Genomic DNA, 57671 nt, shown 5'->3' with positions numbered 1-57671 from the left:
CAACCTCTTCTTCGAGGACTCCACGCGTACGCGTATCTCCTTCGAGGCCGCCGAGAAGCGTCTCTCGGCGGACGTCATCAACTTCACCGCCAAGGGCTCCAGCGTGTCCAAGGGCGAGTCCCTCAAGGACACCGCCCAGACGCTGGAGGCCATGGGCGTCGACGCCGTCGTCATCCGCCACGGTGCCTCCGGAGCGCCGTACCGCCTCGCCAACTCCGGCTGGATCGACGCGGCCGTCATCAACGCCGGCGACGGCACCCACCAGCACCCCACCCAGGCCCTGCTGGACGCGTTCACCATGCGCCGCAGGCTCGTCGGACGGGACGCCGGGATCGGCCAGGACCTCGCCGGCAAGCGCATCACGATCGTCGGGGACGTCCTGCACAGCCGTGTCGCCCGCTCCAACGTCGACCTGCTGCACACCCTCGGCGCCGAGGTCACCCTCGTCGCCCCGCCCACCCTGGTGCCGGTCGGCGTGGAGACCTGGCCGTGCGAGGTGTCGTACGACCTGGACAGCACGCTCGCCAAGTCCGACGCGGTGATGATGCTGCGTGTCCAGCGCGAGCGCATGAACGCCGCGTTCTTCCCGACCGAGCGCGAGTACTCGCGGCGCTACGGCCTCGACGGTGACCGCATGGCGCGGATGCCGGAGCACGCCATCGTGATGCACCCCGGCCCGATGGTCCGCGGCATGGAGATCACCGCCGAGGTCGCCGACTCCGACCGCTGCACCGTCGTCGAGCAGGTCGCAAACGGAGTCTCCATCCGGATGGCCGTTCTGTACCTGCTGCTCGGTGGAAACGAGCCTGCCGTCAGCCACACCCGTGTCGAGGAGAAGTAAGTCACATGAGCAAGATCCTGATCCGTGGTGCGAAGGTCCTCGGCGGCGAGCCGCAGGACGTGCTGATCGACGGTTCTGTCATCGAGGCGGTCGGTACGGGGCTGCCCGCCGAGGGCGCCGAGGTCGTCGAGGCGGCCGGCAAGGTGCTCCTGCCTGGCCTCGTCGACCTGCACACCCATCTGCGTGAGCCCGGCCGTGAGGACTCCGAGACCGTGCTGACCGGCACGCGCGCGGCGGCCTCCGGCGGCTACACGGCCGTGTTCGCCATGGCCAACACCTTCCCGGTCGCCGACACCGCCGGTGTGGTCGAGCAGGTCTACCGGCTGGGCCAGGAGCACGGCTACTGCGACGTGCAGCCCATCGGCGCCGTCACCGTCGGCCTGGAGGGGCGCAAGCTCGCCGAACTGGGCGCCATGCACGAGTCGGCGGCCGGTGTGACCGTCTTCTCCGACGACGGCAAGTGCGTCGACGACGCCGTGATCATGCGGCGCGCGCTGGAGTACGTGAAGGCCTTCGGCGGGGTCGTCGCCCAGCACGCGCAGGAGCCGCGGCTGACCGAGGGCGCCCAGATGAACGAGGGCATCGTCTCCGCCGAGCTGGGGCTCGGTGGCTGGCCCGCGGTGGCCGAGGAGTCGATCATCGCCCGGGACGTCCTGCTCGCCGAGCACGTCGGCTCCCGCGTGCACATCTGCCACCTGTCGACCGCCGGGTCCGTCGAGATCGTGCGCTGGGCCAAGTCCCGCGGTATCGACGTCACCGCCGAGGTCACCCCGCACCACCTGCTCCTCACCGACGAGCTGGTACGGACGTACAACCCGGTCTACAAGGTGAACCCGCCGCTGCGCACCGAGCGCGACGTGCTCGCCCTGCGCGAGGCCCTGGCCGACGGCACCATCGACATCGTCGCCACCGACCACGCCCCGCACCCGCACGAGGACAAGGACTGCGAGTGGGCCGCCGCCGCCATGGGCATGGTCGGCCTGGAGACCGCGTTGTCAGTGGTGCAGGAGACCATGGTGGACACCGGGCTCCTCGACTGGGCAGGGGTCGCCGAGCGCATGTCCGTCACGCCCGCCCGCATCGGGCAGGCCACGGGGCACGGCCGTCCCGTCTCGGCTGGTGAGCCCGCCAACCTCACGCTGGTCGACACGGCATACCGTGGGTCGGTGGACCCCGCGGGCTTCGCCTCGCGCAGCCGCAACACTCCGTACGAGGGGCGTGAGCTGCCGGGCCGCGTCACGCACACGTGGCTCCGGGGCAAGGCCACGCTCGTCGACGGGAAGCTCACGTGACATCTGAAATCCTGCTGGCCGCCGGTCTCGCAGCCGAGAGGAAGTCGGCCGAGGTCACCGACTGGGCCGCCCGCATCGGCTGGCTCGTCGGTCTCGCCCTCTTCGTCGCGCTCGTCTACTGGCTGATGCGCGAGGGCTGGAAGTGGCGCGGCACGCTCCAGGGAGACCTGCCCGAGCTGCCCACCGCGCCGGAAGACCCCGGCCCGGTGAGACTGAGCATGAGCGGCCGGTACCACGGCTCCACCACCGCCGGGCAGTGGCTCGACCGGATCGTGGCGCATGGCCTCGGCACCCGCAGCCGGGTCGAGCTCACGCTGACGGATGCGGGACTGGACGTCGTCCGCCCCGGCGCGACCGACTTCTTCATCCCGCGCGAGGCCCTGCGGGAGGCCGTGCTCGGCAAGGGCATCGCCGGCAAGGTCCTGACCGAGGGCGGGCTGCTCCTGGTGACCTGGGCGCACGGCGAGCGGCTGATCGACTCGGGGTTCCGCTCGGACCACGCGGCCGAGCACACCGACTGGGTCGACACCATTAACTCCATGATCAACAAGACGGAAACGGAAGGCGCACGATGACGACCTCCACAAGGGGGGCCTCGAAGGTCCCCGCGGTACTCGTCCTGGAGGACGGCCGGGTCTTCCGCGGCCGTTCCTACGGGGCCGTGGGGGAGACCTTCGGCGAGGCCGTGTTCTCCACCGGCATGACCGGCTACCAGGAGACCCTGACCGACCCCTCGTACGCCCGGCAGATCGTCGTCGCGACCGCCCCGCAGATCGGCAACACCGGCTGGAACGACGAGGACGACGAGTCCCGCCGCATCTGGGTCTCCGGGTACGTCGTGCGCGACCCCGCGCGCGTGCCGTCCAACTGGCGGGCCAAGCGCTCCCTGGACGACGAGCTGGTCGCGCAGGGCGTCGTCGGGATCTCCGGCATCGACACCCGCGCCCTCACCCGCCACCTGCGCGAGCGCGGCTCCATGCGCTCCGGGATCTTCTCCGGCGAGGCGATCGCCGCCGAGTCCGAGCTCGTCGCGCGGGTGCAGGCCCAGCCGCACATGAAGGGCGCCTCGCTGTACGAGGAGGTCGCCACCGAGGAGACGTACGTCGTCCCCGCGGTCGGCGAGAAGAGGTTCACCGTCGCCGCGATCGACCTCGGCATCAAGGGCATGACCCCGCACCGCATGGCCGAGCGGGGCATCGAGGTGCACGTGCTGCCGGCCACGGCCACCGCGGAGGAGGTCTACGCCGTCGGCCCCGACGGGGTCTTCTTCTCCAACGGGCCCGGTGACCCGGCCACCGCCGACGGCCCGGTCGCGCTCATGACCGCCGTCCTGGAGCGCAGGACGCCGCTGTTCGGCATCTGCTTCGGCAACCAGATCCTCGGCCGGGCCCTCGGCTTCGGCACCTACAAGCTGAAGTACGGCCACCGGGGCATCAACCAGCCCGTGCAGGACCGTACGACCGGCAAGGTCGAGGTCACCGCGCACAACCACGGATTCGCCGTGGACGCGCCGCTCGACAAGGTCAGCGAGACCAAGTTCGGCCGTGCCGAGGTCTCCCACGTCTGCCTGAACGACGACGTCGTGGAGGGGCTCCAGCTGCTCGACCAGCCGGCCTTCTCCGTGCAGTACCACCCCGAAGCGGCAGCGGGCCCGCACGACGCCGCCTACCTGTTCGACCGCTTCGTATCACTGATGGAGGGCCAGCGTGCCTAAGCGCACCGATATCCAGTCCGTCCTGGTCATCGGCTCCGGCCCGATCGTCATCGGCCAGGCCGCCGAGTTCGACTACTCCGGCACCCAGGCGTGCCGCGTGCTCAAGGCCGAGGGCCTGCGCGTCATCCTCGTCAACTCCAACCCGGCGACGATCATGACCGACCCGGAGATCGCCGACGCCACCTACGTCGAGCCGATCACCCCGGAGTTCGTCGAGAAGATCATCGCCAAGGAGCGCCCCGACGCCCTGCTGCCCACCCTGGGCGGCCAGACGGCCCTCAACACCGCGATCTCGCTGCACGGGGCCGGCACCCTCGACAAGTACGGCGTCGAGCTGATCGGCGCCAACGTCGAGGCGATCAACAAGGGCGAGGACCGCGACCTGTTCAAGGACGTCGTGGAGGAGGTCCGCAAGAAGATCGGGCACGGCGAGTCCGCCCGCTCGGTCATCTGCCACTCCATGGACGACGTCCTCAAGGGCGTCGACACGCTCGGCGGCTACCCGGTCGTCGTCCGCCCGTCCTTCACGATGGGCGGCGCCGGCTCCGGCTTCGCGCACGACGAGGAGGAGCTGCGCCGCATCGCCGGCCAGGGCCTGACCCTCTCGCCGACCACCGAGGTGCTCCTGGAGGAGTCCATCCTCGGCTGGAAGGAGTACGAACTGGAGCTGATGCGCGACAAGAACGACAACGTCGTGGTCGTCTGCTCCATCGAGAACTTCGACCCCATGGGCGTGCACACCGGCGACTCGATCACCGTCGCGCCCGCCATGACGCTCACCGACCGCGAGTACCAGGTACTGCGCGACGTCGGCATCGCGATCATCCGCGAGGTCGGCGTCGACACGGGCGGCTGCAACATCCAGTTCGCGGTGGACCCCGAGGACGGCCGCGTGATCGTCATCGAGATGAACCCGCGCGTGTCGCGGTCGTCGGCGCTCGCCTCCAAGGCGACCGGCTTCCCGATCGCCAAGATCGCCGCGAAGCTCGCCGTCGGCTACACGCTCGACGAGATCCCCAACGACATCACCGAGCAGACCCCGGCCTCCTTCGAGCCGACCCTCGACTACGTGGTCGTCAAGGCCCCCCGGTTCGCCTTCGAGAAGTTCCCGTCCGCCGACTCCACGCTGACGACCACCATGAAGTCCGTCGGCGAGGCCATGGCGATCGGCCGCAACTTCACCGAGGCCTTCCAGAAGGCGCTGCGCTCGCTGGAGAAGAAGGGCAGCCAGTTCACCTTCGTGGGCGACCCCGGCGACAAGGCGGCCCTCCTGGAGGAGTCCGTACGGCCCACCGACGGCCGTATCAACACCGTCATGCAGGCCATCCGCGCGGGCGCCACGCCCGAGGAGGTCTTCGCGTACACGAAGATCGACCCCTGGTTCGTCGACCAGCTCTTCCTGATCAAGGAGGTCGCGGACGAGCTGGCCTCCGCTGAGCGTCTGGACGCCGATCTCCTCGCCGAGGCCAAGCGGCACGGCTTCTCCGACCAGCAGATCGGCGAGATCCGCGGCCTGCGCGAGGACGTGGTGCGCGAGGTGCGGCACGCGCTCGGCGTACGCCCGGTCTACAAGACCGTCGACACCTGCGCGGCCGAGTTCGCCGCGAAGACGCCGTACTTCTACTCCTCCTACGACGAGGAGAGCGAGGTCGCCCCGCGCGAGAAGCCCGCGGTGATCATCCTGGGCTCGGGTCCGAACCGCATCGGCCAGGGCATCGAGTTCGACTACTCCTGCGTGCACGCGTCCTTCGCGCTGTCGGACGCCGGGTACGAGACGGTGATGGTCAACTGCAACCCGGAGACCGTCTCCACCGACTACGACACCTCCGACCGGCTGTACTTCGAGCCGCTCACCCTGGAGGACGTCCTGGAGATCGTCCACGCGGAGCAGCAGGCAGGGCCGGTCGCGGGCGTCATCGTGCAGCTCGGCGGCCAGACCCCGCTGGGCCTGGCGCAGGCGCTCAAGGACAACGGCGTGCCGGTCGTGGGCACCTCACCCGAGGCGATCCACGCCGCCGAGGACCGCGGCGCCTTCGGCCGGGTCCTCGCCGAGGCGGGCCTCCCGGCCCCCAAGCACGGCACCGCCACCACCTTCGCGGGCGCCAAGGCCATCGCGGACGAGATCGGCTACCCGGTCCTCGTACGGCCCTCCTACGTCCTCGGCGGCCGCGGCATGGAGATCGTCTACGACGAGACCCGCCTGGAGTCCTACATCGCCGAGTCGACCGAGATCAGCCCCTCGCGGCCGGTCCTGGTCGACCGGTTCCTGGACGACGCGATCGAGATCGACGTCGACGCCCTCTACGACGGCCAGGAGCTCTACCTGGGCGGCGTCATGGAGCACATCGAGGAGGCCGGTATCCACTCCGGCGACTCGGCGTGCGCGCTGCCGCCGATCACCCTGGGCGGCTTCGACATCAAGCGCCTGCGGGCCTCCACGGAGGCCATCGCGCGCGGGGTGGGCGTCCGGGGCCTGATCAACATCCAGTTCGCGATGGCCGGCGACATCCTCTACGTCCTGGAGGCCAACCCGCGCGCGTCCCGCACCGTCCCCTTCACCTCGAAGGCGACCGCGGTGCCGCTCGCCAAGGCCGCCGCCCGGATCTCGCTGGGCGCGACCGTCTCCGAACTGCGCGCCGAGGGCCTGCTCCCGGCCAACGGCGACGGCGGCGAGCTCCCGCTGGACGCGCCGATCTCCGTCAAGGAGGCCGTCATGCCGTGGTCGCGCTTCCGCGACATCCACGGCCGTGGCGTCGACACGGTCCTCGGCCCGGAGATGCGCTCCACCGGCGAGGTCATGGGCATCGACTCCGTCTTCGGCACGGCGTACGCCAAGTCGCAGGCGGGTGCCTACGGCCCGCTGCCGACCAAGGGGCGCGCCTTCATCTCGGTCGCCAACCGCGACAAGCGCTCGATGATCTTCCCGGCGCGCGAGCTGGTCGCCCACGGCTTCGAGCTGCTCGCCACCTCCGGCACCGCCGAGGTCCTCAAGCGCAACGGCATCAACGCCACCGTCGTGCGCAAGCAGTCCGAGGGCACCGGCCCGAACGGCGAGAAGACCATCGTCCAGCTCATCCACGACGGCGAGGTCGACCTGATCGTCAACACCCCGTACGGCACCGGCGGCCGCCTCGACGGCTACGAGATCCGTACGGCGGCCGTGGCGCGGTCGGTCCCGTGTCTGACGACGGTCCAGGCGCTCGCCGCAGCCGTCCAGGGCATCGACGCCCTCAACCACGGCGACGTGGGCGTCCGTTCGCTCCAGGAACACGCGCAGCATCTGACCGCGGCCCGCGACTAGCAGCCCTGAGGGGGACACCGGAAACGGTGTCCCCCTCTTCGTGAGGACACCATGTACAAGATCTTCTTCAATCTCGTCTTCAAGCACATGGACCCCGAGAAGGCCCATCACCTCGCCTTCCGCTGGATCCGGCTCGCGGTCCGCGTCCCCGTGCTGCGCACCTTCGTCGCGGCCGCCCTCGCGCCCCGCCACAAGGAACTGCGCACCGAGGCCTTCGGGCTGCGCATGCACGGCCCCTTCGGGCTCGCCGCGGGCTTCGACAAGAACGCGGTCGCGATCGACGGCATGGCGATGCTGGGCTTCGACCACATCGAGATCGGCACGGTGACGGGGGAGGCCCAGCCGGGCAACCCCAGGAAGCGGCTGTTCCGCCTCGTGCAGGACCGCGCGCTCATCAACCGCATGGGCTTCAACAACGAGGGGTCACTGGCCGTCGCGGCCCGTCTGGCGTCCCGCGAGCCGGTCTTCAAGACCGTCGTGGGCGTCAACATCGGCAAGACCAAGGTCGTCCCCGAGGCCGAGGCGATCGGCGACTACGTGAAGTCGGCGGAGCGCCTCGCGCCCTTCGCCGACTACCTGGTCGTGAACGTGTCGTCGCCCAATACACCCGGCCTGCGCAACCTTCAGGCCACCGAGGCGCTGCGACCGCTTTTGACCGCCGTCCGGGAGGCCGCCGACCGGATCGTCGCGCACCGCCGTGTCCCGCTCCTGGTGAAGATCGCGCCCGACCTCGCCGACGAGGACGTCGACGCGGTCGCCGACCTGGCCGTCGAGCTCGACCTGGACGGCATCATCGCCACCAACACCACCATCGCGCGCGAGGGACTCGGTCTGGCCTCCGGACCCGCCCTGGTGAAGGAGACGGGGGGCCTCTCCGGAGCCCCCCTCAAGGAGCGCTCCCTGGAGGTCCTCAGGCGTCTGTACGCGCGTGTGGGCGACCGGATCACCCTGGTGGGCGTCGGGGGCGTCGAGGACGCCGAGGACGCCTGGCAGCGCATCCTGGCCGGTGCCACGCTGGTCCAGGGCTACAGCGCCTTCGTCTACGAGGGGCCCTTCTGGGCCCGCACCATCCACAAGGGCCTCGCCGCGCGCCTGCGCACGAGCCCCCACGCCACCCTCGCCGACGCGGTCGGCGCCGACGTGAGGAACATCACCGTATGACCGAGCCCTTCGGAGCCCGTCTGCGTCGCGCCATGGACGAGCGCGGCCCGCTGTGCGTGGGGATCGACCCGCACGCCTCGCTGCTCACCGAGTGGGGCCTGAACGACGACGTGGCCGGTCTGGAGCGGTTCAGCCGCACGGTCGTCGAGGCGCTGTCCGACCGGGTCGCCGTGTTCAAGCCCCAGAGCGCGTTCTTCGAGCGCTTCGGCTCCCGAGGTGTCGCCGTCCTGGAGAAGACCGTCCAGGAGGCCCGCGCGGCCGGTGCGCTGGTCCTCATGGACGCCAAGCGCGGTGACATCGGCTCGACCATGGCCGCGTACGCCGAGGCCTTCCTGCGCAAGGACTCCCCGCTGTTCTCGGACGCGCTGACCGTGTCCCCGTACCTCGGCTACGGCTCGCTCTCGCCGGCGATCGCGCTGGCGCGCGAGAGCGGCACGGGTCTGTTCGTGCTCGCCCTGACCTCCAACCCGGAGGGCCGCGAGGTCCAGCACGCGGTCCGCGCGGACGGCCGGAACGTCGGCGCGACCATGCTGGCCCACCTGGCCGCCGAGAACACGGGGGAGGAGCCCCTGGGGTCCTTCGGCGCCGTCGTCGGTGCCACGCTGGGCGATCTGTCGTCGTACGACCTGGACATCAACGGCCCGCTCCTCGCGCCCGGTGTCGGCGCTCAGGGGGCCACCCCGGCCGATCTTCCCCGGGTCTTCGGGGCGGCGATCCGCAACGTCGTCCCGAACGTCAGCCGGGGGGTGCTGCGGCACGGTCCCGACGCCGGTGCGCTGCGCGCCTCCGCCGAACGGTTCGCGGACGAGATCCGGTCCGCGCAGCCGACGGGCTGAGGCGGTCGTCGGAGGACCGGATGGAGCCTTCGCGACGGCCGTCGCGGATGTTCGACTCCCCGGTTCGAGTCCTCCGACGTGTGGTCCGAGGCCCGCTTGAGTCTGAATACATCCTCAAATCATGGGCATTATGTCAGAAATGTCCGACCTGGCGCAGGCTGACCAGGACTTTTCCGCTGTTCTCGCTGACTCTGGCGGACTTGCCCGCTAGTCTCCGACGCAGAGTCAACGGGCAAGCGTGTTGCTCGTGGCTCCCCAGGTGTGGGGCGACTAGGTTCCTCACCGGTCCGTATCCGACAGTTCGACATCCGAGGTGACGTAGGCGTGGCTCTTCCGCCCCTTACCCCTGAACAGCGCGCAGCCGCGCTCGAAAAGGCCGCCGCGGCTCGCCGGGAGCGGGCCGAGGTCAAGAATCGACTCAAGCACTCCGGCGCCTCCCTGCACGAGGTCATCAAGCAGGGCCAGGAGAACGACGTCATCGGCAAGATGAAGGTCTCCGCCCTGCTCGAGTCCCTTCCGGGCGTGGGCAAGGTCCGCGCCAAGCAGATCATGGAGCGACTCGGTATCTCCGAGAGCCGTCGTGTACGCGGCCTCGGCTCCAACCAGATCGCTTCGCTGGAGCGTGAGTTCGGCAGCACCGGTTCCTGAACCGGGTCACTCCGGACAGGGAGTCCCGGGCACTCCGGGATTACTGGAATAATCGCTGCATGGCTGCAACATTCCGGGGGACGACCCCCGAGCCCCCGGACGTACGTCCGCGGCTGACCGTGCTCTCCGGCCCCTCAGGGGTCGGCAAGAGCACGGTCGTCGCCCATATGCGCAAGGAACACCCCGAGGTCTGGCTCTCGGTGTCGGCGACGACCCGCAAGCCACGCCCCGGCGAGAAGCACGGCGTCCACTACTTCTTCGTCACCGACGAGGAGATGGACAAGCTGATCGCCAACGGCGAGCTGCTGGAATGGGCGGAGTTCGCCGGCAACCGCTACGGCACGCCGCGTGCGGCCGTGCTGGAGCGGCTGGAGGCGGGCGAGCCCGTCCTCCTGGAGATCGACCTCCAGGGTGCCCGGCAGGTCCGTGAGTCCATGACGGACGCCCAGCTGGTGTTCCTGGCTCCTCCCTCCTGGGAGGAGCTGGTGCGCAGACTCACCGGACGTGGCACCGAGCCGCCCGAGGTGATCGAGCGCCGCCTGGAGGCGGCGAAGATCGAACTGGCGGCAGAACCCGAGTTCGATGTGACCTTGGTCAACACCTCCGTCGAGGACGTGGCTCGCGAGCTGCTAGCCTTGATGGATGTTGTGTGATCGTGCCTGCTCGTTGAGGCCTGATCATTCGCACTGATTCTTTCCCATCCATCGGAAGGTAGAGCGTGTCCTCTTCCATCTCCGCGCCCGAGGGCATCATCAACCCGCCGATCGACGAGCTCCTCGAGGCCACTGACTCGAAGTACAGCCTCGTGATCTACGCGGCCAAGCGGGCCCGCCAGATCAACGCGTACTACTCGCAGCTCGGCGAGGGTCTGCTTGAGTACGTCGGTCCGCTGGTGGACACCCACGTCCACGAGAAGCCGCTCTCGATCGCCCTCCGCGAGATCAACGCGGGTCTGCTGACGTCCGAGGCTGTCGAAGGCCCGGCGCAGTAGTTTTTTCAGCTTGGTTTTCCACAGGCCCGGCAGTCACGCTGCCGGGCCTGTGGTGTGTCATGGGTGTCATACGTTTCCGAGCCGGGGAGAGACGGTGGACAAGCCGAAGGTCGTGCTGGGGGTCAGCGGCGGCATCGCCGCGTACAAGGCCTGCGAGCTGCTGAGAAGGCTCACGGAGTCCGGCCACGACGTCCGCGTCGTCCCCACCGCCTCCGCGCTGCACTTCGTGGGCGCCCCCACCTGGTCCGCCCTCTCCGGCAAGCCGGTCTCGACCGAGGTCTGGGACGACGTCCACGAGGTCCCGCACGTCCGCATCGGGCAGCACGCCGACCTCGTGGTCGTGGCCCCGGCGACGGCCGACATGCTCGCCAAGGCGGCGCACGGCCTGGCGGACGACCTGCTCACCAACACCCTCCTCACGGCCCGCTGCCCGGTCGTCTTCGCGCCGGCCATGCACACCGAGATGTGGGAGCACCCGGCCACCCAGGAGAACGTGGCGACGCTGCGCCGCCGCGGCGCCGTCGTGATCGAACCGGCCGTCGGCCGTCTGACCGGCGTCGACACCGGCAAGGGCCGGCTGCCGGAACCCGCCGAGATCTTCGAGGTCTGCCGCCGCGTGCTGGCCCGCGGTGTCACCGAGCCCGACCTCAAGGGTCGGCACGTCGTCGTCAGCGCCGGCGGCACCCGCGAGCCCCTCGACCCGGTCCGCTTCCTCGGCAACCGCTCCTCCGGCAAGCAGGGGTACGCCCTCGCCCGCACCGCGGCGGCGCGCGGCGCCCGGGTCACGCTGGTCGCGGCGAACACCGGGATGCCGGACCCGGCCGGCGTGGACGTCGTCCCCGTGGGGACCGCCGTACAGCTGCGCGAAGCGGTCCTGAAGGCGGCGGCCGACGCCGACGCGGTCGTCATGGCGGCGGCGGTCGCGGACTTCCGGCCGCAGACGTACGCGGCCGGAAAGATCAAGAAGAAGGACGGTCAGGACCCCGAGCCCATCGTGCTGGTGCGCAATCCGGACATCCTCGCCGAGATCTCGGCCGACCGCGCCCGTCCCGGCCAGGTGATCGTCGGATTCGCCGCCGAGACCGACGACGTGCTGGCCAACGGCCGTACCAAGCTGGAGCGCAAGGGCTGCGACCTCCTCGTCGTCAACGAGGTGGGCGAGCGTAAGACCTTCGGGTCGGAGGAGAACGAGGCGGTCGTGCTGGGCGCCGACGGCAGCGAGACTCCGGTACCGCACGGGCCGAAGGAGTTCCTGGCCGAAACCGTGTGGGACCTGGTGGTGGGGCGCCTGCACTGACGGTCTCATTCGCTTCTCGGTCCTCGAGAACCTCAGCCGCAGAGGTGTGGCGCCCCTGGCCAAGTCCACTCGGAATTGGGCACAATGCCCGTGCCGCAGGTCACAGCACTCCCGATGGGCGAGACAGGGGGGCCGTTGGCCGAGCACGACCGATAAACTGTTCCCGGACGGTGCCGGGCGCAGCCCCCGAGCCCGTCCGCCAATGATCAGCCAGCAGCCGCTGCAACCCCAGGGAGCGTTGTGTCCCGTCGTCTGTTCACCTCGGAGTCCGTGACCGAGGGCCACCCCGACAAGATCGCTGACCAGATCAGTGACACCATCCTCGACGCGCTCCTCAAGGAGGACCCGACCTCTCGGGTCGCCGTCGAGACGCTGATCACCACCGGTCTGGTGCACGTGGCCGGAGAGGTCACCACCAAGACCTACGCGCCGATCGCCCAGCTGGTCCGCGACAAGATCCTCGAGATCGGCTACGACTCCTCCAAGAAGGGCTTCGACGGCGCCTCCTGCGGTGTCTCCGTGTCGATCGGCGCGCAGTCCCCGGACATCGCGCAGGGCGTCGACACGGCGTACGAGAACCGGGTCGAGGGCGACGAGGACGAGCTGGACCGCCAGGGCGCGGGCGACCAGGGTCTGATGTTCGGGTACGCGACGGACGAAACCCCGACCCTGATGCCGCTGCCGATCTTCCTGGCGCACCGCCTCGCCAAGCGCCTGTCCGAGGTCCGCAAGAACGGCACCATCCCCTACCTGCGCCCGGACGGCAAGACGCAGGTCACCATCGAGTACGACGGCGACAAGGCCGTCCGTCTCGACACGGTCGTCGTCTCCTCGCAGCACGCGTCCGACATCGACCTGGAGTCCCTGCTGGCCCCCGACATCCGCGAGTTCGTCGTGGAGCCGGAGCTCAAGGCGCTCCTGGACGAGGGCATCAAGCTGGAGACGGAGAACTACCGTCTCCTGGTCAACCCCACCGGCCGCTTCGAGATCGGCGGCCCGATGGGTGACGCGGGTCTGACCGGCCGCAAGATCATCATCGACACGTACGGCGGCATGGCCCGCCACGGCGGCGGCGCCTTCTCCGGCAAGGACCCGTCCAAGGTGGACCGCTCGGCGGCGTACGCGATGCGCTGGGTCGCCAAGAACGTGGTCGCCGCGGGGCTCGCCTCCCGCTGCGAGGTCCAGGTCGCCTACGCCATCGGCAAGGCCGAGCCCGTGGGCCTGTTCGTCGAGACCTTCGGCACCGCGAAGGTCGACACAGACAAGATCGAGAAGGCGATCGACGAGGTCTTCGACCTCCGCCCGGCCGCCATCATCCGCGACCTCGACCTGCTGCGCCCGATCTACTCCCTGACGGCGGCGTACGGCCACTTCGGCCGTGAGCTCCCGGAGTTCACGTGGGAGAAGACGGACCGCGTGGAGGCGTTGCGGAAGGCTGCGGGCCTGTAGGCCCGCCCCACCCGTACGAGGCCCGGCCCCCAGGGGGCCGGGCCTCGGGCATGTCCGGCAACCGGCGCACCGCGACGGCGGACAGCACGGCCGACTGTCAGTGGGGTCTGGTACCAATGATGCTGTGAGCAGCGAGAACGGGTCGCAGGACGGGGGCGCCGAGGGAGCGCAGCCCGAGCAGCTTGCGCTCATTCGGGAGAGTGTGCGGAAGGCCAAGGTGCCGCGGGCCAAGCCGCGGACGTGGCGGGGGGCCGCGCTGGCCAAGGAGTTGCCGGTCGCGCGGGTGCTGGTCGACAAGGGCGTACTGCATCTCGACCGGTACTTCGACTACGCCGTGCCCGAGGAACTCGACGCGGACGCGCAGCCGGGGGTGCGGGTGCGGGTGCGGTTCGGGGCCGGGCGCGGGCGGGTCCGGGACGGGCGGCGTGAGGGCGGGGGGCTGATCGACGGGTTCCTGGTCGAGCGGCTCGCGGAATCGGACTACTCCGGACCGCTGGCGGCCCTCGCCCAGGTCGTCTCGCCCGAGCCGGTGCTCGGCGAGGAGCTTCTGGGACTCGCGCGGGCCGTCGCCGACCGCTATGCGGGCAGCCTCGCCGATGTGCTCCAGCTCGCCGTACCGCCTCGCAGCGCCCGGGCCGAGCAGCGGCCTTCACCTGAGCCCTTGCCGCCGCCCGCCGCGCCGGAGCCGGGATCCTGGGGGCGGTACGAGCGTGGGGACGCCTTTCTGGAGTCGCTGGCCTCGGGGGGCGCACCGCGCGCGGTGTGGAACGCCCTGCCCGGGCCGGAGTGGTGTGAGGAACTGGCGCGGGCCGTGGCCGCGACCCTGGCCTCGGGGCGGGGCGCGCTCGTCGTCGTGCCGGACGGACGAGCCGTCGCGCGCGTCGACGCCGCGCTCACCTCGGTGATGGGGGAGGGGCGGCATGCGGTCCTGACCGCCGATGCCGGGCCGGAGAAGCGGTATCGCGAGTGGCTGGCCGTGCGGCGGGGGGCGGTGCGGGCCGTGGTCGGGACGCGGGCCGCCATGTTCGCCCCGGTGCGGGACCTGGGGCTCGTCGCTCTCTGGGACGACGGCGACGACAGCCACAGTGAGCCGCACGCTCCGCAGCCGCATGCGCGCGAGGTGCTGTTGTTGCGGGCCGCGCAGGACAAGTGTGGTTTCCTGCTGGGGAGTTGGAGCTGCACCGTGGAGGCCGCGCAGCTCGTGGAGAGCGGGTGGGCCCGGCCGCTGGTGGCCTCGCGGGAGCAGGTGCGGGCGGTGGCTCCGCTGGTGCGGACCGTCGGGGACCAGGATCTCGCGCGGGACGAGGCCGCGCGGGCGGCCCGGCTGCCCACGCTCGCCTGGCAGGCCGTCAGAGAGGGCTTGCGGCACGGGCCGGTGCTCGTGCAGGTGCCCCGGCGGGGGTACGTGCCGCGGATGGCGTGCGCCAACTGCCGGGCGCCCGCGCGGTGTCGGCACTGCGCCGGACCGTTGGAGGGGCAGGAGTCCGGGGCGGCGCTGCGGTGCGGGTGGTGCGGGCGCGAGGAGGGGGCCTGGCACTGTCCGGAGTGCGGGGGGTTCCGGTTGCGGGCGCAGGTGGTGGGGGCCCGGCGCACCGCGGAGGAGCTGGGGCGGGCCTTTCCCGCGGTTCCCGTACGGACCTCCGGGCGTGAGCATGTCCTGGACACCGTGCCAGGGGCCCCGGCGCTGGTCGTGAGTACGCCGGGGGCCGAGCCGGTCGCCGAGGGCGGCTATGCGGCGGCGCTGTTGCTGGACGGGTGGGCCATGCTCGGCCGGCCGGACCTGCGGGCCGGGGAGGATGCGCTGAGGCGGTGGATCGCGGCGGCGGCGCTGGTGCGGGCGCAGGGAGCCGGGGGCACCGTGGTGGTGGTCGCCGAGCCCACCCTGCGGCCCGTGCAGGCGTTGGTGCGCTGGGACCCGGTCGGGCACGCGGTGCGGGAGTTGGGAGAGCGGGCCGAGTTGGGGTTCCCGCCCGTGTCGCGGATGGCCGCGGTGTCGGGGACGGGGGAGGCGCTCGCCGAGTTCCTGGCTGCTGTGGAACTGCCGGGTGAGGCAGAGGTGTTGGGCCCTGTGCCGTTGCCGGTGACGGCAGCGGCGGGGCCTCGGAGGGTGGGGGCGCCGCCGGTCGGAGAGCGGTGGGAGCGGGTGCTGGTGCGGGTTCCGCCGGGAAGGGGGGCCGCGTTGGCGGCCTCACTCAAGGCCGCGCAGGCTTCGCGGATGGCTCGGGGTGGGGGGAGCGGGGGCGAGGGGGCGGTGTGGGTGCGGATCGATCCGCCTGACATCGGGTGACGGGCCTGGTCGGGGGCGCGGGTGCGAAGGGGGCGCCGGACCGTCTGGCTGCGGGGACAGGGGCCCACGCGTCGCCGTGGAGACACTGCGAAGGTCGCGGGCGTGCGGGGCAGAGGTGGGCGCGGACATGCGTCTGCCCTCCCGGTCGTGGGGTGGGAGGGCAGAGAGGGAAGACGGGTCAGCCGTTGCGGGGGCTGGGGAAGGCTGTGGGCCTGGCCTCCTCACGGAGGGCGGGGCTGCCCGCGGTGGGCTGGGTCGGCATGGAGCGGGCCGCGGGGACCGTGGGGACCGCCGGCACGGTGGGGGCAGCGGTGTCGACGCCGACCGCGCGGGTTCCCGACGGCTCCGTGGCGCGCTCGGCGTCGGCCGTCGCCTGGGCCGTGGCGCGGCGGGCGCCGTAACGACGGTGGACCGCCTGCTTGGTGACGCCGAGCGCGGAGCCCACCGCGTCCCACGAGAAGCCGAGCGAGCGGTCGAAGTCGACCGCGGCCGTCACCAGGGTCTCGACGCTGTCCCGCAGTTCCTGCGCGAGACGGACCGTGGGAGCGGGGGCGCGTCCGTAGACGACGAAGCCCGTGGAGGGGCCGGAGCGGCGCGGACGGTAGACGTTGCCCAGCTGGGCGGTCAGGGTGCGCAGCGCGTCCACCTGCCGGCGGACCCGCTCGATGTCCCGCACCAGCAAGTGCAGGCTGGCCCGAGCCTGGGCGTCGTGGGTTGCGTGGTCGGCCATGAACAAGCCTCTCGAACCGGCGTTGAAAAGGATGGGGCCGCGATCGCGGCCCGTTGTGGTCAACTCTTTCTTGACCAACGCGTCTACGCTCCGCTGGTCACGCAGTGGGGGCGCACCGACATATGCGTGCGCCGGGGGCGAGGGGTTCGCGCCTTGGTCAGGAGGACGGGCCTCGCCTGAGGGGGCCCGCTCCGGCCGTGCGGCGGTCGGGGGCCCCGCCATACACTTGTGCGTTGCCCGTCGTCACCCGTCCGAGAGGCCCTGCCCACCCATGAAGCTCGTCTTCGCCGGTACCCCCGAGGTCGCCGTTCCCGCCCTGGACGCTCTCCTCGCCTCCGGGCGGCATGAGGTCGCCGCCGTCGTCACGCGACCGGACGCGCCGGCCGGGCGGGGGCGCAGGCTGGTCGCGAGTCCGGTCGCGGAGCGGGCCGCGGAGGCGGGGATCGAGGTGCTGAAGCCGGTCAAGCCGCGGGATCCCGAGTTCCTGGAGCGGCTTCGCGAGATCGCCCCGGACTGCTGCCCCGTCGTCGCCTACGGCGCCCTCCTGCCCCGCGTGGCCCTCGACATCCCCGCGCACGGCTGGGTCAACCTGCACTTCTCGCTGCTGCCGGCCTGGCGCGGGGCCGCTCCCGTGCAGCACTCCATCATGGCGGGGGACGAGCTCACGGGCGCTTCGACCTTCCTCATCGAAGAGGGGCTGGACTCCGGGCCGGTGTACGGCACGGTCACCGAGGAGATCCGGCACACCGACACCAGCGGTGACCTGCTGACCCGGCTCGCCTTCGCCGGCGCGGGGCTGCTCGCCGCCACGATGGACGGCATCGCGGACGGCACGCTGAAGGCCGTACCGCAGCCGTCCGAGGGCATCACCGTCGCCCCGAAGATCACCGTCGAGGACGCGCGGGTCGACTGGTCCGCGCCCGCGCTGCGGGTGGACCGGGTGGTGCGGGGGTGCCACCCCTCGCCCGGCGCCTGGACGACCTTCCGCGGCGAGCGGCTCAAGCTCATCCAGGTCCAGCCGGTCCCCGACCGTACGGATCTGGCCCCCGGCGCGCTCTCCGTCGGCAAGAACAGTGTGCACGTCGGTACCGGGTCGTACGGCGTGGAACTGCTGTGGGTGCAGGCGCAGGGGAAGAAGCCGATGAAGGCCGCGGACTGGGCGCGGGGTGTAAGGATCTCGGACGGGGAGACCGTCGGCGCGTGACGCGCGGGGCGTGACCGGCCGAGGGGGCTGCCCCGGCGCCGGTGACGTGGGTGCTCCGGGGTCACCCGGCTCGCGGCGGACGTACGCTTGGTGCGTCATCAGACCTTGAACCCGGAGCACCTTTTTCGTGAGCGACCAGCCCCGCCGGCCCCAGAAACCCGGCAAGCCCTACCGTCGGCCCCAGAAGGATCCCGTCCGCATCCTCGCCTTCGAGGCGCTGCGGGCCGTGGACGAGCGGGACGCGTACGCCAACCTCGTCCTGCCGCCGCTGTTGCGGAAGGCGCGGGAGAAGGGCGGCTTCGAGGCGCGGGACGCGGCGCTGGCCACCGAGCTCGTGTACGGGACACTGCGGCGGCAGGGGACGTACGACGCGATCATCGCCGAGTGCGTGGACCGGCCGCTCCGCGAGGTCGACCCGCCGGTCCTCGACGTGCTGAGCCTCGGGGCGCATCAGCTGCTCGGGACGCGCATCCCGACGCACGCCGCCGTGTCCGCCTCCGTCGAACTCGCGCGGGTCGTGCTCGGGGACGGACGGGCCAAGTTCGTCAACGCCGTGCTGCGGAAGGTCGCGCAGGACGATCTCGACGGCTGGGTCGCGAAGGTGGCTCCGCCCTACGACGACGACCCCGAGGACCATCTCGCCGTCGTCCACTCGCACCCCCGCTGGGTCGTCTCCGCGCTGTGGGACTCCCTGGGCGGCGGCCGGGCCGGCATCGAGCGGCTGCTGGAGGCCGACAACGAACGGCCCGAGGTGACCCTCGTCGCCCGGCCCGGGCGGTCCACCACCGGGGAACTGCTGCGCGAGGAGTCCGCCGTGGCGGGGCGCTGGTCGCCGTACGCCGTACGGCTGGCCGAGGGCGGTGAGCCCGGGGCCGTGGACGCCGTACGGGAGGGCCGGGCCGGGGTGCAGGACGAGGGCAGTCAGCTCGTCGCGCTGGCCCTCGCGAACGCGCCCTTGGAGGGGCGGGACGAGAAGTGGCTCGACGGGTGTGCGGGACCTGGTGGCAAGGCCGCGCTGCTCGCCGCGCTGGCCGCCGAGCGGGGCGCCATGCTGCTCGCCTCCGAGAAGCAGCCGCATCGGGCCGGGCTGGTGGCCAAGGCGCTCGCCGGGAATCCCGGGCCGTACCAGGTCATCGCAGCGGACGGGACCCGGCCGCCGTGGCAGCCGGGGAGTTTCGACCGGGTGCTGATGGACGTGCCGTGCACGGGGCTCGGGGCGTTGCGGCGGCGACCGGAGGCTCGGTGGCGGCGGCGGCCCGAGGATCTGGACGGGTTCGGGCCGTTGCAGCGGGGGTTGTTGAGCACGGCGTTGGACTCCGTCCGGGTGGGCGGGGTGGTGGGGTATGCGACCTGTTCTCCTCATCTCGCGGAGACGCGGGCGGTGGTGGAGGACGTGCTGAAGCAGTGGCCGGCCGCCGAGCTCGTCGATGCACGGCCGTTGTTTCCCGGTGTGCCGGAGCTGGGGGAGGGGCCGGACGTTCAGTTGTGGCCGCATGTGCACGGGACCGATGCGATGTATCTGGCGGTCATTCGCAGGACAGGGTGATCTAGTCGTGCGTCTGGCGCGCCGTCTCGGCTGGTCGCGCAGTTCCCCGCGCCCCTAGGTCGGTCGACTCACCGTTGGCCAGTTTGCTGGGCCACCACACCTTCTCGCCCACGTCCAGGAACAAGGACGTCACCAGGACCGACCTCACGATGAACGTGTCCAGCAGGACGCCCAGCGCCACCGCGAAGCCGATCTCCGCGAAGGCGACCATCGGGAGGGTGCCCAGGGCGGCGAAGGTGCCGGCCAGGACCAGGCCGGCGGAGGTGATGACCGCGCCGGTCGCGGCCAGGCCGGTGATCACGCCCGGGCGGGTGCCCTGACGGACCGCCTCCTCGCGGATGCGGGTGGTCAGGAAGATGTTGTAGTCGATGCCGAGGGCCACCAGGAAGACGAACACGAACAGCGGGAAGTCCGTCGACTCGCCCGCGTAGTCGAACAGGTGGCGGAAGGCCAGGGCGCTGATGCCCAGGGCTCCCGCGAAGGACAGGATCACCGTCCCGATCAGGAGCAACGGGGCGATCAGGGCACGCAGCAGGGCGCAAAGGATCAGCAGGACGACCGCCAGCACCAGCGGGATGATCAGTATGTTGTCGTGCGTGGTCGCCCTGTCCATGTCCAGCAGGGCGGCCGTACCGCCGCCGACCCGGGCGTCGGCGTCCGGGACCGCGTGGACGGCGTCCCGGACCCGCTCCACCGTCTGTTTCGCGGCCTCGCTGTCGGCCGGGGCGGTCATCGTCGCCTCGAAGAGGACCTTGCCTTCGAACGCCGGTTTCGTGCCCGGTGGCAGGCCCAGGGACGTGGGCACGACGCCCCGCGTCCCCGCGACCGCCTCGCCGACCTGTCGTGCCTGGGCCTGGTTGCTGACGACGACCAGGGGATCGCCGCTGCCTGCCGGGAAGTACCGTGCGGACACCTCCTGGCCGACGATCGAGTCCGGTTTCCCGGTGAACGCGTCGGCGTTGCTGATGCCCTCGGCGCGCAGCTGGATCAGGCCGAGCGAGCAGATCGCGAGGGCCAGCGCGGTGGCGCCCCAGATCATGCGGGGGCGGCGGGCGATACGGCGGCCGGTGCGGGCCCAGACGCCGGTCTCGATGCGGTCGGGGGCGCCGAAGCGCGGAGTCGTCGGCCAGAAGATCCAGCGGCCGAAGATCACCAGCAGGGCCGGGAACAGTGTCGTCATCGCCAGCAGGGCGACCGCGACACCGATCGCCGCGACCGGGCCGAGACCGCGGGTCGAGTTCATCTCGGCGGCCAGCAGCACGAGCATGCTCAGGACGACGGTCGCGCCCGAGGCGAGCACCGCGGGGCCCGCGCGGTGCAGGGCGAGGGCCATCGCCTCGTGGCGGTCCTCGTGGTGGTGCAGTTCCTCCCGGTAGCGGGCCACCAGCAGCAGGGCGTAGTCGGTCCCCGCGCCGAAGACGAGGACCGTCAGGATGCCCGCGCTCTGGCCGTTGACCGTCAGGCCCGCGTGCTGGGCGAGCAGGTAGATGAGGGCCTGCGCGGTGAACAGCGCGGCGACCACGGAGAGCAGCGGGACCAGGAGCAGGGTGGGGCTGCGGAAGGTGATGAGCAGCATGACGACGACGACCGCCATCGCGGACAGCAGCAGCGTCGAGTCGATGCCCTCGAAGGCCTTGGAGAAGTCCGCGGAGGTGCCGCCCGGGCCGGTGATGTGCACGGCGAGGCCGTCGCCGCCCTTGCCGGCGATGTCACGGAGGGAGTCGACCGCGGGCGCGATCTCCTGCCAGCCCTTCTCGTCCATGGTGATCGGGACGAGGATCTGGGCCGCGCGCGGGTCGCCCCGCCGGTCGTAGACCGGGCCCCGGGTCTCCGAGCCGCGGATGCCGTGTGCCGTGAGCTGCCTGATCTCGGCCGCGTCCTTGGCGATCTCGGCCCGCTCCTGTGGCGTGAGGCCGCTCTCGCGCGCGTAGACGACGACCGCGGGGATCTGTTCCGGCCTGAAGTCCTCGGAGAGCTGGAGGACTTGGGTCGACTCCGCGGAGCCGGGCAGCCAGGAGGCGGCGTCGTTGTCCTGGGCGTCGGTGAGCTTGGAGGCGAGGGGCGCCGTCAGGAACAGCACCACGAGCCACAGCGCCAACACCAGCCACTTGGCACGGCGTCCGCAGACGAGATGGGCGAGTCGGCGGTTGCTTGTCATGGGGACCTCCGCACCATTGCCCCCAGGGGGCGCGGGGTGGGTCGATATGCGGCTCCGCCGCGTGGACGCGACCAGCCATATACAACTCGCAGTCGGAGCGAGCCGCCAGCCCCGGGGCCACCGCCGCCCGAGCCCGGCGCAGCGCATACGCTTGGGGCATGGCCGCGCAGATCAACCCCAGCATCCTGTCCGCCGACTTCGCCCGCCTCGCGGACGAGGCGAAGGCGGTCGGGGGAGCCGACTGGCTCCACGTCGACGTCATGGACAACCATTTCGTCCCGAACCTCACGCTCGGTGTGCCGGTCGTAGAGTCTCTGGCCCGTGCGACGGACACCCCGCTGGACTGCCATCTGATGATCGAGGCCCCCGATCGCTGGGCGCCCCAGTACGTAGAGGCGGGGGCCTCCTCCGTCACCTTCCATGTGGAGGCGGCCGCCGCTCCGGTCCGGCTTGCCCGGGAGATCCGTGCCAAGGGTGCCCGTGCCTCCATGGCGCTGAAGCCGGCGACGCCCATCGAGCCGTACGAGGACCTGCTCCCCGAGCTCGACATGCTGCTGATCATGACGGTCGAACCCGGTTTCGGCGGGCAGGCGTTCCTCGACATCATGCTCCCCAAGATTCGCCGGACCCGCGAGTTGATCAGCAAGCACGGGCTTGAGCTGTGGCTCCAGGTCGACGGCGGTGTCTCGGCCGCCACCATCGAGCGCTGCGCGGACGCGGGCGCCGACGTGTTCGTCGCCGGGTCGGCCGTCTACGGGGCCTCCGACCCGGCCGAGGCGGTACGTGCACTACGCAACCAAGCCGAGGGGGCGACCGCGAAGGCTTCGTGGGCGTGCGACCACTGAGCGTCAGGTACGTGAACGGCGCCCATCAGGGCTGATCAAGCGCGCCGGATCTGCAAGGATGAACGGCGAATCCAGAGTGTGAACAGCAGTGAGGAGATCGCCGTGTCGGGTATGTCGGCTGGCCGGTCAGCCATGCGGATGGGACCCGCTGAGCTGGTGCAGGCGGCGGCCATGGCCCGCCGCTTCTACCTCGAGGGCAAGTCCAAGATCCAGATCGCGGAGGAGTTCGGCGTCAGCCGCTTCAAGGTGGCCCGGGTCCTGGAGACCGCCCTCGAACGGGACCTCGTACGCATCGAGATCCGCGTGCCGGCCGAGCTGGACGCGGAGCGCTCCGACGCGCTCCGCGCCCGCTACGGCCTCAGGCACGCCGTGGTGGTCGAGTCCCCGGCCGAGGCCCAGGACTCGACCGACCCCGAGAACCTGGGAGAAGTGGCCGCCGACCTGCTCGGCGAACTGGTCGACGAGGGCGACATCCTGGGCCTGGCCTGGGGTCGTTCCACCATCCACATGGCGGCCGCGCTCGACCGGCTCCCGCCGTGCACGGTGGTGCAGTTGACGGGTGTGTACGACGCCGGGACCGCCGAGCGCGGTTCGGTGGAGGCGGTGCGGCGGGCCGCCCAGGTGTCCGGCGGGGACGCCCACCCCATCTACGCGCCGATGCTGCTGCCGGACGCGGCCACCGCGCAGGCGCTGCGGCACCAGACCGGGATCGCCCGGGCCTTCGAGTACTTCGACAAGGTCACGGTCGCCTGTGTCTCCATCGGTTCCTGGGAGCGGGGCATCTCGACGGTGCACGACATGCTCAGCGACGAGGAGCGCGGCCACTACGCCTCGCTCGGGGTCGCCGCCGAGATGTCCGCGCACCTCTTCGACACCGAGGGCCGCAGGGTCGGGCGGGACCTGGGCGAGCGGTGCATCACCGTCAAGGCCGACCAGCTCCGCCGTATCCCCGAGGTCGTCGCGATCGCGGGTGGGCAGCGCAAGGCGGCCGCGATCGACGCGGTGCTGCGCTCCGGGCTCGTCACCAGCCTGGTGACGGACACCTCCGCCGCGGACTACCTGATGACGGCGGGGACGACGCCGAAGCCGGCCCTGAACAGGGCGGACCCGGACGGGCCCTGACGGAGCGTCATGAGGGGACGGCCGTGGCAGCATCGAGCGCATGCTGCTGCGGTTCGTCTCCCGAATGCTTCTGTGTGTGCTGTTCCTGACGGGGTGCTCGGCCACCGACACCGATCCGTCGCCGGGCGGCGGCCTGGCCACCGTCCAGGAGTCGGAGCTCCCGGCCGAGGCCCGGCAGACCCTCGAACTCATCGACAGGGGCGGGCCGTTCCCGTACGCCAAGGACGGCTCGGTCTTCGGGAACTTCGAGCGGCTGCTGCCCGCGCACCAGCGCGGCTACTACCACGAGTACACCGTCCCCACGCCGGGCTCGCGTGATCGCGGGGCCCGGCGCATCGTCACCGGGCAGGGCGGGGAGACCTACTACACCGATGATCACTACGACTCGTTCAGGGCGGTACTGAGATGACGGCACGCGTGGTCACGCTGGACCTCGACGGGGTCACGGACAAGGCGGGCCTGATGGACCGCTGCGCCCGGGACCTGCGGCTGCCGGACTGGTTCGGCCGCAACTGGGACGCGCTGGCCGACGTCCTCTCCGACCCGGGCCTGTGGTCCGAGGGCGGCGCCGGCGAGGAGACCGTCGTGGTCGTACGGCACTGGGACCGGTACGCCGAGGCGCGGCCGGACGAGTGGGCGACCGCGCGCGAGGTGTTCTCGCAGGCGGCCGCGCTGACCGTGGCGCTCGCCCTTGGAGCTTCGTCCTAAGGCCCCCGCGGCCGGTCTGGACGTTCCGCCCGTGGGTGGCGTTCCGCCCGGCGTGGGAGAATGAAGTACGTGCTCTTTCCCCCTGGCTGACCTGTCCGGGGGCCACCTCTGATCGACTGGGATGTGCAGCACGTGCGTTTCCTCAACGACATCCAGCCCCCGTACGACCTGACGTACGACGACGTCTTCATGGTCCCGAGTCGCAGCGCCGTCGGCTCGCGGCAGGGTGTGGACCTCAGCTCCCCGGACGGCACGGGCACCACGATCCCGCTGGTCGTCGCCAACATGACCGCCATCGCCGGGCGCCGCATGGCCGAGACGGTGGCCCGCCGCGGTGGCCTCGTGGTCATCCCGCAGGACATCCCGATCGAGGTCGTCACCGAGGTCGTCTCCTGGGTGAAGAGCCGCCACCACGTTCTGGACACCCCGATCGTGCTGGCCCCGCACCAGACCGTCGCCGACGCGCTCGCCCTGCTGCAGAAGCGCGCGCACAACGCCGGCGTGGTCGTCGACGAGGCGGGCCGGCCCATCGGTGTCGTCACGGACCAGGACCTGTCCGGGGTCGACCGATTCACGCAGCTCGCCGAGGTCATGTCGCGCGACCTGCTGCTCCTCGACGCGGACATCGACCCGCGTGAGGCCTTCAACCGCCTCGACGCGGCCAACCGGCGCTACGCCCCCGCCGTGGACCCGGAGGGCCGTCTCGCCGGCATCCTCACCCGCAAGGGCGCCCTGCGCGCCACGCTGTACACGCCGGCCGTCGACGCGCAGGGCAGGCTGCGCATCGCCGCCGCCGTGGGCATCAACGGCGACTTCGCGGAGAAGGCCAAGCAGCTGCTCGACGCGGGCGTCGACACGCTGGTCATCGACACCGCGCACGGCCACCAGGAGTCGATGATCACCGCGATCAGGACGGTCCGGGCGCTCGACCCGCAGGTCCCGATCGCGGCCGGCAACATCGTGGCGGCCGAGGGCGTGCGGGACCTGATCGAGGCCGGCGCGGACATCATCAAGGTCGGTGTCGGCCCCGGCGCCATGTGCACCACCCGCATGATGACCGGCGTCGGCAGGCCGCAGTTCTCCGCGGTCCTGGAGTGCGCGGCCGAGGCGAGGAAGTACGGCAAGCACGTGTGGGCCGACGGCGGTGTCCGGCACCCGCGCGACGTCGCCATGGCGCTGGCCGCCGGCGCGTCCAACGTGATGATCGGGTCCTGGTTCGCGGGCACCTACGAGTCGCCGGGCGACCTCCAGCAGGACGCGAGCGGACGGCTCTACAAGGAATCCTTCGGCATGGCGTCCGCGCGGGCGGTGCGCAACCGCACGTCGGACGAGTCGGCGTACGACCGCGCCCGCAAGGCGCTGTTCGAGGAGGGCATCTCGACCTCCCGGATGTTCCTCGACCCGGCCCGCCCGGGTGTCGAGGACCTGATCGACTCGATCATCGCGGGCGTCCGCTCCTCCTGCACCTACGCCGGCGCGGGCTCCCTGGAGGAGTTCGCCGAGAAGTCGGTCGTGGGCATCCAGAGCGCGGCCGGTTACGCCGAGGGCAAGCCGCTGCACGCCAGCTGGAGCTGAGTCCGTCGTGCGCGGCCCCCGTCGAAAATCGGGGGCCGTTCGCGTTTTCGGTTCGGTGGGACGTGCGTGGTCGTGGCGCGACGGGCTGCGGGAGAGCCAGAGGCTCGATGAGTAGTGCCGAAGGGGCCGACAGAGGCGCGCGTCGGCGCCGAGGCCGCGGCCTGCGGCAAGCTCGGCCAGAGGGGTTCGACGAGACGGAACGGGGCGTCGCGAGGGAGCCGGAGGGCCGCTGACGAGGCCTGAAGGGGGCGCGCGCAACGAACGCACGCCCATCGGCGACGAACGCAACGATCTTGCGAGTGCGTGCAAGGTTGCTGCATTACGACTGTGACGTCCGGACTCGTAGGGTGCTTCGCTGTACTCACCTGCAGCGACGAAGGAGTCAGCGCGTGCTCGACCAAGGCGCACCCCCGCGACAGCGCACATCACAGGCCACGGGGCTCGGTGCGCGCCTCATGCGGCGCAAGCCGGTGGAACGCCTGGTGGCGGAGGGCGGGCAGGGCGAGGGAGGGGCCCTCAGGCGCTCCCTCGGGCTCTGGCAGCTGACGATGATCAGCATCGGTGCCACCCTGGGCACCGGCATCTTCGTCGTCCTCGGCGAGGCGGTTCCCAAGGCCGGCCCGGCCGTCACCCTCTCTTTCGTGATCGCCGGCCTCACCGCCCTCTTCTCGGCCCTGTCCTACGCCGAGCTCGCGGGCACCATCCCGGTCGCCGGGTCCTCGTACTCGTACGCGTACGCAACCATGGGCGAACTGATCGCCTGGATATGCGGCTGGTGCCTGGTCCTGGAGTACGGCGTCTCGGTCGCCGCCGTGGCCGTCGGCTGGGGCGAGTACCTGAACGAACTCCTCGACGGGACCATCGGCGTCACCATCCCGGACGCGCTGTCCGCTCCGCCCGGCGACGGCGGCGTCTTCAACCTCCCGGCGCTGATCGTGGTCCTGCTCGCCATGGCCTTCCTGCTGGGCGGCGCCCGCGAGTCCGCCCGCGCCAACACCGTCATGGTGGTCGTGAAGATGGCCGCGCTGGTGCTGTTCTGCGCGATCGGCGTCCAGGGCTTCCGCTCGGGCAACTACGAGCACTTCTTGCCGCTCGGGATGGCCGGGGTCAGCGCGGCCGGTGCCACGCTCTTCTTCTCGTACATCGGCTTCGACGCCGCCTCCACCGCCGGTGAGGAGGCGAAGAACGCCCAGCGCGACCTGCCTCGCGCGATCATGCTGTCGCTCGTCATCGTGACCGCGCTGTACGTCCTGGTCGCCGCCGTCGCGGTCGGCGCGAAGCCCTGGCGGCACTTCAACGACTCCGAGGCCGCGCTCGCCCAGATCATGCGCGAGGTCACCGGGCAGAGCTTCTGGGGCACCCTGCTGGCGTTCTGCGCGGTCATCGCCATCGCGAGCGTCGTCCTGACCGTCCTCTACGGCCAGACCCGCATCCTCTTCGCGATGTCCCGGGACGGACTGGTGCCCAAGGTGTTCGCCCGGGTCCACCCGAAGACCGGCGCCCCTCGCGCCAACACGGTGATCGTGTCCCTGTTCTGCGGAGTGCTGGCCGCGGCGATCCCGCTCGGCCAGCTGGCCGACGCCACCAGCATCGGCACGCTCTTCGCCTTCGCCCTGGTCAACATCGCCGTCGTGGTGCTGCGCCGGACCCGCCCGGACATGCCCCGCACCTTCCGCGTCCCGCTCTCGCCGGTCTTCCCGGCGCTGGGCTTCGGCTTCTGCGTGTGGATGATGGGCAGCCTGTCCACCGTCACCTGGGTGGTCTTCGGGGTCTGGATGGCCGTCGGGCTCGTGTTCTACTGCGTGTACGGCCATCGCCGGTCCCGACTCGCAACACCCGAAAGCTGATCCACCCACCGTGCTGAACGATCTCGACGAACGCATCGTGCACGCCCTCGCCGAGGACGCCCGCCGCTCCTACGCGGACATCGGGCAGATCGTCGGCCTGTCCGCGCCCGCAGTGAAGCGGCGCGTGGACCGGCTGCGCGCCACCGGGGCCATCACCGGATTCACCGTACGGGTGGACCCGGCGGCGCTCGGCTGGGAGACGGAGGGGTTCGTCGAGATCTACTGCCGGCGCAACACCTCCCCGGAGACCATCCAGCGGGGCCTGGAGCGCTACCAGGAGGTCGTGGCCGCCTCCACCGTCACCGGCGAGGCGGACGCGGTGGTGCAGGTCTTCGCCTCCGACATGCGGCACTTCGAACGCGTCCTGGAACGGATCGCGGGCGAGCCCTTCGTGGAGCGGACGAAGTCGGTACTGGTCCTCTCGCCCTTGCTGCGCCGCTTCTCCTCGGGCTCGCCTACCTGACCTCCTCGGCGCGGCGCCGGACCGCCGCGAGGAGCCGCCGTACGGAGAGCGCGTGCCCGCCGGTGCCGATCACGAGCAGCCGGTAGAGGGTGCCGACCGGCCCCGGGAACCGTGCCCGGGTCTCGGCCCGCAGCCGGATCCGACCGGAACCGGCCCCGTCGAAGCGGAAGACCAGGGCGTACGTCGAGAAGTAGTGGCGGCCCACCAGGACGAGCTCCCGGCCCGGCGCGGCGGACAGCACGCGGAAGCCGGGGTAGGCCGAGCCCTTCGCCAGGGGGCGCGGTCCGGCGGCCGTACGGTCCGGGCAGCCCACCAGACGGGCGTACCCGGCAAGGCGTCCCTCGGAGAAGGAGCGGTCCAGAACCTCGCCGACGGCCTGCCACACGGCGTGGGCGTCCGCCGCCACGATCTCGGTGTGTTCGTCCACGTGCGGGAGGCTGCTGATCTCCATGAGGCTCTCCTTCAGTCGGCCGTCTTCCTGGCCAGCGCGTTGTTGTCGATCGAGTTGTGCACGCTGAAGCTCACCGCGTCCGAACGGTAGCGGTCGTCCGACCACTCCACCGGGCGCCCTTCACGGGTCGTGGTCACCCGGCGAACCCGCAGAAGCGGACTCGTCCGACGCACCCCCAGCAGCTCCGCGTCCTGCGCGCCCGCCGCCACCGCGTCGATGACGTGCTCCCCGTAGGCGAACACCAACCCCGTGTCGTCGTAAAGGCGTTGGGTGACCGAGGGGCAATCGGGCTCGATGGACTCGACGGTCGGGGAGATCCAGTCGGCGTACACCGTCCGCTCCAGCAACACCGGTTCGCCGTCCAGGCCGCGCACCCGCAGAACGTGCAACACCGGGGTCCCGACGGTCAGTTGGAGGCGTACCGCGTCCTCCTTCGTGGCCGGCCGGTACTCCTGCGCGACCACCTGGCCCGACGCCTCGCGCCCCATCGCCCGCGCCCACTCGGCGAAGCTGCGCAGTTCGGCGAAGCTCTGGCTGCGGCGGCTGGCCAGCACCACCCGCCGGGCGCCCTGGCGGGAGCCGATGAGTCCCTCCGCCGTGAGCGCCGCGACCGCCTGGCGGACCGTCCCGCGGGAGACGCCGTAGTGCGCCGCGAGCTCCGTCTCGGCGGGCAGCAGACTGCCGACGGTGTACTCCTCGCGGTCGATCGCCCGGCGCAGTTCGTCGGCGATCTCCTCGTGTCGCGCCGGCATGCTTCCCCTCTGAGTCGAATGCTGTGCACAGCGTGACCAGCGTAGTCGACATCAGGCGAGGCCCGGCAAGGGTCCGGATTGTGCGGGAATTCAGGGGTCAGCGTTTCGCCAGTGTTTACCGGTGCGACACCAGCGGCCGCCTTACTGGGGCCAACTTGTTCAGACAAGTTCTCTCCCTTTGGCTCCTGCACCCTCGCGCGTCCCCTGGAGAAGCCGTGACCGTGTCCCTGCCGAGAACAGCCGCCCTCGGTGTTCTCGCCACCCTCGCCGCCCTCGCCCTGAGCGCCTGTGGCGCTGCCCCCGACACCGAGTCGACCACCGCCGACGGAAAGAACGCCGCCACCGCCGGCTCCGCCGCCGACTTCGGCGGCATGGACAAGCTGGTCGCCGCGGCGAAGAAGGAGGGCACGCTCAACGCCATCGCGCTGCCCCGCGACTGGGCCAACTACGGCGCCCTCATCGACGGCTTCCAGAAGAAGTACGGCATCAAGATCGCCGTCGAGAACCCCGACGGCTCCAGCCAGGACGAGATCAACGCCGTGACCTCGCGGAAGGGACAGACCCGCGCGCCCGACGTGCTCGACCTCGGCAGCTCCTTCGCGCTCAGCGCCGCCCAGCAGGGCCTGCTCGCGCCCTACAAGGTGGCGTCGTACGACGACATCCCCACCGGGCAGAAGGACCCGAAGGCCCGCTGGTACAACGACTACGGCGGCTACATCTCCATCGGCTGCGACGCCAAGCGCGTCAAGACCTGCCCCACCACCTTCGCCGACCTGCTCAAGCCGCAGTACAAGGGCCAGGTCGCCCTCAACGGCAACCCCACCAAGTCCGGTTCGGCCTTCGGCGGCGTCTTCGCGGCCGCGCTCGCGAGCGGCGGCTCCTTCGACGACATCCAGCCCGGCCTCGACTTCTTCGCCAAGCTGAAGAAGAACGGCAACTACACGCCCGTCGAGTCGACCCCGGCCACCGTCGAGAAGGGCGAGACACCGATCAGCATCGACTGGGACTACCTGAACGCCGGATACGCCGACGAGTTCAAGTCCAAGGGCGTCGACTGGAAGGTCACCGTCCCGAGCGACGGCCAGTTCTCGCAGTACTACTCCCAGGCGATCAACAAGGACGCCCCGCACCCCGCGGCCGCCCGCCTGTGGCAGGAGTACCTCTACAGCGCCGAGGGCCAGAACCTCTGGCTCAAGGGGTACGCCCGCCCGGCCCTGATGACCGCCATGGAGAAGGCCGGCACCCTCGACAAGGCCGCCGCGGCCAAGCTGCCCGAGGTCTCCGGAACGCCCAAGTTCCCGACCGAGGCCCAGCAGGACAAGGCCAAGACGGTCATCGGACAGGGCTGGGCGAAGGCCGTCTCCGGATGACGGCCACCGCCGTACGGGCGGACACGGCGCCCGCCGCTCACGTGAGGCGGCGGCGCCGGTCCCTCGGCTGGGTCGCGGTCGTCCCGCTGCTCGCGTTCGTCGCGGTCGCCTTCGGGCTGCCCGCGATCGCCATGCTGGACGGCGCGTTCACCGCCAAGGACCCGTCCACCGGGGCGACTTCGTACACCCTCGGCAATCTGACGACCTCCCTGAAGGGCGCGTACCTCACCGCGCTGCTCGGCAGCGTGAAGCTGTCGGCCGTGTCCGCCGCCCTCGGCACCCTGGTCGGACTACCGCTCGCCCAGGCCGTGGTCTCCTCCCGGTTCCGCGCCCTGCGCGAGGCCGTGCTCACCGCGTCCGGGGTCCTCGCCAACTTCGGCGGGGTCCCGCTGGCCTTCGCCTTCGTCGCCACGCTCGGCAACGCCGGTGTGCTGACCCGGCACTTCGGCCTCACCGACAAGGGCTGGGACCTGTACAGCTTCTGGGGCCTGGTCATCGTCTACCTGTACTTCCTGATCCCGCTCATGGTGCTCACCATCACCCCCGCCCTGGAGGGGCTGCGCGCGCAGTGGCGCGAGGCGGCACAGAACAACGGGGCGACGGCCGCGCAGTACTGGCGTTTCGTCGCCCTGCCCGTCCTGCTGCCCACGCTGCTCGGCGGGTTCGTCCTGCTCTTCGGCAGCGCCTTCGCCGCGTACGCCACCGCCGCCGCGATGGTGGGCAGTTCGATCCCGCTGGTCACGCTCCAGATCGCCGACGCGATCTCCGGCAACGTGCTCGTCGGCCAGGAGAACGTGGCGCTCGCCCTCAGCCTCGACATGGTCCTGGTCGCGGGCCTCGTCATGGCCGTGTACCTGCCCCTGCAGCGGAGGAGCGCCCGATGGCTCGCCTGAACCTGTGGCGCTGGGGCGTCCTCGGCATCGCCGGACTGTACTTCCTGGTGCCGCTCGCCGCGTCCGTCGTCTTCACCGTCGACGTGCCCGGCCAGGGCATCACCTTCGACGCCTACACCCAGATCTTCTCCACCGACGGATTCGTCTCCGCACTGCTGCTCTCGCTGGAACTGGCCCTCGCGACCATCGCCGTCGTGCTGCTCCTGATGGTGCCCGCCATGGTCGCGCTGCGGCTCGGCGCGCCCCGGCTCAGGCCGGTCGTCGAGGTGGTGTGCTCGCTGCCGCTGGTCGTCCCGCCGATCGCGTTCGTCGCAGGCATCGGCACGGTCCTCAAGTGGGGGCCCGACCACCTCTCCCGCACCCCGCTGTTCGAGACCTTCATGGCGATCCAGAACCCCGACTTCCCGTTCGTCCTGGTCCTGGCCTACGTCGTGATGGCGCTGCCCTTCGTGTACCGGGCCCTGGACGCCGGGCTGCGCGCGGTCGACGTCCGCACCCTTGTCGAGGCCGCCCGCAGCTGCGGTGCCGGCTGGCCGCAGGCCCTCGTCCGGGCCGTACTGCCCAACCTGCGCGGTGCCCTCCTCAACGCCTCCTTCCTCACCCTGGCCCTGGTGCTCGGCGAGTTCACCGTCGCCCAACTGCTGGGCTTCCAGCCGTTCGCCGTCTGGATCGTCAACGTCAGCGGCTCGCAAGCCCAGTTGTCCGTCGCCGTGTCCGTGCTCAGCCTCCTCGTGACGTGGGTGCTGCTCCTCGTCCTGGCCGGCTTCGGCGGCCGTACCCGTCCTACCTCCCGGGGATGACCCATGCCTGAATCAGCTGCAACCGTCGAATTCCGGGGACTCAGGCGGGAGTTCGGCCCGACCGTCGCCCTCGACGGACTCGACCTGACCGCCCGGCCGGGCGAACTGCTCGCCCTGCTCGGCCCGTCCGGCTGCGGCAAGACCACCGCCCTGCGGATGCTCGCCGGCTTCGAACACCCCGACTCCGGTGAGGTGCTGGTCGACGGCGAGGACGTGACCCGGGTGCCGGCCCACCGCCGGGACGCCGGGATGGTCTTCCAGTCGTACAGCCTCTTCCCGCATCTCGACGCCCTCGACAACGTGGCCTTCGGCCTGCGGATGCGCAAGGTCCGTGCGGGCGAACGGCGTTCCAGGGCCGCCGAGTTGCTGGACCTGGTCGGGCTCGCCGACAAGGGCGGCCGGTTCCCGCACCAGCTCTCCGGCGGTCAGCAGCAGCGCGTCGCGCTGGCCCGCGCGCTCGCCCTGCGCCCACGCGTACTGCTCCTCGACGAGCCCTTGTCGGCGCTGGACGCCAAGGTGCGGCTCAGCCTCCGCGAGGAGATCCGGCGGCTCCAGCAGGAGCTCGGCATCACCACCCTGTTCGTCACCCACGACCAGGAGGAGGCACTGTCCATGGCGGACCGGGTCGCCGTGATGCACGCCGGCCGGCTTGAACAGTGCGCGCCCCCGAGCGAGTTGTACGGCCGGCCCGCCACCGCCTTCGTCGCCGAGTTCGTGGGCACGATGAGCCGGATCCCGGGACGCCTCACCCAGGGCACGGTCGACGTGCTCGGGCAGCGGCTGCCGGTCGACGGCCCGGAGCCGGCCGCCACCGAGGTCGACGTGCTGGTGCGTCCGGAGGCCGTGCGGGTGCGGGCCGAGTCCGACGGGAAGTCCCGCGTGGTCGCCACCTCCTTCCTGGGCGCGGCCGTGCGCCTGACCGTCCGGCTCGCCGACGGCACCGAGGTCAAGGCCGACCTGCCCGCCCACGAGGCCGCCGGGCTCACCGCCGGTGCCGCGGTGAGCGTGTCGCTGCCCGAGCGGCCGGTGCTGGTGGCGGAACGCACCCTCTGATCCCCCTCGTACGAATCCCCCCACGAAAGAGAGAACCGTGACCCGACTCCCGCTCCAGGCCGTCCTGTTCGACATGGACGGCACGCTCGTCGACACCGAGCGGCTCTGGTGGGAGGCGGTGGAGCAGGTCGCCGGGCGGGCCCTGACCGCGGCGGACCGGCCGGACGTGCTCGGCCGCCCGGTCGAGCACACGGCCGCCTGGCTTGCCGCGGCCACGGGCGCCCCGCCCGCCGACCTCGCCCGCACCCTGCACCGGGAGTTCGCGGACCGCGTCCGCACCGGTGTCGTGCCCCGCCCCGGCGCGCTCGACCTGCTCGACGCCCTGGCCCGGGAGCAGATCCCCACCGCCCTGGTGACCGCGTCCCCCCGCTCGGTCGCCGACACCGTCCTGGCGGTCCTCGGAGGCGCGAGCCGCTTTGCCGTCTCCGTCACCGCCGACGACACCGAGCACACCAAACCCGCCCCCGACCCCTACCTCGCCGCCTGCCGTGCACTCGGCGTGGAGCCCTCGGCGTGTGTGGCCGTCGAGGACACCGAGACCGGCGTCCGCTCCGCCGAGGCGGCCGGCTGCGCGGTCCTCGCCGTGCCCTCACTGGCCCCCGTCGAGGCGGCCCCGGGGCGCACGGTCCTGACCGGCCTGGAGGGCGTCACCGTGGCCCGGCTGCGCGCCCTGCTGCCGCACCGGCTCCGGGTGATGACCTGGAACCTCTGGTACGGCGGCACCAAGGTCCACGACCACCGGGCCAAGCAGCTCAAGGTCATCGCCGAGACCGACGTGGACGTGGTCGGGCTCCAGGAGACGTACGGCACCGCCGCCGAGGAGCTCGCCGCGGCGCTGGGCTGGCACCACCACCGGGCCGGGACGAACCTCGGCATCATCAGCCGCTTCCCGATCACGGCCGCGCTGGGCGACCCGGACGCCGGGTTCTACGGGGCGGCCGGCGCGCGGATCGCCGTAGCGGAGCGGGAGGTCGACGTGTGGACGGCCCACCTCGACTCCGAGCGCTACGGGCCCTACGAGTCCGAACCGCTCGCCCACGAGGAGGTGCGGCTCGGGCAGCTGCGGGACACCCTGCGCCGGATCGGGGACGCCGTGCCCGTCGTCCTGGTCGGGGACTTCAACAGCCCCTCCCACCTGGACCGGCCGGACACCGAGTGGCCGGTCACGAAGGCGGCTCAGGAGGCGGGCTTCCGGGACTCCTTCCGGGAGGCGCGTCCCGATGCCGTACGCGACCCGGGCCACACCTGGTCGCCGGTGCACGGTCACCCGGAGCCGCAGGACCGGATCGACTTCGTGCTGCACCGGGGCCTGCGGGTGCTCGACTCACGGACGTACGTCAGCGGCACGCCCCGGACCTGGCCGGATGTCGAGGACAACGACTGGCCGTCCGACCACGCCGCGGTCATCACCACATTTTCGCTGGGCAGCGGGCCCGCGACTGTCTAGCATCGGTGCCATGACCTGGCGACATTGATCCACCAGCCGTGCCTCCCGAGGGCCGCCTCGGACGCCGTACCCACGCCGTCCGAACCGCCCCTCCGGGAAGGCCTCATGACACTCTCACCCGCACGTGTGCCCGCGACCGGTGCCCGCCGGCTGACGACCACGCTGTACGGCTACGCGTTCCTCGACGACCTCGTCCTGCTCTACCCGGTGTACGCGCTGCTGTTCGCCGACACCGGTCTGCCGCTCTGGCAGATCTCCTCGCTGTTCGCCCTGTGGTCCCTCACGGCCGTCGTCCTCGAAGTGCCCTCCGGCGCCTGGGCCGACACCGTCTCGCGACGCCGGCTGCTGTGGCTCGGCCCGCTGCTCACGGCCGCCGGCTTCACCCTGTGGGTGACCGTGCCGTCGTACGGCGCCTTCGCGCTGGGCTTCGTCCTGTGGGGCGCCGGAGGCGCGCTCGGCTCCGGCTCGCTGGAAGCCCTGGTCTACGACGAGCTGGAGCGCCTCGGGGCCGCCGAGCGGTACGCGCGCGTGATGGGGCGGACCCGCGCGGCACGGCTGCTGGCCACCGTCGCGGCGATGGGCCTCGCCGGTCCGGTCCTCGCCCTCGGCGGCTACACGGCCGTGGGCGCCGCGAGCGTCCTGGCCTGTCTGCTGGCCGCGGTGACGGCGACCCGGCTCCCGGAACACCGGGTACCGGCCGGGAAGGGGAGCACGCGCTGGTCGGCGACGCTGCGGGCCGGACTCGCCGAGGCCCGCGGGGACCGGACCGTCCGGGGTGCCCTGCTGCTCATCCCGGCCGTCGCCGCGGTATGGGGCGCCCTCGACGAGTACGTCTCGCTGCTGATCCGCGACCTCGGAGTGGCCGACGCGACCGTGCCCTACCTGGTCCTGCTGGTCTGGGCGACCGTGACCGTCGGCAGTCTGTTCGCCGGACCCGCCGAGCACCTGGGCGCCAGGGGCCTCGCCGCCCTGATCGCGGGTTCCGCGCTCGCCCTGGCGGTGGGCGCCGGAGTCCGCACACCGGCCGGTATCGCCCTCGTGGGCCTCGCCTTCGCCGGCTTCCAGCTGGCCGAGGTCCTCGCCGACGTCCGCCTCCAGCACCGCATCGACGACGCTCGCCGGGCCACCCTGACCTCGGTGGCGAGCCTGGGCACGGAACTGGTCACGGTCGCCGTGTTCGGCGTGTACACCCTGCTCGGGGCGGCCCTGGCGCACAGCACGGTGTTCATGATCCTCTCGGTGCCGTATCTGGTGACGGCGCTGGTGCTGGGCCGGGGGAGCGGGCGCCCACGCAACGAATCGCCGCAGGAGCGTCCTCGTACGCAATGAACCGCTCACCGGCGCGCAACGGGTCCTCCTTGTCCGCCCCGGTGAGCCGCCCGTACCGTCTACATGGCCCTTCCAGTGGCCCCCACATCCACCTTCCGTCCGGTGAGGATCACGCATGCGCACCGCTCTGCTCCAGAGCTCCGGCCGCCCCGGCTCCGTCGAGGGGAACCTCAAGGTCCTCGACGAGGCCGCGGGCCGGGCCGCCGCCGCGGGCGCCGCACTGCTGGCCGCACCGGAGATGTTCCTCACCGGGTACGCGATCGGTGACGACGTCGGCCGCCTCGCCGAGGCGGCCGACGGGGACTCGGCGGACGCGGTCGCGGAGATCGCCTCCCGGCACGGTGTCGCGATCGCCTACGGCTATCCCGAGCTGGGCGACGGGTCCGTCTTCAACTCCGCCCAGCTGATCTCCGCCGACGGCACCCGGCTCGCCAACTACCGCAAGACCCACCTCTTCGGCTGCTTCGAGCGCGACCAGTTCACACCGGGCGAACAGCCGGTGGTCCAGGCCGAGCTGGGCGGACTCACCGTCGGCCTCATGATCTGCTACGACGTCGAGTTCCCGGAGAACGTCCGCGCCCACGCCCTCGCCGGCACCGACCTGCTGATCGTGCCGACGGCCCAGATGCACCCGTTCCAGTTCGTCGCCGAGTCCCTGGTGCCGGTGCGGGCCTGGGAGAACCAGATGTACGTCGCCTACGTCAACCGGGTCGGCCCGGAAGGGGAGTTCGAGTTCGTCGGACTGTCCGTGCTGGCCGGCCCCGACGGGGTGGCCCGCGCCCGCGCCGGACGCGCCGAGGAGCTGGTGTTCGCCGACGCCGACCCGGCGTTTCTCACCGCCTCCCGTGCGGCGAACCCGTACCTGACGGACCGTCGGCCCGGCCTCTACGGGTCCCTCGTCTGACGTCTGCACCACCCCCTTCGCTTCAAGGAGTCCGTACCCCATGACGTCCACCGTGCCCAACGCCGTCGAGCACGCAGACGAGCAGCAGCCGCCGATCACCATGTTCGGACCGGACTTCCCGTACGCCTACGACGACTTCCTCGCCCACCCGGCGGGCCTCGGCCAGATACCGGCGACCGAGCACGGCACCGAGGTCGCGGTGATCGGCGGCGGTCTCTCCGGGATCGTGGCCGCGTACGAGCTGATGAAGATGGGCCTCAAGCCGGTCGTGTACGAGGCCGACCAAATCGGCGGGCGGCTGCGGACCGTGGGCTTCGAGGGCTGTGACCCCACCCTGACCGCGGAGATGGGCGCGATGCGCTTCCCGCCCTCCTCCACCGCCCTCCAGCACTACATCGACCTCGTCGGTCTGGAGACCCGCCCCTTCCCCAACCCCCTCGCGGAGGCCACCCCTTCGACGGTCGTCGACCTCAAGGGCGAGTCCCACTACGCCGAGACCATCGGTGACCTCCCGCAGGTCTACCGCGATGTCGCCGAGGCCTGGAACCGGTGCCTCGAAGAGGGCGCCGACTTCACCGACATGAACCGCGCCCTGCGCGAGCGGGATGTGCCGCGCATCAGGGAGATCTGGGCGAAGCTCGTCGAGAAGCTCGACAACCAGACCTTCTACGGCTTCCTCTGCGACTCCGAGGCCTTCAGGTCCTTCCGGCACCGCGAGATCTTCGGCCAGGTCGGCTTCGGCACCGGCGGCTGGGACACCGACTTCCCGAACTCCATCCTGGAGATCCTGCGCGTCGTCTACACCGAGGCCGACGACCACCACCGCGGGATCGTCGGTGGTTCGCAGCAGCTGCCGCTCAGGCTGTGGGAGCGCGAGCCGGAGAAGATCGTGCACTGGGCCCAGGGCACCTCGCTCGCGACCCTGCACGAGGGCGGCGAGCCCCGGCCGGCGGTCACCCGTCTGCACCGCACGGCGGGCAACCGGATCACCGTGACGGACGCCCGAGGAGACATCCGCACCTACGCGGCGGCGATCTTCACCGCCCAGTCCTGGATGCTGCTGTCCAAGATCGCCTGCGACGACTCGCTGTTCCCGATCGACCACTGGACGGCGATCGAGCGCACCCACTACATGGAGTCCTCGAAGCTGTTCGTGCCCGTCGACCGGCCGTTCTGGCTGGACAAGGACGAGGAGACGGGCCGGGACGTCATGTCGATGACCCTCACCGACCGTATGACGCGCGGGACCTACCTCCTCGACGACGGGCCGGACCGGCCTGCCGTCATCTGCCTCTCCTACACCTGGTGCGACGACAGCCTGAAGTGGCTCCCGCTGTCCGCGAACGAGCGGATGGAGGTCATGCTGAAGTCGCTCGGCGAGATCTATCCCAAGGTCGACATCCGCAAGCACGTCATCGGCAGCCCGGTGACCGTCTCCTGGGAGAACGAGCCCTACTTCATGGGCGCGTTCAAGGCCAACCTGCCCGGCCACTACCGGTACCAGCGGCGCCTGTTCACCCACTTCATGCAGGACCGGCTGCCCGAGGACAAGCGGGGCATCTTCCTCGCCGGCGACGACATCTCCTGGACCGCCGGCTGGGCCGAGGGCGCGATCCAGACCGCGCTGAACGCGGTCTGGGGTGTCATGCACCACTTCGGCGGCGAGACCGACGCGACGAACCCCGGCCCGGGGGACGTGTACGAGGAGATCGCACCGGTCGAACTCCCCGAGGACTAGGGTCCGGTGCAGGGCGTCGCACCGGGTCGCGCCATGAAGTGTCGGTGCATTGGACATGGGCGTGCCGAAGAGCGATGACCACGCGAGGACCAGTGCTCGACTGACTCTGTGGGGCTGCCTTGCCGGACTGGCCGTGGCCCTGGCCATTCCGGTGACCATCGTGGTGACCGTCCTCCTGTTCGGCATGCCGAGCCCCTTGGGCTGTGTCGCCGGGACGGCCGGCGTCGGCGGGACTTGTCGGATCAGTCCGGCAGCGGGGTGAGCAGCATGCGGCCCGCGAACCCCACCGCCGTGTCCAGGCGCTCGGTGAACTCCTCGGCCACGTCGGGCAGGCTGCGCAGGGCCCACAGGGCGCGGGCCGCGGTCCAGGTGGCGTCGCGGGCGCGCTCCAGGCTCCAGGAGCCCAGCAGATGGGTGAGCGGGTCGGCGATCTGGAGGAGGTCGGGGCCCGGCATCAGATCTTCGCGGATGCGCTCCTCCAGCGAGACGAGGAGATCGCCCACGCGGTCGAACTCGTCCTCCACGTCGGCGGGTTCGCAGCCGAGGCTACGACAGGTGTCCACCACGGCGAGCGCCAGGTCGTGCCCGATGTGCGCGTTGATGCCCGCCAGCGCGAACTGCAGCGGTCGTACGCCGGGATGGCGGCGGAACTGGAACAGGGGCCGCCAGCAGGCCGGTGGACGGTGCTCGCGGGCGCCCGCGTCCACCGCCGCCAGATAGCGCTCGGCGAACCGCACGTCCAGCGTGATCGCGGCCCGCGCGTCCGCGAACCGGCCTCCGTCGACGCACCGGTCGACCGCCTCGGTGACGGCGAGGTAGACGCGGTTGAAGACCGCCAGGCCGTCCCGCTCCGGGAGCTCCTGGTCCAGGGCGCGCATACGGGAGACGACCGCGTCGAGGGGAGTGGTGAACTGTTCCAATTGCGCCATAGCGGCAGGGTCCCAGTCCTAGGCTGGCCGGGGTACCGGCGGGCCGGACGCTTCCCCAGAACGGGGGAACGCGCTTGCCGCGCGAGGGGGGAGCGAGAGGGTGTCAGGCTCACGTGCCCAGCGGCTGGCCGCGCGCCGCACCGCGCGCAGGTGTGCCCTGGGCCGCGCCGCGCTGGTCGCCGCCGCCTCCGTGGTGGTCGCCGTCGGCACCGCGACCGGGACGCTCTCCGCGCTCGGCGACCGCGGTGGCTCCGACGAGGCGCGGCCGGGGCTGGTCAATGGCTCCCCGAGCCTGGACACCCCCTCTGCAGTGCCGTCGGCGTCCGAGCCGGCCTCCCCCTCCGTCTCCGCTTCCGTCTCCGCCTCGCCCTCCGCGCGGGCGAGTGCGTCCCCGTCCGCCAAGAGGGCGAGCCCCGGTTCCACGAAGGTCCGGACCACCACCGCCACCCGTCTCTACCTCTACCCCTCCTCCCAGGTGCTCGACTGGGTGCGGGACAACCCGAGCGACCGGCGCGCCGACGTCATAGAGTCCCGCATCGCCGACCGGCCGGCGGCGGTCTGGTTCGCCGACTACACCCCGGCGACCATCACCTCCCGGGTCCGCGCGGTCACTTCGGGCGGTGCCGCGCAGGACCGGGTCCCGGTGGTCGTGGCGTACGCGATCCCGGACCGCGACTGCGGCGGAGCCTCCCAGGGCGGGGCACCGGATCTCGGCGCGTACGACGCGTGGATAGACCGGTTCGCCGCGGGGCTCGGCTCCGGCGAGGTCGTCGTCGTCCTGGAGCCCGACGCGATCGCCCAGTCCGACTGCCTCTCGGCCGCGGCCCGCGCGGACCGCTTCGCCTCGCTGGCCCGCGCGGGCCGCGTCCTGAAGGCCGCGAACCCCAGGGCCCGCGTCTACTACGACGCCGGTCACTCCGGCTGGCGCCCCGCCGCCGAACAGGCCGCCCTGCTGAAGCAGGCGGGTGCCGCCTCGGCCGCGTCCTCCGACGGGATCTTCAGCAACGTCTCCAACTTCCACACCACGTCCGCCGAGATCGCCTACGACCGCCAGGTCCTCGACGCCCTGGGCGGACCGTCCAGCCTGGGCGCGGTGATCGACACCAGCCGCAACGGCAACGGCGCCCCGCCCGACGGCGAGTGGTGCGACCCCGCAGGGCGGAAGATCGGTCGGGCGCCGACCCTGAACACCGGCGAGCCGAGGATCGACGCCTACCTGTGGGTGAAGCTCCCGGGGGAGTCGGACGGCTGCAAGGGCACACCGGGCACGTTCAGCCCGTCGTACGCCTATGAGCTCGCTTCGTCGTAGGTCGGCCGACCGCGACTCCGACACCGGGTGAGCAACCGCTTAGGATAGAGGTCGTTGCTCTATACACCCAGGAGTTCCGCCCGTGACCACCGAAGCACCCCTCGCCCCCGCCCTGTCGTACGGCCGGCTGGTCCCGGTCACCGTCCACTTCGACGACCTGGACGCCCTGGGCATGCTCCACAACGCCCGCTACCCGCTGCTCGTCGAGCGGGCCTGGGCCGAGTTCTGGGAGGGGCACGGCATCCGCTTCGACGGTGACTGGGCGAGCGCCGGAGACGCCTGCAACGTCGTCAAGGAGCTGCTGATCAGCTACGACGCCCCCGTCACCCGGAGCGGCGCCTACGCCGTCCACCTCTGGCTGGAGCGCCTCGGTACCACCGGTCTGACCTACGGCTTCCGGTTCTGTTCCGCGGACGGGGCCACGACCTACGCGCGCGGCACCCGGGTGCTGGTGCGGCTGGACGCGCGGACCCTGCGCCCCGCGCCCTGGAGCGAGGGCTTCAGGGCCGCCGGTCGGGAACTGCTGCGGGCGCGGGGCTGAGCTTCGGGCGGTCCCGGTCGCCGGCGCGCAGCACGCCCGCGAAGGCGACGAGGCCGCCGGCCAGGACGGTCACCAGGACGAAGGAGACCGTCAGGCTGGTCGCCTGCGCGACCCCGCCCAGCAGGCTCGGCGCGATGAGCCCCGAGGTGTAGGTGATGGTCGCGACACCCGCGATCGCCTGGCTCGGGTTGGGTCCGCTGCGCCCCGCCGCCGCGAAGCACAGCGGCACCACCACGGCGATGCCGAGACCCATCAGGGCGAAGCCGGCCATCGCCACCGCCGGATGCTCCGCCACGACGATGAGCAGCCCGCCGCCCGCGGCCAGGACACCGCCCAGGCGGACCGTGCGGACCGACCCGAAGCGGTTGACCACCGCGTCGCCCACGATCCGGGCCACCGCCATGGTGAGCATGAAGCCGGTCGTGCAGGCGGCGGCGAGTCCCGCCGAGGAGTCCAGCCGGTCCTTGAGATAGACCGCGGACCAGTCCAGGCTCGCCCCCTCGGCGAACACGGCGCAGAAACCGACCGTGCCGATCAGCAGGGCCGACTTGGGGGGCAGCGCGAATCGGGGCGGCGGCTCCTCGTCCGCACCGGCCTGCACGTCGAGGACCCACTGGCAGGCCAGCACACCGAGCGCGGTGAGGCAGGCCGTCGCCAGCGCGAAGTGCACGCGCGCGTCCGCGCCCAGATGTGCGGCGAGCGTGCCGCCCGCCGAGCCGATCAGCGCGCCCGCGCTCCACATCCCGTGCAACCCGGACATGATCGACTTGCCCAGCAGGTTCTCGACCTCGACGCCCAGCGCGTTCATGACGACGTCGGCCATGCCGGCGCTGGCGCCGTACACGAACATCGCCAGGCACAGGGTGTAGAGGTTGGGCGCGAGCGCAGGCAGCACCAGGGACAGCGTCCACATCACGATCAGCCCGCGCAGCGCCGTCCGGCTGCCGAAGCGGTGGCTGACCCGCGCGGCCAACGGCATCGAGCAGGACGCGCCGAACGCGGTGAAGGCCAGGGCGAAGCCCAGCTGCCCCGCGCTCACCGAGGCGTGGTCCTGGATCCACGGCACCCGCGTCGCGAACGAGCCGGTCACGGCCCCGTGCACGGCGAACACGGCGGCCACGGCGTACCGGGCGCGCCGTACCTCTTCCGACGCGTGCACCACATCGCTCATTGTCGGGCCCCTCCCCGGATCCTCGTCGTTCCCCTGCTTGCCGCTGTCGGCCGCCGTAAACTATCAGGAACCCTGCCTGATAGATAGCGCATATTCGGCACTGCGGATCTGAGAGGATTCCCGGCATGCCCGCATCCCCGAGCACCGCCCGGGCCATCAACGACCGGCTCGCCCTACGACTGCTCCAGCAGGAAGGCCCGCTGACGGCAGGGCAGTTGAAGCAGCTCACCGGACTGTCCCGGCCGTCCGTCGCCGACCTCGTCGAGCGCCTGGCCGCCGCCGGACTGATCGGCGTGGTCGGGGAGTCGGGAGCGCAGCGCCGCGGCCCGAACGCCAGGCTGTACGGCATCGTCGCCGACCTGGCCCACCTCGCGGCCCTCGACGTCCGCACCGAGGGCGTCTCCGTCGTCGTCTCCGACCTGCTGGGACGGGTGCTGGCCGAGGCGTCGGTGCCCATCGGCGGGGACACCGGGACCGGGCCCGCGGTCGAGCAGGCCGTCGCGCTGGTCGAGCGGGCGGCGAAGGAGGCGGGAGTGCCGGAGCTCCACACCGTCGGCATCGGCGCCCCCGGCCTGATCGACCCGGCCACGGGCGAACTCCGCGACTCCGGCGGCCTGCCCGCATGGCACCGGCGACTGGTGCTGGCGCTGCAGGAGCGGCTCCCCGAAACCCGCGTCCATGTCGAGAACGAGACCAACCTCGCGGCGCTGGCGGAACAGCGGGAGGGCGCCGCTCAGGACCGGGACACCTTCGTCCTGCTGTGGCTCGGCCACGGCACCGGCGCGGCCGTCGTCCTGGAGGGCACCCTGCGCCGGGGCGCGTCGGGCGGCACGGGGGAGATCGGTTTCCTGCCGGTGCCGGGCACCGCGGGACTGCCGTCGGCCGTGGACTGCGAGGGGGGCTTCCACTCCCTGGCGGGGTCGGCGGCGATCGTGGAACTGGCCGGGCGGCACGGGCTGACCGTCGAGGCCGAGGGGTACGAGCCGCTGGCCGCGAGCGTGGTCCGGCAGGCGGTGGCGGGCGCCGCGACGGCAGCGGTGCCGGGAGCTGCGACGGTGGCGGTGCAGGGAGCTGCGGCGGACTTCCTCGACGCCCTCGCCGACCGCCTCGCCGTGGGAGTCGCCTCGGTCGTCGCCATCCTCGACCCGGGCTGCCTGGTCCTGGCCGGCGAGGTGGGCCAGGCGGGCGGGGCGGACCTCGCGGCGAGAGTGGAGCGACGAGTCCGCCGCATGTCACCGCTACCCACGGAGGTGCGGGCGAGTGTGCTGGGAGGAGGGGCGGTCCTGCGGGGCGCCCTGCTCACGGCGCGGGAGCGGGCCCAGGACGAGCTGTTCGCGCCCCTTCAGGGACTCGGTGTCGCGTCCGCTCGCCCCCCATCGGCCCGCGGATAGTCCTCAACGGGTAGTCCTCGAAAGGAGACCCGGCGGCGGGCAAGGGCCGTCGTCACCGCCGCCGGGCCCGTCTCTACAGGTGTCCACGCACGGCGACCCTAAAAAGGACTAGACCATTTCGTCAATGGATATGCGCCATCCGCCCGTTGGGAATCCGGACCGCCGCACAAGTCCATCGACACGGTCTGTGAGCCACCCCACACCCTTCGCCCGTATGGACGCCGATCAGGCGTGGCAAACTGGCTCTGTACCAGAAGCAGCGCACTCCGGGGTCGGTGAAAGTCCGAACCGGCGGTTACAGTCCGCGACCCGACCGCTTCCAGCGGCCGGTTGACCAGGTGAAATTCCTGGACCGACGGTTAAAGTCCGGATGGGAGGCAGTGCGCGCGGGCGGGCATTCGTGCGCGCCGTCGTATCCGTTCGTCCTGCGGGGCGAGTGCGTCCGGCGTCGCCCCCGATGTTCCCGCTCGTCCATTCTGTCGTCATCGACAGCCCCGGAGTCCGTGCCCGAAGAGGCAGGGAGGACCCGGGAAGTGTTCACCGGAATCGTCGAAGAGCTGGGCGAGATCACCGCCGTCGAGAACCTCGGCGACGCCTGTCGCTTCCGACTGCGCGGCCCCGTCGTCACCGAGGGCGCGAAACACGGAGACTCCATCGCCGTCAACGGCGTCTGCCTGACCGTGGTCGACCACGAGGGCGACGAGTTCACCGCCGACGTCATGGCCGAAACCCTCGACCGCTCCAGCCTCGGCGCCCTGGGCGTCGGCTCCCGCGTCAACCTGGAGCGCCCCACCGCCGTGGGCGCGCGCCTCGGCGGGCACATCGTGCAGGGGCATGTGGACGGCACCGGCGAGGTCCTGGAGCGCAAGCCCTCCGAGAACTGGGAGATCATCAAGATCTCGCTGCCCGCGGACCTCTCGCGCTATGTCGTCGAGAAGGGCTCCATCACGGTGGACGGCATCAGCCTCACCGTCGTGGACGCCGGCCCCGACCACTTCACCGTCAGCCTGATCCCCACCACCCTCGCCCTGACCACGCTCGGCCTCAAGCAGCCCGGCGCCCCGGTCAACCTCGAGGTGGACATCGTCGCCAAGTACGTCGAGCGCCTGCTCGCGAGCAGTCAGGGGGCGGGGAAGTGAACTCCCTCAACACCGAGGCCTTCACCCTGTTCGGCCAGCACATCCTGTGGTCGGACATGATCGGCAACATCCTCGGCCTCATCGCCCTCGCCCTCGGCTGGCGGCGCAACCTGTGGAGCTGGCCGGTGCAGTTCGCCTCCGGCCTCATCCTCTTCGGTGCCTTCTACGGACACCTCACCGGCAGCGCGGGCAAGCAGGCCGTCGTCATGGTCGTCGCGCTGTACGGCTGGTGGCAGTGGAACCGCAACAAGGGCCAGTCCGGCGACGGTCACATCGCCCCGCGGTTCGCCACCTGGACCGAGCGCGCGACGATGACCGGCGCGGCCGCCGCGGGCACCGTCGCGGTCGCCCTCCTCTTCAAGGCCTACCCGACCCTGTCCTGGGACCCCTGGCCGGACGCCTACATCTTCGTGGGCACCGTCGTCGCCATGTACGCCCAGGCGCGCGGCATGGTCGAGTTCTGGTTCGCCTGGCTCCTCGTCGACCTCGTCGGCGTCCCCCTGAACTTCGCCAACGGCTACGCCTTCTCCGGCTTCGTCTACGTCATCTACGGCGCGCTCGTCCTGTGGGGCATGCGCGACTGGTGGCTGCGCTCCCGAGAGTCCGCCCGGCCCGTCATGGAAGGAGCGCCGGCATGACCGCCGCACCCGTTCTCTACAGCACCGACGGTTTCGAGGACTTCGCGCTCGACCCGGTGGAGCAGGCCATCGCCGACATCGCGGCCGGCCGCCCCATCGTGGTCGTCGACGACGAGGACCGCGAGAACGAGGGCGACCTGGTCGTCGCCGCCGAGAAGATCACCCCCGAGATCGTCGCCTTCATGATGAGCGAGTGCCGCGGCCTGATCTGCGCCCCCATGGAGGGCGACGAACTGGACCGGCTGAAGCTGCCGCAGATGGTCGACGACAACACCGAGTCGATGAAGACCGCGTTCACCGTCTCCGTGGACGCGTCCGGCGCGCACGGTGTGACCACCGGGATCTCGGCGTCCGACCGCGCGACCACGCTCCGGCTCCTCGCGGGCGGCGACGCCGAGCCCACCGACTTCGTCCGCCCCGGCCACATCTTCCCGCTGCGCGCCAAGGACGGAGGCGTCCTCACCCGCAACGGTCACACCGAGGCCGCCGTCGACCTGGCCCGGCTCGCGGGACTGCGCCCGGCCGGCGCGATCGTCGAGATCGCGGGCGAGGACGGCCGGATGCTGCGGCTGCCCGAGCTGATCCCCTTCGCCCGCAAGCACGGCCTGACGATCATCTCCATCGAGGACCTGATCGCCTACCGCCGGACCAGCGAGCCCACGGTCCGCCGCGAGGCCGAGACCCGGCTGCCCACCGCCCACGGCACGTTCACGGCGTACGGCTACCGCTCCACCGTCGACGGCGTCGAGCACGTCGCCCTCGTCCACGGCGAGATCGGCGACGGCGAGGACGTCCTGGTCCGCGTCCACTCCGAGTGCCTCACCGGCGACATCTTCGGCTCCCTGCGCTGCGACTGCGGCCCCCAGCTCGACGCCTCCCTGGAGCGCATCCAGGCCGAGGGCAGGGGAGTGGTGGTCTACCTGCGCGGCCACGAGGGGCGCGGCATCGGCCTGCTCTCCAAGCTGCGGGCGTACGAACTCCAGGAACAGGGCCACGACACCCTGGACGCCAACCTGGAGCTCGGCCTGCCCGCCGACGCCCGGGACTACGGCGCCGGCGCGCAGATCCTGGAGGACCTCGGGGTGCGCAGCCTGCGCCTGATGACCAACAACCCCGACAAGTCCGACGCCCTCCTGCGGCACGGCCTCAAGGTCACCGGCCGGGAGCCGATGCCCGTACAGGCGGGCGAGCACAACCTCCGCTACCTGCGCACCAAGCGGGACCGGATGGGCCACGACCTGCCCTGGCTGGACACCACCCCCGTGTCCACCTGCAGCAACCAGTAGCACAAGCACTTCGAGGAGAGTCTGAGAACGTGAGCGGCAAGGGTGCACCGGAGCTGTCCGTACGCAACGTGGGCGACCTGCGGGTCGCCGTCATCGCGGCGCAGTGGCACGAGAAGGTGATGGACGGACTGGTCGACGGTGCCCTGCGCGCCCTGCGCGACCTGGGCATCGACGAGCCGACCCTGCTCCGGGTGCCCGGCAGCTGGGAGCTCCCGGTCGTCGCCAAGGTCCTCGCGGGCCGCGGCTACGACGCGATCGTCGCCCTCGGTGTCGTCATCCGCGGCGGCACCCCGCACTTCGAGTACGTGTGCCAGGGCGTCACCCAGGGCCTCACCCAGGTCTCGGTGGACACCGGCGTCCCCGTCGGCATGGGCGTCCTCACCTGCGACACCGAGGAGCAGGCCCTGGACCGGGCCGGCATCGAGGGCTCCAACGAGGACAAGGGGCACGAGGCGGTGACGGCGGCGGTGGCCACGGCGGCCACCCTCCGCTCAGTATCTGAACCGTGGCACTAGGTGGTCCGGGCTTACGCGTAAAGTGGGCGCCACCATGTCCAATAAGACGTTCGAGGAGCTCTTCACCGAGCTCCAGCACAAGGCAGCCAACGGCGACCCCGCCACTTCCCGCACCGCGGAACTGGTCGGCAAGGGCGTCCATGCCATCGGCAAGAAGGTCGTCGAAGAGGCCGCCGAGGTCTGGATGGCCGCCGAGTACGAGGGCAAGGAGGCGGCCGCCGAGGAGATCTCGCAGCTGCTCTACCACGTCCAGGTGATGATGGTCGCGCGCGGGATCTCCCTCGACGACGTCTACGCCCACCTGTAAGCCAGTCGCCGAAACCACCCCTGAGAGCAAAGGAAGCCGACCTCATGCTGCGCATCGCCGTCCCCAACAAGGGTTCCCTGTCAGGCCCTGCGGCGGACATGCTGCATGAGGCCGGCTACCAGCAGCGCCGCGAGTCCAAGGAACTGCGGATCGTCGACCCGGTCAACGACGTGGAGTTCTTCTACCTCCGCCCCCGGGACATCGCGATCTACGTCTCCTCCGGTCAGCTCGACATCGGCATCACCGGCCGCGACCTGCTGATCGACTCCGGCGCCGACGCCGAGGAGATCCTGCCCCTCGGCTTCGCCCGCTCCACCTTCCGCTTCGCCTCCAAGCCCGGCACCGCGAGCGGCGTGGAGGACCTGAAGGGCAAGACGGTCGCCACCTCGTACGAGGGGATCGTCGCCGGACACCTGGCGGACAGCGGCATCGACGCCGCCGTCGTCCACCTCGACGGCGCCGTCGAGACCGCCATCGAACTCGGGGTCGCCGAGGTCATCGCGGACGTCGTCGAGACCGGCACCAGCCTGCGCAACGCGGGCCTGGAGGTCTTCGGCGAGCCCATCATGAAGTCCGAGGCGATCGTCATCCGCCGCACCGGCGCCGACGCAGACGAGGCCGCCGAGTCGAAGGTCCAGCAGTTCCTGCGCCGCCTCCAGGGCGTCCTGGTGGCCCGGACGTACGTGATGATGGACTACGACTGCCGGGTCGAGCAGCTCGAGAAGGCCGTCGCGCTCACGCCGGGCCTGGAGTCCCCGACCGTCTCCCCGCTGCACAACGAGGGCTGGGTCGCCGTCCGTGCGATGGTCCCCGCCAAGGAGGCGCAGCGGATCATGGACGACCTGTACGACATCGGCGCGCGGGCCATCCTGACGACGGCCATCCACGCCTGCCGTCTGTGAGGGGCGTGCCGCAGATGTCCTCCGAACTGCCCCCCCTCCCCGTCACCTTCCGGCCGGGCCGCACCCGTGCCGTGCTGATCACGGCGGGTGTCGCGATCTTCGTGACGATCACGGTGATCGCCCTCCTGCTGGAGCAGTTGGGCCCCGGCGAGCGCCTGAGCTTCATCGTCACGGCGGCCCTGCTCGCCGGTGTGCTGTTCCTGCTGGCCCGGGTGAAGGTCGTCGCCGACGAGTCCGGTGTCACCGTCCAGAACATCGCCGGCCGGCGACACCTGGAATGGGCCGAGATCATCCAGGTGAACCTCCGCCCGGGCGATCCGTGGGTGTTCCTCAATCTGAGCGACGGCACCAGCCTGCCTGCCCTCGGCATCCAGCCGGGCATCGCGAAACAGCAGGCCATCGCCGACGCGAAGGCCCTGCGGGCACTCGCCGAGGCGCACTCCGCAGCCCGCTCCGACGAAGATCAGGGCTGACTCAGGGGCTTTCACCCTGCCGCAGTCGGCCATGTCTTGATTAATCTGTTGGCGGAGGCGTTTTCCTTGCGCCTCCGCCTCTCGTTGTTCCTGCTACCCGAGGAGTGACTCCCTCCAGCGATGGACGGATCGTCCTGTAGTACCTGCGCCGCTCCCTCCCTCCCGATCGAGGCGGCGGCATGACCATCCCCCTGCTGCTCCTGGGAGCGGCTTTCCTGCTGATTCTGGCCAACGGCTTCTTCGTGGCGGCCGAGTTCGGTCTCGTCACCGTCGAGGCCACCGAAGCCGAGAAGGCCGCAGCCGAAGGCGACCGTCGTGCCCGCAGGGTCGCCGAGTCGCTCAAGGAGCTGTCGTTCCAGCTCTCCGGCACCCAGCTCGGCATCACCATCACCTCCCTCGTCGTCGGCATGCTCGCCGAACCGGCCCTGGCGGAACTGCTGCACGGCCCGTTCACGGCCGTCGGCATCCCCGAGGGCGCGGTCTCCGGTGTGGCCGTCGTCGTCGGCATGCTGCTGGCCTCGGCCGTGCAGATGGTGATCGGCGAACTCGTGCCCAAGAACTGGGCGATCTCCAAGCCGATGCAGGTCGCCCGCTTTGTCGCGGGCCCGCAGCACGTCTTCGCGCGGCTGTTCCGGCCGGTGATCGCCGCGCTGAACTCGGTGGCCAACCGCCTCGTCCGTGCGCTCGGCATCGAGCCGGCCGAGGAACTGGCATCCGCCCGCACCCCGGGCGAGCTGGTTTCCCTGGCCCGCCACTCGGCCCAGGCCGGCGCCCTGGAACAGGACACCGCGGACCTCTTCGTCCGCACCCTGTCGCTCGGCGAGCTCACCGCGCAGCACGTCATGACCCCGCGCGTGAAGGTCAGCTCGCTCCAGGCCTCCGCCACCGCCGAGGACGTCGTCAACCTCACCCGCGCCACCGGCCTGTCCCGCTTCCCGGTCTACCGGGAGAAGATCGACGAGATTGTCGGTATGGCCCACCTCAAGGACGCCCTGGCGGTCCCGGTGCAGGACCGCCTGCGCACCCCCGTCTCCCGCATCGCCCGCCCGGCGCTGCTGGTCCCCGAGACCCTACCCGTCCAGCCCCTCCTGGCCCAGCTGCGCAACGAGCAGCCCATCGCCGTCGTCATCGACGAGTACGGCGGCACGGCCGGCGTGGTCACCCTGGAGGACATCGTCGAGGAGATCGTCGGCGAGGTCCGCGACGAGCACGACGGACAGGACGTCCCCGAACTCGCCGCCGCCCCGCCCGAGGACGGCCGCCTCGCCTGGGACGCCGACGGCAGCTGCCGGGTCGACGTCCTCCAGCGCATAGGCCTCGACGTGCCCGAGGGCCCGTACGAGACCGTCGCCGGGCTGGTCGCCGACCTGCTCGGCCGTATCCCCGCCGTCGGCGACCGGGCCGAACTGCCCGGCTGGCGGCTCACCGTCCGACAGATCGGGCACTACCGCGCCGAGCGGGTCCGCCTGGTCCGCACGGTTCCCGCGGTCAACGTCATGGAGGCCGCCCGATGAGCGTGCTCCAGCTCCTCTTTGCCGCGCTGCTCGTGCTCGCCAACGGCTTCTTCGTCGGCGCCGAGTTCGCGCTGGTCTCCGTGCGCCGCAGCCAGATCGAACCGCTCGGCACGGCACGGGCCCGCCAGGTCCTGTACGGCCTCGAGCGGCTCCCCCAGATGATGGCGGCGGCCCAGTTCGGCATCACGGTGTGCTCGCTGACGCTCGGCGCGGTCGCCGAACCGACGGTCGCGCACCTGCTGGAGCCGGTCTTCGAGTGGATCCACCTCCCACAGGGCGTGATCCATCCGCTGGGCTACGTCATCGCCCTGGCCGCGGTCGTCTTCTTCCACCTCGTCATCGGCGAGATGGTCCCGAAGAACCTCGCGATGGCGGCCCCGGAGAAGGTCTCGCTCTGGCTCAGCCCCGGCCTGGTCTACTTCGCCCGCCTCTGCAGGCCGATCACCATCGCCCTCGGCGCCTGCGCCCGGGCCATCCTGCGGCTCTTCCACGTCGAGCCCAAGGACGAGGTCGAGGCGGTCTTCACCAGCGAACAGCTGAACCGGCTGGTGGAGGACTCTGGCCAGGCGGGTCTCCTGGACCCCGAGGAACAGGAACGCCTGGAGGACGCGCTGGAACTCGGCTCCCGCCCGGTGACGGACGTCCTGCTCAAGCGTGAGTCACTGGTGACGGTGCGCCCCTCGGTGACCCCGGGCCAGATCATCGAACTCACCGGCCGGACCGGGTACTCCCGCTTCCCGATCGCCGCGGAGAACGGTGCGTTCATGGGGTACCTGCATGTGAAGGACGTACTGGATCTGGAGGACTCGCAGCGGGCGGTGCCCCAGCAGATCTGGCGGCCGATGACGAAGCTGCGGTCCGATCTGCCGTTGGACGACGCGCTCACGGTGATGCGGCGGGCGGCGACGCACTTGGCTCAGGTGGCGGACGGGTCCGGGAAGGTGCTGGGTCTGGTGGCCCTGGAGGACGTACTGGAACTGCTGGTGGGCGAAGTACGGGACCCGGCGCACCGGGACCTGCCGGAGGTCCGGGTCACTGAGCCTCGCAGCAGCGAGGAGGCGTTGGCGTCGTAGTGCTTCGGTTGCGGCCGAGTAGGGGCTGATCGCGTGCGTGCCCAGCCGTGCCCACTGCTTTCAGGGGCGCGGGGCTGTGACATCAGCGGCTCCGCCGCGGGGCGCGACAAGCCCCCACCGGCCCGCAGCCGACGAGCTACATCGCCGACGGATCCTGCGGCCCCCGCCCCGACAGGACCTCCCCGTACGCCTGCATCAGGTCAGGCAGCCGCAACGTCGACAAGTCGTCCCTGCTCAACATCCCCGGATACGTCGACAACCGAAGATCCCTATACGCGCAGCTCTTCTCGTACAGCGTCCGCAGGAACCGCCCGTTGCCCAGCTCGTCGATCCAGCCCTGGTCCACCACGTGCCCGGCGATGGAGCGCAGCTCGTCCAGCGCCTCCTCGTCCCAGGCGTCACCGTTCTCCGCCGCCAGCACCTCGCCGATGGAGGTGAGTTCGAGGGGGCGGTAGGACGGAAAGTCGACGCGGGTCGTGAAGCGGGACGAGAGTCCGGGGTTCGCGGCCAGCAGGCGGTCCATGCCCTCGGGGTAACCCGCCAGGATCACGACCAGGTGGTCCCGGTTGTCCTCGGCCCGCTTCAGCAGTACCTGCAGCGCCTCGTCGCCGTACGCGTCCCCCTTGCCGTAACCGGAGTTGGAGAGCGAGTACGCCTCGTCGACGAAGAGGACGCCACCGAGGGCCGAGTCGATCAGTTCGTTCGCCTTGACCGCCGTCTGGCCGAGGTACTCCCCGACCAGATCGGCCCGCTGCGCCTCGACGAGATGGTCGCCGCCGAGCAGCCCGAGGGCGTAGAAGACGCGGCCCAGGATGCGGGCCACCGTGGTCTTGCCGGTGCCGGAGGGCCCGGAGAAGACGAAGTGCCGTTTGGGCGGCTGGACCGGCAGGCCCTGCCCGGCGCGGAGGCGGGCCATGTTCAACTGGGCGGACAGGGCCTTGACCTGGCGCTTCACGGGCTCCAGCCCCACCATGCGCTCCAGCTCGGTGAGCGCCTCCTCCAGTAAGTCCGGATCGGTGGGCCCGGCCGGCAGCGGCCCCGCCCCGGCGCCGGACCTCTCGCGGCCGGCCGGGTCGGTCATCGAGGGCAGCGGACCGGTGGGCGGCGGCTCCGGATCGGAGAGCTTCAGGTCCCGCCCCTCCATGCCGAACAGCGGGTCGATCCCGTCGGGCCCCTCCAGCATGTCCTGCCCGAACCCGGTGAGCGTGATGGCGGCGAGGTCGGCGGAGTCGTCGTACCCGTCGCCCTCGGCGATCGCGGCCAGCCGGGCCGAGGTGTCCATGAAGGCGGGGTCGACGCGGTGCACGGCCCGGTAGAGGGGCAGCGCGGCCGCGGACCGGCCCGTCCCCTCGTGCGCCCGGGCCAGCCAGTACCGCAGCTCCTTGCGCTGGGGCTGTTCGCTGCGGCAGCGCATCAGGGCCGCCGAGAGCAGTGGTTCGGCCTGGCCGTACATCTCCAGGCGGACCCGGGCCATGCCGCCGAACAGACCGGCCTCGATGCCGAGCATCGGGTCGTCGATCAGCGGGTCGGTGTGCCGGACCAGCTGTTCCCAGTCCTTGACGAGGTAGGCGCGGCAGGCGTGCAGGAAGCGGACCTGGTGGTCGGTGTCCACCGGGGGCAGCCCCGCGAGGGCCCGGTCGAGCTCGGGGACGTGGCGCCCGTCCAGCCAGTGCGAGGCGTGTGCGAGCAACAGGTCGCGCGGGCTCTCCAGGACCGGTTGCACCCACCAGCCCAGCCAGTACCAGGAGTTGAGGGTGCGCCGGTGCCGGGCGCGCTGTTCGCCGAAGCGCTCACGGTGCCGGAACATCCGCAGCAGCGCGGTCGTCGTGTCGACCCGCAGCGCGTGCAGTCCGAGCCAGCCGTCGGCCATCCCGGGATCGATGCGCACCGCGGCCCGGAACTCCTCCTCCGCCTGCGGATAGGCGCCCATCGTGTAGGCGTCCACACCTCGCAGCCAGGCGAGGTCGGCCGGGGCCTCGGGGCCCTGCGTGCCGAAATCCATCACGTCCCCCACAAACCGTGCCCCCGTGGTTTCACCACCGGGCCGACGCCCGATGGCCGCCTTCGTCAACCGCTGTGCCGCGGACCGGAGTTGCAACGGTGCGCAGAGCAGTCGTCCGTAGGTCGCACCACGGGCATCGTACCTGCGGTGGTGTCGCCCGCCGTAGGGTGCCGCACAGGCCGTTTGACGAGGTGGGAGCAGATGAGGCGCACCGCGGACGGTGACCGAGGGTGAGCGAATCACGCCTCACGGCGTCCGGAAGGGTGGGTGAGGGCAGAACGAAGCCCCCGATCACGGGGGAACAACCGGGGGCTTCGCGACTGCGGGCGGCCTCGAACGGCCGCACATTCAGAACGTAAGACCTGTACGGCCCCTCGGTCAAGCGGAGTTGGGCGACTCAGGCAAGTTCCCACCGGCGGGTCTTCACAGGTTCAACACATCGCCGCCGGGCCGTCACCGTGCGTGACATCGCGGTCCGGACCAGCGGTCCCCGGGGCCCCGGTGGCGATCTCGTACCCCTCCTGTCGCTGACGTACCAGGAGATCGGCGAAGGGCCGGGACGGGTCTTCGGCGAAATGCCGCTGTTCCGCCTCGACCCAGCCGTCCCAGAACGCACGCAGCTCTGCCCCGTCCCGCGAGCGACCCCGCGCCCAGGACTCCTCGTGGGGCAGATCCATCCACAGCAGCAGAGCCAGGTGCGGGCGCAGTGCGCGCCGACCCGCGCCGACCCCTTCCAGGAGGATCACCGGCGCGGGCGGCAGGACGCGGGACGGTCCGAAGCGGCGGGTGTGCCAGTCGTAGACACCGTACCGCGCGGTCTCGCCGCGGCCGAGCGGTGTGATGACCTCGCTCAGCAAGCGACCGGTCCAGTCGAAGAGTTCGTCGTGGCAGGCGATGTCGTCGAGGTGCAGCACGGGTGCGCCGCCGAGAGCGTCGGCCAACCGCGCCGCGAACGTGGACTTTCCGGAACCGGCGTGTCCGTCGACACCGATCAGTCGGACCGGACCACAGGACGGGGGCAGTCGGCGGAGCCGGGAGGCGAGGAAGTGGATGACGAGTTCCTGAAGGTGCTCATACGGATGGGCGGTCGGGTCCGTCCAGTCTAGTGAGGGGCCTGTGATCGCCACCGGAACGGCAGCTTCCCAGGTCATGCCAGTGGACGAGACCAATATTCGTGGGCGTGACATGGGCGGAAGTGCTGGCAGGAGCATGCCGCCTCATCCATAGTTGGCCCACTACCGTGCACGTGGACCCGCCCCGACTCGGAGACCTGGGGGTCTTCCCAGCCATGAGCAGAGCCGAACAGCCGTCCCGCAGAACCCTTCTGGCCGTCGCGGCCGCCGCCGCGGTGGCCGGCAGCGCGGGCCCCGCCACCGCCGTCGGCAACGCGGCCGACGCGGAGCCCGACGAGACCGCCCGCCTGGTCGACAACCACGCCTGGATCACGTACAGCGACTGGCGACGTGGCACCGGGAAGGGTGCCCGTGCCGTCGCCGGGAGCCGTCCCGGTGTCGTGATCGACGCCCCCGCGGGCACCACCGAGTACACCGACCCGCACACCGGGACCACCGCCACCTGGGAGTACGCGACCTGGACCTCGCCGGTCCACGCGCTCGCCGTGCCCTCCACCGAGGTGATCGCCTCCTGGAACGCCCGCACCCCGGCCGGCACCTGGATCCAGATCGAACTCCAGGGGACGTACTCCGACGGCACGGCCACCCCCTGGTACGTGATGGGCCGCTGGGCGGCCGGTGACGGGGACATCAAGCGGACCTCGGTCGACGACCAGACCGACGGCAAGAGCAGCATCTGGACGGACACCTTCGCCATCGACGACCCGTCGACCGGGCTGCGTCTGGCGTCGTACCGGCTGCGGCTGACCCTGTACCGCAAGCCCGGCGCGAAGAACACGCCGACCGTCTGGCGGCTCGGAGCGATGGGCTCGGACGTCCCGGACCGTTTCACCGTCCCGGCCTCCACGCCCGGCCTCGCGCGGGAGCTGATCGTCCCGCGCTACTCGCAGGAGATCCACAAGGGCCAGTACCCGGAGTACGACAACGGCGGCGAGGCGTGGTGCAGCCCCACCTCCTCGCAGATGATCATCGAGTACTGGGGCGGCCGGCTCACCAAGGAGCAGCTGGCCTGGGTCGATCCGTCCTACGCCGACCCGCAGGTGTGTCACGCGGCCCGGTACACCTACGACTACCAGTACGCGGGCTGTGGCAACTGGCCGTTCAACGCGGCCTACGCGGCCACCTTCAAGGATCTCCAGGCAGTGGTGACCCGGCTCGGCTCGCTCACCGACCTGGAGACGCTGATCGCTGCCGGTATCCCGGCCATAACGTCCCAGTCGTTCCTCAAGGAGGAGCTCACGGGGGCCGGTTACGGCACCTCGGGCCACCTCATGACCGTGATCGGCTTCACCGCAGACGGCGATGTGATCGCCAACGACCCGGCGTCGCCGAGCGACGAGGCGGTGCGGCGCGTCTACAAGCGGCGCGAGTGGGAGAACATCTGGCTGCGTACCAAGCGGTACAACGCCAGTGGGAAGGTCGTCTCCGGCACCGGAGGCGTCTGCTATCTGTACTTCCCCGCGTGCCCGACGCCGCGCCAGCGCAAGGCGCTCGCGGCGGTGGGCGTGCGCTGAGTCGCCCTGCGACGGCCCCTGGCATCCGCCGGGGGCCGTCGCTGTGACCAAGGTCTCGGCCGCAAAAGTGACCGACAGTGGCAAGGTGGACGGATCGGCGGGGGGTTCCGACCAGTACATCCGAGATCAGCGAGATGACATGACCGCACACTCTGCCACCGCCGCCCGCGCCCGTACGGGAGGCCCCGAGGACGACGGCCCGAAGATCCTCGAACACGTCGCGGGCTGGACCCTCGTCGCGGTGATCGCGATGCTCGTCACGCAGCTCGGCCTGCTGTGACCTGATCCACAGGTGACCTGACATACTGCGCACGTCCCGCCGCCAGCCGAGACCAGGGTCGCAATTTGAATATCAGTGATCAGCGTGAAGCCGCCCGGCCGAGGGCCCGCGGCACCGAGCGCTCGGTTGCGCGCCGCGCCGAACTCATCGCCATCGGGCGGAAGTTGTTCGCGGACACGTCCTACGACGCGCTCTCCATGGACGACATCGCCAAGCAGGCGCATGTCGCCAAGGGGCTGATCTACTACTACTTCCAGTCCAAGCGGGGCTACTACCTGGCGATCATCCAGGACTCCGTCGCCGACCTGGTCACCTACGCGGCGAGCGGCCTGGAGATGGGGCAGGTGGACCGCGTCCACCGCACCCTGGACAGCTATCTGCGGTACGCCGAACACAACCAGGCGGCCTACCGCACCGTCGTCAGCGGCGGTGTCGGTTTCGACGCCGAGGTGCACGCGATCCGGGACGGGGTGCGGGAGGCGATCGTCGCGACCATCGCCGAGGGGGCGTACGGCCGTACCGAGATCTCCCCGCTGGCCCGGATGGGCCTGCTCGCCTGGGTGTGCAGCGTCGAGGGCGCCACCCTCGCCTGGATCGACGGTCCGCCCCAGCTCTCCCGTGACACCATGCGCGACCTCCTGGTGAAGACGCTCGGCGCCTCGATGCGCGCCATCGAGGAGCTGGACCCGACCCATCCGGCTCCGGCGCCGGCCCGCCGCGACGGCTGACGCTCGCACCCGGTTGGGGCGGAGGCTCGTGGTCCCCCCCGCCCCAAGTCCTCTTCGGATCCGGTCAGTTGATC

At 71.3% G+C, this 57671-nt stretch carries 54 protein-coding genes and 1 riboswitch (2 of these 55 cut by a window edge); of the genes, 45 read left to right on the top strand and 9 right to left on the bottom strand.

What is annotated here, in order from left to right; translation table 11 throughout:
* The 13 genes from ABZT06_RS38080 to ABZT06_RS38020 form a co-directional block, all read left to right on the top strand.
* Positions 1–841 carry the 3' portion of an aspartate carbamoyltransferase catalytic subunit gene (locus ABZT06_RS38080; protein ID WP_355751829.1) on the top strand. The gene continues 137 nt to the left of window position 1, outside the view, so 841 of the gene's 978 nt are visible here — the last part of the coding sequence; its start codon lies off the left edge, out of view; the stop codon is at positions 839–841.
* Between the two features lie 5 nt (positions 842–846).
* Entirely contained in the window at positions 847–2133 is a 1287-nt protein-coding gene (locus tag ABZT06_RS38075; RefSeq protein WP_355751827.1) for a dihydroorotase, read from the top strand.
* Complete coding sequence (locus ABZT06_RS38070; RefSeq protein WP_355751825.1) at positions 2130–2708, top strand: hypothetical protein; 579 nt, start codon at positions 2130–2132, stop codon at positions 2706–2708. Before ABZT06_RS38075 ends, ABZT06_RS38070 begins: the two co-directional genes overlap by 4 nt.
* On the top strand, positions 2705–3847 hold the full coding sequence (gene carA / locus ABZT06_RS38065; RefSeq protein WP_355751823.1) for a glutamine-hydrolyzing carbamoyl-phosphate synthase small subunit: 1143 nt from the start codon (positions 2705–2707) through the stop codon (positions 3845–3847). Before ABZT06_RS38070 ends, carA begins: the two co-directional genes overlap by 4 nt.
* Positions 3840–7148: a carbamoyl-phosphate synthase large subunit gene (gene carB, locus ABZT06_RS38060; protein ID WP_355751821.1), complete on the top strand. Its 3309-nt coding sequence runs from the start codon at positions 3840–3842 to the stop codon at positions 7146–7148. Before carA ends, carB begins: the two co-directional genes overlap by 8 nt.
* A 51-nt stretch (positions 7149–7199) precedes the next feature.
* Positions 7200–8309 (top strand): quinone-dependent dihydroorotate dehydrogenase, encoded by a 1110-nt coding sequence (locus ABZT06_RS38055; RefSeq protein WP_355751819.1) that lies wholly within the window; start codon positions 7200–7202, stop codon positions 8307–8309.
* Positions 8306–9145 (top strand): orotidine-5'-phosphate decarboxylase, encoded by an 840-nt coding sequence (gene pyrF, locus ABZT06_RS38050; protein ID WP_355751817.1) that lies wholly within the window; start codon positions 8306–8308, stop codon positions 9143–9145. The genes ABZT06_RS38055 and pyrF overlap by 4 nt, the downstream gene beginning before the upstream one ends.
* A 324-nt stretch (positions 9146–9469) precedes the next feature.
* Positions 9470–9793: an integration host factor gene (locus ABZT06_RS38045; RefSeq protein WP_003977346.1), complete on the top strand. Its 324-nt coding sequence runs from the start codon at positions 9470–9472 to the stop codon at positions 9791–9793.
* Between the two features lie 59 nt (positions 9794–9852).
* A complete protein-coding gene (gene gmk / locus ABZT06_RS38040; protein WP_355751815.1) occupies positions 9853–10446 on the top strand; it encodes a guanylate kinase in 594 nt (197 codons plus the stop codon).
* Between the two features lie 65 nt (positions 10447–10511).
* The gene (gene rpoZ / locus ABZT06_RS38035; RefSeq protein WP_003988945.1) at positions 10512–10784 is read left to right on the top strand and encodes a DNA-directed RNA polymerase subunit omega; all 273 of its coding nucleotides are present in this window, start codon (positions 10512–10514) and stop codon (positions 10782–10784) included.
* 94 nt (positions 10785–10878) lie between these two features.
* Complete coding sequence (coaBC, locus tag ABZT06_RS38030) at positions 10879–12081, top strand: bifunctional phosphopantothenoylcysteine decarboxylase/phosphopantothenate--cysteine ligase CoaBC (RefSeq protein ID WP_355751813.1); 1203 nt, start codon at positions 10879–10881, stop codon at positions 12079–12081.
* Between the two features lie 240 nt (positions 12082–12321).
* Positions 12322–13530 carry a methionine adenosyltransferase gene (metK, locus tag ABZT06_RS38025; RefSeq protein ID WP_355751811.1) on the top strand — a complete coding sequence of 403 codons (1209 nt, stop codon included), beginning with the start codon at positions 12322–12324 and terminating at the stop codon, positions 13528–13530.
* Positions 13531–13654: 124 nt separating this feature from the next.
* Positions 13655–15817 carry a primosomal protein N' gene (locus ABZT06_RS38020; RefSeq protein ID WP_355751809.1) on the top strand — a complete coding sequence of 721 codons (2163 nt, stop codon included), beginning with the start codon at positions 13655–13657 and terminating at the stop codon, positions 15815–15817.
* A gap of 178 nt (positions 15818–15995) precedes the next feature.
* Here ABZT06_RS38020 and ABZT06_RS38015 read toward each other — a convergent pair whose 3' ends face one another.
* Positions 15996–16547, bottom strand: a complete 552-nt coding sequence (locus ABZT06_RS38015; RefSeq protein ID WP_355751807.1) for a hypothetical protein — start codon at positions 16545–16547, stop codon at positions 15996–15998.
* 271 nt (positions 16548–16818) lie between these two features.
* Between ABZT06_RS38015 and fmt the strand changes: the two genes are divergently transcribed.
* Both fmt and ABZT06_RS38005 read left to right on the top strand, forming a co-directional pair.
* A complete protein-coding gene (gene fmt, locus ABZT06_RS38010; RefSeq protein WP_355751805.1) occupies positions 16819–17751 on the top strand; it encodes a methionyl-tRNA formyltransferase in 933 nt (310 codons plus the stop codon).
* A gap of 127 nt (positions 17752–17878) precedes the next feature.
* Positions 17879–19297, top strand: coding sequence for a transcription antitermination factor NusB (locus tag ABZT06_RS38005; RefSeq protein WP_355751803.1), 1419 nt, complete (start codon positions 17879–17881; stop codon positions 19295–19297).
* 1 nt (position 19298) lies between these two features.
* Here the strand turns inward: ABZT06_RS38005 and ABZT06_RS38000 are convergent, their stop codons facing one another.
* Positions 19299–21455 (bottom strand): MMPL family transporter, encoded by a 2157-nt coding sequence (locus ABZT06_RS38000; protein ID WP_355751801.1) that lies wholly within the window; start codon positions 21453–21455, stop codon positions 19299–19301.
* A 158-nt stretch (positions 21456–21613) separates the two neighbouring features.
* Between ABZT06_RS38000 and rpe the strand changes: the two genes are divergently transcribed.
* The 7 genes from rpe (at position 21614) to ABZT06_RS37965 (ending at position 28015) form a co-directional block, all read left to right on the top strand.
* Entirely contained in the window at positions 21614–22300 is a 687-nt protein-coding gene (rpe, locus tag ABZT06_RS37995) for a ribulose-phosphate 3-epimerase (protein WP_355751799.1), read from the top strand.
* Positions 22301–22378: 78 nt separating this feature from the next.
* Positions 22379–23422: a sugar-binding domain-containing protein gene (locus ABZT06_RS37990; RefSeq protein WP_355751797.1), complete on the top strand. Its 1044-nt coding sequence runs from the start codon at positions 22379–22381 to the stop codon at positions 23420–23422.
* 40 nt (positions 23423–23462) lie between these two features.
* The gene (locus ABZT06_RS37985) at positions 23463–23831 is read left to right on the top strand and encodes a ribonuclease domain-containing protein (protein WP_355751795.1); all 369 of its coding nucleotides are present in this window, start codon (positions 23463–23465) and stop codon (positions 23829–23831) included.
* Positions 23828–24130, top strand: coding sequence for a barstar family protein (locus ABZT06_RS37980; protein WP_355751794.1), 303 nt, complete (start codon positions 23828–23830; stop codon positions 24128–24130). The genes ABZT06_RS37985 and ABZT06_RS37980 overlap by 4 nt, the downstream gene beginning before the upstream one ends.
* 132 nt (positions 24131–24262) lie before the next feature.
* A complete protein-coding gene (locus ABZT06_RS37975; protein WP_355751838.1) occupies positions 24263–25705 on the top strand; it encodes a GuaB1 family IMP dehydrogenase-related protein in 1443 nt (480 codons plus the stop codon).
* 389 nt (positions 25706–26094) lie between these two features.
* Positions 26095–27552, top strand: a complete 1458-nt coding sequence (locus ABZT06_RS37970; protein ID WP_355751792.1) for an amino acid permease — start codon at positions 26095–26097, stop codon at positions 27550–27552.
* 10 nt (positions 27553–27562) lie between these two features.
* Positions 27563–28015 (top strand): Lrp/AsnC family transcriptional regulator, encoded by a 453-nt coding sequence (locus ABZT06_RS37965; protein ID WP_007380661.1) that lies wholly within the window; start codon positions 27563–27565, stop codon positions 28013–28015.
* On the opposite strand, the gene ABZT06_RS37960 is transcribed toward ABZT06_RS37965, so the two are convergent.
* Both ABZT06_RS37960 and ABZT06_RS37955 read right to left on the bottom strand, forming a co-directional pair.
* On the bottom strand, positions 28008–28466 hold the full coding sequence (locus ABZT06_RS37960; protein ID WP_355751790.1) for a hypothetical protein: 459 nt from the start codon (positions 28464–28466) through the stop codon (positions 28008–28010). The two genes, ABZT06_RS37965 and ABZT06_RS37960, sit on opposite strands and share 8 nt — an antisense overlap.
* A gap of 11 nt (positions 28467–28477) precedes the next feature.
* The gene (locus tag ABZT06_RS37955; RefSeq protein WP_355751788.1) at positions 28478–29218 is read right to left on the bottom strand and encodes a GntR family transcriptional regulator; all 741 of its coding nucleotides are present in this window, start codon (positions 29216–29218) and stop codon (positions 28478–28480) included.
* 215 nt (positions 29219–29433) lie between these two features.
* Here ABZT06_RS37955 and ABZT06_RS37950 point away from each other — a divergent pair, with 215 nt between their 5' ends.
* From ABZT06_RS37950 to ABZT06_RS37915, 8 genes are all read left to right on the top strand, one after another.
* A complete protein-coding gene (locus ABZT06_RS37950; protein ID WP_355751786.1) occupies positions 29434–30588 on the top strand; it encodes an extracellular solute-binding protein in 1155 nt (384 codons plus the stop codon).
* Positions 30585–31481, top strand: a complete 897-nt coding sequence (locus tag ABZT06_RS37945; RefSeq protein WP_355751784.1) for an ABC transporter permease subunit — start codon at positions 30585–30587, stop codon at positions 31479–31481. The genes ABZT06_RS37950 and ABZT06_RS37945 overlap by 4 nt, the downstream gene beginning before the upstream one ends.
* A complete protein-coding gene (locus ABZT06_RS37940) occupies positions 31469–32281 on the top strand; it encodes an ABC transporter permease subunit (protein ID WP_355751782.1) in 813 nt (270 codons plus the stop codon). The genes ABZT06_RS37945 and ABZT06_RS37940 overlap by 13 nt, the downstream gene beginning before the upstream one ends.
* Before the next feature lie 3 nt (positions 32282–32284).
* On the top strand, positions 32285–33334 hold the full coding sequence (locus ABZT06_RS37935) for an ABC transporter ATP-binding protein (RefSeq protein WP_355751780.1): 1050 nt from the start codon (positions 32285–32287) through the stop codon (positions 33332–33334).
* A gap of 37 nt (positions 33335–33371) precedes the next feature.
* A complete protein-coding gene (locus ABZT06_RS37930) occupies positions 33372–34781 on the top strand; it encodes an HAD-IA family hydrolase (RefSeq protein WP_355751779.1) in 1410 nt (469 codons plus the stop codon).
* 105 nt (positions 34782–34886) lie between these two features.
* Entirely contained in the window at positions 34887–36110 is a 1224-nt protein-coding gene (locus tag ABZT06_RS37925) for an MFS transporter (protein WP_355751777.1), read from the top strand.
* Between the two features lie 115 nt (positions 36111–36225).
* Positions 36226–37014: a carbon-nitrogen hydrolase family protein gene (locus ABZT06_RS37920; RefSeq protein ID WP_355751775.1), complete on the top strand. Its 789-nt coding sequence runs from the start codon at positions 36226–36228 to the stop codon at positions 37012–37014.
* Between the two features lie 40 nt (positions 37015–37054).
* Positions 37055–38752 carry an NAD(P)/FAD-dependent oxidoreductase gene (locus ABZT06_RS37915; RefSeq protein WP_355751774.1) on the top strand — a complete coding sequence of 566 codons (1698 nt, stop codon included), beginning with the start codon at positions 37055–37057 and terminating at the stop codon, positions 38750–38752.
* 242 nt (positions 38753–38994) lie between these two features.
* Here the strand turns inward: ABZT06_RS37915 and ABZT06_RS37910 are convergent, their stop codons facing one another.
* Entirely contained in the window at positions 38995–39681 is a 687-nt protein-coding gene (locus ABZT06_RS37910; protein WP_355751772.1) for a DUF5995 family protein, read from the bottom strand.
* A gap of 172 nt (positions 39682–39853) precedes the next feature.
* Between ABZT06_RS37910 and ABZT06_RS37905 the strand changes: the two genes are divergently transcribed.
* Complete coding sequence (locus ABZT06_RS37905) at positions 39854–40990, top strand: glycoside hydrolase family 6 protein (RefSeq protein WP_355751837.1); 1137 nt, start codon at positions 39854–39856, stop codon at positions 40988–40990.
* 82 nt (positions 40991–41072) lie between these two features.
* Positions 41073–41531: a thioesterase family protein gene (locus tag ABZT06_RS37900; protein ID WP_355751770.1), complete on the top strand. Its 459-nt coding sequence runs from the start codon at positions 41073–41075 to the stop codon at positions 41529–41531.
* Here the strand turns inward: ABZT06_RS37900 and ABZT06_RS37895 are convergent.
* Positions 41491–42702 carry an MFS transporter gene (locus ABZT06_RS37895; RefSeq protein WP_355751768.1) on the bottom strand — a complete coding sequence of 404 codons (1212 nt, stop codon included), beginning with the start codon at positions 42700–42702 and terminating at the stop codon, positions 41491–41493. The genes ABZT06_RS37900 and ABZT06_RS37895 overlap by 41 nt on opposite strands.
* Before the next feature lie 125 nt (positions 42703–42827).
* Between ABZT06_RS37895 and ABZT06_RS37890 the strand changes: the two genes are divergently transcribed.
* The 10 genes from ABZT06_RS37890 (at position 42828) to ABZT06_RS37845 (ending at position 51940) form a co-directional block, all read left to right on the top strand.
* Positions 42828–44093, top strand: a complete 1266-nt coding sequence (locus ABZT06_RS37890; protein ID WP_355751766.1) for an ROK family transcriptional regulator — start codon at positions 42828–42830, stop codon at positions 44091–44093.
* A gap of 257 nt (positions 44094–44350) precedes the next feature.
* Positions 44351–44481: riboswitch (FMN riboswitch) on the top strand.
* Between the two features lie 145 nt (positions 44482–44626).
* On the top strand, positions 44627–45232 hold the full coding sequence (locus ABZT06_RS37885) for a riboflavin synthase (protein WP_355751764.1): 606 nt from the start codon (positions 44627–44629) through the stop codon (positions 45230–45232).
* A complete protein-coding gene (locus tag ABZT06_RS37880; RefSeq protein WP_355751762.1) occupies positions 45229–45870 on the top strand; it encodes a nicotinamide mononucleotide transporter family protein in 642 nt (213 codons plus the stop codon). The genes ABZT06_RS37885 and ABZT06_RS37880 overlap by 4 nt, the downstream gene beginning before the upstream one ends.
* The gene (locus tag ABZT06_RS37875) at positions 45867–47156 is read left to right on the top strand and encodes a bifunctional 3,4-dihydroxy-2-butanone-4-phosphate synthase/GTP cyclohydrolase II (protein ID WP_355751760.1); all 1290 of its coding nucleotides are present in this window, start codon (positions 45867–45869) and stop codon (positions 47154–47156) included. Before ABZT06_RS37880 ends, ABZT06_RS37875 begins: the two co-directional genes overlap by 4 nt.
* Before the next feature lie 29 nt (positions 47157–47185).
* Complete coding sequence (gene ribH, locus ABZT06_RS37870) at positions 47186–47671, top strand: 6,7-dimethyl-8-ribityllumazine synthase (protein ID WP_355751758.1); 486 nt, start codon at positions 47186–47188, stop codon at positions 47669–47671.
* Between the two features lie 34 nt (positions 47672–47705).
* Positions 47706–47978, top strand: a complete 273-nt coding sequence (locus ABZT06_RS37865; protein ID WP_020117406.1) for a phosphoribosyl-ATP diphosphatase — start codon at positions 47706–47708, stop codon at positions 47976–47978.
* A 44-nt stretch (positions 47979–48022) separates the two neighbouring features.
* On the top strand, positions 48023–48880 hold the full coding sequence (hisG, locus tag ABZT06_RS37860; RefSeq protein ID WP_355751756.1) for an ATP phosphoribosyltransferase: 858 nt from the start codon (positions 48023–48025) through the stop codon (positions 48878–48880).
* Between the two features lie 14 nt (positions 48881–48894).
* Complete coding sequence (locus ABZT06_RS37855; protein ID WP_355751754.1) at positions 48895–49353, top strand: PH domain-containing protein; 459 nt, start codon at positions 48895–48897, stop codon at positions 49351–49353.
* 179 nt (positions 49354–49532) lie between these two features.
* On the top strand, positions 49533–50867 hold the full coding sequence (locus ABZT06_RS37850) for a hemolysin family protein (RefSeq protein WP_355751752.1): 1335 nt from the start codon (positions 49533–49535) through the stop codon (positions 50865–50867).
* A complete protein-coding gene (locus ABZT06_RS37845; protein WP_355751750.1) occupies positions 50864–51940 on the top strand; it encodes a hemolysin family protein in 1077 nt (358 codons plus the stop codon). The genes ABZT06_RS37850 and ABZT06_RS37845 overlap by 4 nt, the downstream gene beginning before the upstream one ends.
* A 136-nt stretch (positions 51941–52076) precedes the next feature.
* On the opposite strand, the gene ABZT06_RS37840 is transcribed toward ABZT06_RS37845, so the two are convergent.
* A complete protein-coding gene (locus tag ABZT06_RS37840; RefSeq protein ID WP_355751748.1) occupies positions 52077–53942 on the bottom strand; it encodes an AAA family ATPase in 1866 nt (621 codons plus the stop codon).
* A 431-nt stretch (positions 53943–54373) separates the two neighbouring features.
* Positions 54374–54994: a hypothetical protein gene (locus tag ABZT06_RS37835; RefSeq protein WP_355751835.1), complete on the bottom strand. Its 621-nt coding sequence runs from the start codon at positions 54992–54994 to the stop codon at positions 54374–54376.
* Between the two features lie 236 nt (positions 54995–55230).
* Between ABZT06_RS37835 and ABZT06_RS37830 the strand changes: the two genes are divergently transcribed.
* The 3 genes from ABZT06_RS37830 to ABZT06_RS37820 all read left to right on the top strand — a co-directional run bounded on the left by ABZT06_RS37830 (position 55231) and on the right by ABZT06_RS37820 (position 57597).
* Positions 55231–56589: a peptidase C39 family protein gene (locus ABZT06_RS37830; protein WP_355751746.1), complete on the top strand. Its 1359-nt coding sequence runs from the start codon at positions 55231–55233 to the stop codon at positions 56587–56589.
* A 139-nt stretch (positions 56590–56728) separates the two neighbouring features.
* A complete protein-coding gene (locus ABZT06_RS37825; protein ID WP_106409930.1) occupies positions 56729–56869 on the top strand; it encodes an SCO1431 family membrane protein in 141 nt (46 codons plus the stop codon).
* 65 nt (positions 56870–56934) lie between these two features.
* Complete coding sequence (locus ABZT06_RS37820) at positions 56935–57597, top strand: TetR/AcrR family transcriptional regulator (RefSeq protein WP_355751744.1); 663 nt, start codon at positions 56935–56937, stop codon at positions 57595–57597.
* A 64-nt stretch (positions 57598–57661) separates the two neighbouring features.
* Here ABZT06_RS37820 and ABZT06_RS37815 read toward each other — a convergent pair whose 3' ends face one another.
* On the bottom strand, positions 57662–57671 hold the 3' end of the coding sequence (locus ABZT06_RS37815) for a glycoside hydrolase family 18 protein (RefSeq protein WP_355751742.1). 1235 nt of this gene lie beyond the right edge of the window; only the last 10 of its 1245 coding nucleotides appear in the window; its start codon lies beyond the right edge, outside the window; the stop codon is at positions 57662–57664.

The sequence above is a fragment of the Streptomyces sp. NPDC005483 genome (assembly GCF_040606035.1).
Taxonomy (GTDB): domain Bacteria; phylum Actinomycetota; class Actinomycetes; order Streptomycetales; family Streptomycetaceae; genus Streptomyces.
The sequence above is the reverse complement of the archived record's forward strand: the minus strand, read 5'-3'. Positions and strand labels throughout refer to the sequence as shown.

Coding starts and splice junctions, on each gene's coding strand:
- ABZT06_RS37865 (WP_020117406.1), top strand. CDS start 47,706: ATGTCCAATAAGACGTTCGAGGAGCTCTTCACCGAGCTCCAGCACAAG.
- ABZT06_RS37985 (WP_355751795.1), top strand. CDS start 23,463: ATGCTGCTGCGGTTCGTCTCCCGAATGCTTCTGTGTGTGCTGTTCCTG.
- ABZT06_RS37915 (WP_355751774.1), top strand. CDS start 37,055: ATGACGTCCACCGTGCCCAACGCCGTCGAGCACGCAGACGAGCAGCAG.
- ABZT06_RS37940 (WP_355751782.1), top strand. CDS start 31,469: ATGGCTCGCCTGAACCTGTGGCGCTGGGGCGTCCTCGGCATCGCCGGA.
- rpe (WP_355751799.1), top strand. CDS start 21,614: ATGGCCGCGCAGATCAACCCCAGCATCCTGTCCGCCGACTTCGCCCGC.
- ABZT06_RS37945 (WP_355751784.1), top strand. CDS start 30,585: ATGACGGCCACCGCCGTACGGGCGGACACGGCGCCCGCCGCTCACGTG.
- gmk (WP_355751815.1), top strand. CDS start 9,853: ATGGCTGCAACATTCCGGGGGACGACCCCCGAGCCCCCGGACGTACGT.
- ABZT06_RS38000 (WP_355751801.1), bottom strand. CDS start 21,455: ATGACAAGCAACCGCCGACTCGCCCATCTCGTCTGCGGACGCCGTGCC.
- ABZT06_RS38055 (WP_355751819.1), top strand. CDS start 7,200: ATGTACAAGATCTTCTTCAATCTCGTCTTCAAGCACATGGACCCCGAG.
- ABZT06_RS37855 (WP_355751754.1), top strand. CDS start 48,895: ATGTCCTCCGAACTGCCCCCCCTCCCCGTCACCTTCCGGCCGGGCCGC.
- pyrF (WP_355751817.1), top strand. CDS start 8,306: ATGACCGAGCCCTTCGGAGCCCGTCTGCGTCGCGCCATGGACGAGCGC.
- ABZT06_RS37935 (WP_355751780.1), top strand. CDS start 32,285: ATGCCTGAATCAGCTGCAACCGTCGAATTCCGGGGACTCAGGCGGGAG.
- ABZT06_RS37890 (WP_355751766.1), top strand. CDS start 42,828: ATGCCCGCATCCCCGAGCACCGCCCGGGCCATCAACGACCGGCTCGCC.
- ABZT06_RS37925 (WP_355751777.1), top strand. CDS start 34,887: ATGACACTCTCACCCGCACGTGTGCCCGCGACCGGTGCCCGCCGGCTG.
- ABZT06_RS37875 (WP_355751760.1), top strand. CDS start 45,867: ATGACCGCCGCACCCGTTCTCTACAGCACCGACGGTTTCGAGGACTTC.
- hisG (WP_355751756.1), top strand. CDS start 48,023: ATGCTGCGCATCGCCGTCCCCAACAAGGGTTCCCTGTCAGGCCCTGCG.
- ABZT06_RS37955 (WP_355751788.1), bottom strand. CDS start 29,218: ATGCCGGCGCGACACGAGGAGATCGCCGACGAACTGCGCCGGGCGATC.
- ABZT06_RS38015 (WP_355751807.1), bottom strand. CDS start 16,547: ATGGCCGACCACGCAACCCACGACGCCCAGGCTCGGGCCAGCCTGCAC.
- fmt (WP_355751805.1), top strand. CDS start 16,819: ATGAAGCTCGTCTTCGCCGGTACCCCCGAGGTCGCCGTTCCCGCCCTG.
- ABZT06_RS37850 (WP_355751752.1), top strand. CDS start 49,533: ATGACCATCCCCCTGCTGCTCCTGGGAGCGGCTTTCCTGCTGATTCTG.
- ABZT06_RS37830 (WP_355751746.1), top strand. CDS start 55,231: ATGAGCAGAGCCGAACAGCCGTCCCGCAGAACCCTTCTGGCCGTCGCG.
- ABZT06_RS37895 (WP_355751768.1), bottom strand. CDS start 42,702: ATGAGCGATGTGGTGCACGCGTCGGAAGAGGTACGGCGCGCCCGGTAC.
- ABZT06_RS37845 (WP_355751750.1), top strand. CDS start 50,864: ATGAGCGTGCTCCAGCTCCTCTTTGCCGCGCTGCTCGTGCTCGCCAAC.
- carA (WP_355751823.1), top strand. CDS start 2,705: ATGACGACCTCCACAAGGGGGGCCTCGAAGGTCCCCGCGGTACTCGTC.
- ABZT06_RS37910 (WP_355751772.1), bottom strand. CDS start 39,681: ATGGCGCAATTGGAACAGTTCACCACTCCCCTCGACGCGGTCGTCTCC.
- ABZT06_RS37920 (WP_355751775.1), top strand. CDS start 36,226: ATGCGCACCGCTCTGCTCCAGAGCTCCGGCCGCCCCGGCTCCGTCGAG.
- ABZT06_RS37980 (WP_355751794.1), top strand. CDS start 23,828: ATGACGGCACGCGTGGTCACGCTGGACCTCGACGGGGTCACGGACAAG.
- ABZT06_RS37825 (WP_106409930.1), top strand. CDS start 56,729: ATGACCGCACACTCTGCCACCGCCGCCCGCGCCCGTACGGGAGGCCCC.
- ABZT06_RS37840 (WP_355751748.1), bottom strand. CDS start 53,942: ATGGATTTCGGCACGCAGGGCCCCGAGGCCCCGGCCGACCTCGCCTGG.
- ABZT06_RS38075 (WP_355751827.1), top strand. CDS start 847: ATGAGCAAGATCCTGATCCGTGGTGCGAAGGTCCTCGGCGGCGAGCCG.
- ABZT06_RS37960 (WP_355751790.1), bottom strand. CDS start 28,466: ATGGAGATCAGCAGCCTCCCGCACGTGGACGAACACACCGAGATCGTG.